At 61.1% G+C, this 55193-nt stretch carries 59 protein-coding genes and 1 pseudogene (2 of these 60 only partly in view); 23 read left to right on the forward strand and 37 right to left on the reverse strand.

Going from position 1 to position 55193, the window contains the following annotated elements:
• The 7 genes in view from HS961_RS15345 to HS961_RS15375 are tightly spaced (at most 45 nt apart) and all read left to right on the forward strand, a layout consistent with a single transcriptional unit that may run on beyond the window.
• Nucleotides 1-957 carry the 3' portion of a tetratricopeptide repeat protein gene (locus tag HS961_RS15345; protein WP_182323428.1) on the forward strand. 60 nt of this gene lie to the left of the window's left edge, so 957 of the gene's 1017 nt are visible here — the last part of the coding sequence; its start codon lies beyond the left edge, outside the window; the stop codon is at nt 955-957.
• Between the two features lie 18 nt (nt 958-975).
• Entirely contained in the window at nt 976-1419 is a 444-nt protein-coding gene (locus HS961_RS15350; protein ID WP_182323429.1) for a DUF3613 domain-containing protein, read from the forward strand.
• A 22-nt stretch (nt 1420-1441) separates the two neighbouring features.
• Complete coding sequence (locus tag HS961_RS15355) at nt 1442-1993, forward strand: TadE/TadG family type IV pilus assembly protein (protein ID WP_182323430.1); 552 nt, start codon at nt 1442-1444, stop codon at nt 1991-1993.
• Nucleotides 1990-2496 carry a TadE/TadG family type IV pilus assembly protein gene (locus HS961_RS15360; RefSeq protein ID WP_182323431.1) on the forward strand — a complete coding sequence of 169 codons (507 nt, stop codon included), beginning with the start codon at nt 1990-1992 and terminating at the stop codon, nt 2494-2496. The genes HS961_RS15355 and HS961_RS15360 overlap by 4 nt, the downstream gene beginning before the upstream one ends.
• A gap of 14 nt (nt 2497-2510) precedes the next feature.
• The gene (locus HS961_RS15365; RefSeq protein ID WP_182323432.1) at nt 2511-4355 is read left to right on the forward strand and encodes a TadE/TadG family type IV pilus assembly protein; all 1845 of its coding nucleotides are present in this window, start codon (nt 2511-2513) and stop codon (nt 4353-4355) included.
• 45 nt (nt 4356-4400) lie between these two features.
• Nucleotides 4401-5831, forward strand: coding sequence for a sigma 54-interacting transcriptional regulator (locus HS961_RS15370; RefSeq protein WP_182323433.1), 1431 nt, complete (start codon nt 4401-4403; stop codon nt 5829-5831).
• Between the two features lie 26 nt (nt 5832-5857).
• Nucleotides 5858-7135, forward strand: a complete 1278-nt coding sequence (locus HS961_RS15375; RefSeq protein ID WP_182323434.1) for a glycosyltransferase — start codon at nt 5858-5860, stop codon at nt 7133-7135.
• A gap of 15 nt (nt 7136-7150) precedes the next feature.
• On the opposite strand, the gene queC is transcribed toward HS961_RS15375, so the two are convergent.
• Complete coding sequence (gene queC / locus HS961_RS15380; RefSeq protein ID WP_182323436.1) at nt 7151-7852, reverse strand: 7-cyano-7-deazaguanine synthase QueC; 702 nt, start codon at nt 7850-7852, stop codon at nt 7151-7153.
• Nucleotides 7853-7903: 51 nt separating this feature from the next.
• The gene (locus tag HS961_RS15385) at nt 7904-8248 is read right to left on the reverse strand and encodes an ArsR/SmtB family transcription factor (protein ID WP_182323438.1); all 345 of its coding nucleotides are present in this window, start codon (nt 8246-8248) and stop codon (nt 7904-7906) included.
• A gap of 284 nt (nt 8249-8532) precedes the next feature.
• Here HS961_RS15385 and fusA point away from each other — a divergent pair, with 284 nt between their 5' ends.
• Nucleotides 8533-10644 (forward strand): elongation factor G, encoded by a 2112-nt coding sequence (gene fusA, locus HS961_RS15390; protein WP_182323440.1) that lies wholly within the window; start codon nt 8533-8535, stop codon nt 10642-10644.
• Nucleotides 10645-10735: 91 nt separating this feature from the next.
• Here fusA and HS961_RS15395 read toward each other — a convergent pair whose 3' ends face one another.
• The 3 genes from HS961_RS15395 to HS961_RS15405 form a co-directional block, all read right to left on the reverse strand.
• Nucleotides 10736-11554, reverse strand: a complete 819-nt coding sequence (locus HS961_RS15395; RefSeq protein WP_202883118.1) for a hypothetical protein — start codon at nt 11552-11554, stop codon at nt 10736-10738.
• Nucleotides 11551-14799, reverse strand: coding sequence for a DUF11 domain-containing protein (locus HS961_RS15400; protein WP_182323443.1), 3249 nt, complete (start codon nt 14797-14799; stop codon nt 11551-11553). Before HS961_RS15400 ends, HS961_RS15395 begins: the two co-directional genes overlap by 4 nt.
• 968 nt (nt 14800-15767) lie before the next feature.
• On the reverse strand, nt 15768-16658 hold the full coding sequence (locus tag HS961_RS15405) for a LysR family transcriptional regulator (RefSeq protein ID WP_182323445.1): 891 nt from the start codon (nt 16656-16658) through the stop codon (nt 15768-15770).
• Between the two features lie 131 nt (nt 16659-16789).
• On the opposite strand from HS961_RS15405, the gene HS961_RS15410 reads away from it, so the two are divergent.
• Nucleotides 16790-17527, forward strand: coding sequence for an SDR family oxidoreductase (locus tag HS961_RS15410; protein ID WP_182323447.1), 738 nt, complete (start codon nt 16790-16792; stop codon nt 17525-17527).
• Between the two features lie 64 nt (nt 17528-17591).
• Here the strand turns inward: HS961_RS15410 and dgoD are convergent, their stop codons facing one another.
• From dgoD to HS961_RS15480, 14 genes are all read right to left on the reverse strand, one after another.
• Nucleotides 17592-18740 (reverse strand): galactonate dehydratase, encoded by a 1149-nt coding sequence (gene dgoD, locus HS961_RS15415; protein WP_182323448.1) that lies wholly within the window; start codon nt 18738-18740, stop codon nt 17592-17594.
• Nucleotides 18741-18791: 51 nt separating this feature from the next.
• Nucleotides 18792-19829, reverse strand: coding sequence for an L-idonate 5-dehydrogenase (locus HS961_RS15420; RefSeq protein ID WP_182323450.1), 1038 nt, complete (start codon nt 19827-19829; stop codon nt 18792-18794).
• Nucleotides 19830-19866: 37 nt separating this feature from the next.
• Nucleotides 19867-20892 carry a DctP family TRAP transporter solute-binding subunit gene (locus HS961_RS15425; RefSeq protein WP_182323452.1) on the reverse strand — a complete coding sequence of 342 codons (1026 nt, stop codon included), beginning with the start codon at nt 20890-20892 and terminating at the stop codon, nt 19867-19869.
• A gap of 114 nt (nt 20893-21006) precedes the next feature.
• Nucleotides 21007-22287, reverse strand: a complete 1281-nt coding sequence (locus HS961_RS15430; RefSeq protein ID WP_182323454.1) for a TRAP transporter large permease — start codon at nt 22285-22287, stop codon at nt 21007-21009.
• Nucleotides 22284-22874: a TRAP transporter small permease gene (locus HS961_RS15435; RefSeq protein WP_182323456.1), complete on the reverse strand. Its 591-nt coding sequence runs from the start codon at nt 22872-22874 to the stop codon at nt 22284-22286. Before HS961_RS15435 ends, HS961_RS15430 begins: the two co-directional genes overlap by 4 nt.
• A gap of 153 nt (nt 22875-23027) precedes the next feature.
• Nucleotides 23028-24041 carry a TRAP transporter substrate-binding protein gene (locus HS961_RS15440; RefSeq protein ID WP_182323458.1) on the reverse strand — a complete coding sequence of 338 codons (1014 nt, stop codon included), beginning with the start codon at nt 24039-24041 and terminating at the stop codon, nt 23028-23030.
• A 65-nt stretch (nt 24042-24106) separates the two neighbouring features.
• Complete coding sequence (locus tag HS961_RS15445) at nt 24107-25354, reverse strand: enolase C-terminal domain-like protein (protein WP_182323460.1); 1248 nt, start codon at nt 25352-25354, stop codon at nt 24107-24109.
• Between the two features lie 14 nt (nt 25355-25368).
• Nucleotides 25369-26139 (reverse strand): SDR family oxidoreductase, encoded by a 771-nt coding sequence (locus HS961_RS15450; RefSeq protein ID WP_182323462.1) that lies wholly within the window; start codon nt 26137-26139, stop codon nt 25369-25371.
• Nucleotides 26140-26275: 136 nt separating this feature from the next.
• Nucleotides 26276-26977 (reverse strand): FadR/GntR family transcriptional regulator, encoded by a 702-nt coding sequence (locus tag HS961_RS15455; RefSeq protein WP_182323464.1) that lies wholly within the window; start codon nt 26975-26977, stop codon nt 26276-26278.
• A gap of 311 nt (nt 26978-27288) precedes the next feature.
• A complete protein-coding gene (locus HS961_RS15460; protein ID WP_182323466.1) occupies nt 27289-27876 on the reverse strand; it encodes an IPTL-CTERM sorting domain-containing protein in 588 nt (195 codons plus the stop codon).
• 115 nt (nt 27877-27991) lie between these two features.
• On the reverse strand, nt 27992-29017 hold the full coding sequence (locus HS961_RS15465; RefSeq protein ID WP_182323468.1) for an IPTL-CTERM sorting domain-containing protein: 1026 nt from the start codon (nt 29015-29017) through the stop codon (nt 27992-27994).
• Between the two features lie 142 nt (nt 29018-29159).
• Nucleotides 29160-29975 carry a YggS family pyridoxal phosphate-dependent enzyme gene (locus HS961_RS15470; protein WP_182323470.1) on the reverse strand — a complete coding sequence of 272 codons (816 nt, stop codon included), beginning with the start codon at nt 29973-29975 and terminating at the stop codon, nt 29160-29162.
• A gap of 38 nt (nt 29976-30013) precedes the next feature.
• Nucleotides 30014-30283 carry a DUF2024 family protein gene (locus tag HS961_RS15475; RefSeq protein WP_182323472.1) on the reverse strand — a complete coding sequence of 90 codons (270 nt, stop codon included), beginning with the start codon at nt 30281-30283 and terminating at the stop codon, nt 30014-30016.
• Between the two features lie 49 nt (nt 30284-30332).
• The gene (locus HS961_RS15480) at nt 30333-30860 is read right to left on the reverse strand and encodes a carboxymuconolactone decarboxylase family protein (RefSeq protein WP_182323474.1); all 528 of its coding nucleotides are present in this window, start codon (nt 30858-30860) and stop codon (nt 30333-30335) included.
• A gap of 97 nt (nt 30861-30957) precedes the next feature.
• On the opposite strand from HS961_RS15480, the gene HS961_RS15485 reads away from it, so the two are divergent.
• Nucleotides 30958-31842 carry an AraC family transcriptional regulator gene (locus HS961_RS15485; RefSeq protein WP_182323476.1) on the forward strand — a complete coding sequence of 295 codons (885 nt, stop codon included), beginning with the start codon at nt 30958-30960 and terminating at the stop codon, nt 31840-31842.
• A gap of 47 nt (nt 31843-31889) precedes the next feature.
• Here the strand turns inward: HS961_RS15485 and HS961_RS15490 are convergent, their stop codons facing one another.
• From HS961_RS15490 to HS961_RS15500, 3 genes are all read right to left on the reverse strand, one after another.
• The gene (locus tag HS961_RS15490) at nt 31890-32324 is read right to left on the reverse strand and encodes a hypothetical protein (protein ID WP_182323478.1); all 435 of its coding nucleotides are present in this window, start codon (nt 32322-32324) and stop codon (nt 31890-31892) included.
• Nucleotides 32325-32881: 557 nt separating this feature from the next.
• Nucleotides 32882-33181 (reverse strand): hypothetical protein, encoded by a 300-nt coding sequence (locus HS961_RS15495; RefSeq protein WP_182323480.1) that lies wholly within the window; start codon nt 33179-33181, stop codon nt 32882-32884.
• Nucleotides 33182-33244: 63 nt separating this feature from the next.
• Nucleotides 33245-33622, reverse strand: a complete 378-nt coding sequence (locus HS961_RS15500; RefSeq protein WP_182323482.1) for a Rap1a/Tai family immunity protein — start codon at nt 33620-33622, stop codon at nt 33245-33247.
• A gap of 179 nt (nt 33623-33801) precedes the next feature.
• On the opposite strand from HS961_RS15500, the gene HS961_RS15505 reads away from it, so the two are divergent.
• The gene (locus tag HS961_RS15505) at nt 33802-34056 is read left to right on the forward strand and encodes a hypothetical protein (RefSeq protein WP_182323484.1); all 255 of its coding nucleotides are present in this window, start codon (nt 33802-33804) and stop codon (nt 34054-34056) included.
• On the opposite strand, the gene HS961_RS15510 is transcribed toward HS961_RS15505, so the two are convergent.
• Nucleotides 34053-35036 (reverse strand): PLxRFG domain-containing protein, encoded by a 984-nt coding sequence (locus tag HS961_RS15510; RefSeq protein ID WP_182323486.1) that lies wholly within the window; start codon nt 35034-35036, stop codon nt 34053-34055. The genes HS961_RS15505 and HS961_RS15510 overlap by 4 nt on opposite strands.
• Nucleotides 35037-35168: 132 nt before the next feature.
• Between HS961_RS15510 and HS961_RS15515 the strand changes: the two are divergent.
• A pseudogene (locus HS961_RS15515) lies at nt 35169-35597 on the forward strand (IS21 family transposase); the annotation flags it as partial.
• A gap of 272 nt (nt 35598-35869) precedes the next feature.
• On the opposite strand, the gene HS961_RS15520 reads toward HS961_RS15515, so the two are convergent.
• The 3 genes from HS961_RS15520 to HS961_RS15530 are packed head-to-tail and all read right to left on the reverse strand — an operon-like array spanning nt 35870 to nt 37549.
• The gene (locus HS961_RS15520; protein WP_182323488.1) at nt 35870-36268 is read right to left on the reverse strand and encodes a hypothetical protein; all 399 of its coding nucleotides are present in this window, start codon (nt 36266-36268) and stop codon (nt 35870-35872) included.
• A 4-nt stretch (nt 36269-36272) separates the two neighbouring features.
• A complete protein-coding gene (locus HS961_RS15525; RefSeq protein WP_182323490.1) occupies nt 36273-36971 on the reverse strand; it encodes a hypothetical protein in 699 nt (232 codons plus the stop codon).
• Entirely contained in the window at nt 36968-37549 is a 582-nt protein-coding gene (locus tag HS961_RS15530) for a DUF4043 family protein (RefSeq protein WP_182323492.1), read from the reverse strand. The genes HS961_RS15525 and HS961_RS15530 overlap by 4 nt, the downstream gene beginning before the upstream one ends.
• A 461-nt stretch (nt 37550-38010) precedes the next feature.
• Between HS961_RS15530 and HS961_RS15535 the strand changes: the two genes are divergently transcribed.
• The 6 genes from HS961_RS15535 to HS961_RS15560 all read left to right on the forward strand — a co-directional run bounded on the left by HS961_RS15535 (nt 38011) and on the right by HS961_RS15560 (nt 40424).
• On the forward strand, nt 38011-38613 hold the full coding sequence (locus HS961_RS15535) for a helix-turn-helix domain-containing protein (RefSeq protein WP_182323494.1): 603 nt from the start codon (nt 38011-38013) through the stop codon (nt 38611-38613).
• 198 nt (nt 38614-38811) lie between these two features.
• Entirely contained in the window at nt 38812-39156 is a 345-nt protein-coding gene (locus HS961_RS15540; RefSeq protein WP_182323496.1) for a hypothetical protein, read from the forward strand.
• Nucleotides 39156-39422 carry a hypothetical protein gene (locus HS961_RS15545; protein ID WP_182323498.1) on the forward strand — a complete coding sequence of 89 codons (267 nt, stop codon included), beginning with the start codon at nt 39156-39158 and terminating at the stop codon, nt 39420-39422. Before HS961_RS15540 ends, HS961_RS15545 begins: the two co-directional genes overlap by 1 nt.
• Nucleotides 39380-40003, forward strand: a complete 624-nt coding sequence (locus tag HS961_RS15550; RefSeq protein WP_182323500.1) for a hypothetical protein — start codon at nt 39380-39382, stop codon at nt 40001-40003. Before HS961_RS15545 ends, HS961_RS15550 begins: the two co-directional genes overlap by 43 nt.
• Nucleotides 40004-40011: 8 nt before the next feature.
• A complete protein-coding gene (locus HS961_RS15555; protein ID WP_182323502.1) occupies nt 40012-40233 on the forward strand; it encodes a hypothetical protein in 222 nt (73 codons plus the stop codon).
• An 8-nt stretch (nt 40234-40241) separates the two neighbouring features.
• Entirely contained in the window at nt 40242-40424 is a 183-nt protein-coding gene (locus HS961_RS15560) for a helix-turn-helix transcriptional regulator (RefSeq protein WP_182323504.1), read from the forward strand.
• A 31-nt stretch (nt 40425-40455) separates the two neighbouring features.
• Here HS961_RS15560 and HS961_RS15565 read toward each other — a convergent pair whose 3' ends face one another.
• Nucleotides 40456-42171 carry a hypothetical protein gene (locus HS961_RS15565; RefSeq protein ID WP_182323506.1) on the reverse strand — a complete coding sequence of 572 codons (1716 nt, stop codon included), beginning with the start codon at nt 42169-42171 and terminating at the stop codon, nt 40456-40458.
• A 280-nt stretch (nt 42172-42451) separates the two neighbouring features.
• Entirely contained in the window at nt 42452-43633 is a 1182-nt protein-coding gene (locus HS961_RS15570; protein WP_182323508.1) for a tyrosine-type recombinase/integrase, read from the reverse strand.
• A gap of 9 nt (nt 43634-43642) precedes the next feature.
• Between HS961_RS15570 and HS961_RS15575 the strand changes: the two genes are divergently transcribed.
• Entirely contained in the window at nt 43643-43942 is a 300-nt protein-coding gene (locus tag HS961_RS15575) for a hypothetical protein (protein WP_182323509.1), read from the forward strand.
• A 50-nt stretch (nt 43943-43992) separates the two neighbouring features.
• On the opposite strand, the gene guaA is transcribed toward HS961_RS15575, so the two are convergent.
• The 5 genes from guaA to guaB all read right to left on the reverse strand — a co-directional run bounded on the left by guaA (nt 43993) and on the right by guaB (nt 48735).
• Nucleotides 43993-45609: a glutamine-hydrolyzing GMP synthase gene (gene guaA / locus HS961_RS15580; protein ID WP_182323511.1), complete on the reverse strand. Its 1617-nt coding sequence runs from the start codon at nt 45607-45609 to the stop codon at nt 43993-43995.
• Between the two features lie 43 nt (nt 45610-45652).
• Entirely contained in the window at nt 45653-46099 is a 447-nt protein-coding gene (locus HS961_RS15585; protein ID WP_182323513.1) for a type II toxin-antitoxin system VapC family toxin, read from the reverse strand.
• Nucleotides 46096-46356 carry a type II toxin-antitoxin system Phd/YefM family antitoxin gene (locus HS961_RS15590; RefSeq protein ID WP_182323515.1) on the reverse strand — a complete coding sequence of 87 codons (261 nt, stop codon included), beginning with the start codon at nt 46354-46356 and terminating at the stop codon, nt 46096-46098. The genes HS961_RS15585 and HS961_RS15590 overlap by 4 nt, the downstream gene beginning before the upstream one ends.
• 382 nt (nt 46357-46738) lie before the next feature.
• Nucleotides 46739-47197 carry a DIP1984 family protein gene (locus tag HS961_RS15595; protein ID WP_182323517.1) on the reverse strand — a complete coding sequence of 153 codons (459 nt, stop codon included), beginning with the start codon at nt 47195-47197 and terminating at the stop codon, nt 46739-46741.
• A 62-nt stretch (nt 47198-47259) separates the two neighbouring features.
• Nucleotides 47260-48735: an IMP dehydrogenase gene (gene guaB / locus HS961_RS15600; RefSeq protein WP_182323519.1), complete on the reverse strand. Its 1476-nt coding sequence runs from the start codon at nt 48733-48735 to the stop codon at nt 47260-47262.
• Nucleotides 48736-48878: 143 nt separating this feature from the next.
• Between guaB and HS961_RS15605 the strand changes: the two genes are divergently transcribed.
• Nucleotides 48879-49457 (forward strand): DUF4124 domain-containing protein, encoded by a 579-nt coding sequence (locus HS961_RS15605; protein WP_182323521.1) that lies wholly within the window; start codon nt 48879-48881, stop codon nt 49455-49457.
• Nucleotides 49458-49523: 66 nt separating this feature from the next.
• Here HS961_RS15605 and HS961_RS15610 read toward each other — a convergent pair whose 3' ends face one another.
• Together HS961_RS15610 and HS961_RS15615 are read right to left on the reverse strand one after the other, a co-directional pair.
• Nucleotides 49524-49892: an RnfH family protein gene (locus HS961_RS15610; RefSeq protein WP_182323523.1), complete on the reverse strand. Its 369-nt coding sequence runs from the start codon at nt 49890-49892 to the stop codon at nt 49524-49526.
• Nucleotides 49885-50325 carry a type II toxin-antitoxin system RatA family toxin gene (locus tag HS961_RS15615; protein ID WP_182323525.1) on the reverse strand — a complete coding sequence of 147 codons (441 nt, stop codon included), beginning with the start codon at nt 50323-50325 and terminating at the stop codon, nt 49885-49887. The genes HS961_RS15610 and HS961_RS15615 overlap by 8 nt, the downstream gene beginning before the upstream one ends.
• A 142-nt stretch (nt 50326-50467) precedes the next feature.
• Between HS961_RS15615 and smpB the strand changes: the two genes are divergently transcribed.
• The 3 genes from smpB (at nt 50468) to HS961_RS15630 (ending at nt 52159) form a co-directional block, all read left to right on the forward strand.
• Complete coding sequence (gene smpB / locus HS961_RS15620; RefSeq protein WP_182323527.1) at nt 50468-50941, forward strand: SsrA-binding protein SmpB; 474 nt, start codon at nt 50468-50470, stop codon at nt 50939-50941.
• A gap of 85 nt (nt 50942-51026) precedes the next feature.
• Nucleotides 51027-51638: a Pr6Pr family membrane protein gene (locus HS961_RS15625; RefSeq protein WP_182323529.1), complete on the forward strand. Its 612-nt coding sequence runs from the start codon at nt 51027-51029 to the stop codon at nt 51636-51638.
• Nucleotides 51639-51748: 110 nt separating this feature from the next.
• Nucleotides 51749-52159 carry an ATP-binding protein gene (locus tag HS961_RS15630; protein ID WP_182323531.1) on the forward strand — a complete coding sequence of 137 codons (411 nt, stop codon included), beginning with the start codon at nt 51749-51751 and terminating at the stop codon, nt 52157-52159.
• 90 nt (nt 52160-52249) lie between these two features.
• On the opposite strand, the gene HS961_RS15635 is transcribed toward HS961_RS15630, so the two are convergent.
• Together HS961_RS15635 and HS961_RS15640 are read right to left on the reverse strand one after the other, a co-directional pair.
• Nucleotides 52250-54214, reverse strand: coding sequence for an oleate hydratase (locus HS961_RS15635; protein WP_182323533.1), 1965 nt, complete (start codon nt 54212-54214; stop codon nt 52250-52252).
• A 124-nt stretch (nt 54215-54338) separates the two neighbouring features.
• Nucleotides 54339-55193: the 3' portion of an enoyl-CoA hydratase/isomerase family protein gene (locus HS961_RS15640; protein ID WP_182323536.1), read on the reverse strand. It continues 240 nt past the right edge of the window; 855 of the gene's 1095 nt are visible here — the last part of the coding sequence; its start codon lies off the right edge, out of view; its stop codon occupies nt 54339-54341.

Genomic DNA, 55193 nt, shown 5'->3' on the forward strand with positions numbered 1-55193 from the left:
GCGCTGATGACCGGCTGCGCATCCAAACGCCCACAAGGCTATGGCGCGGCGGAGCAAAGCACGGCAGCCCAGGCCCAGCAGCAAATGGAAAAAGCCGCGCAGCTGACCCAGATCGACCCACAGCAAACCTACCTGAACCTGATCCGCCAGATGCAGCAGGCCAACCAGTGGTATGCCTCGCTGGCCCACACCCAGGCCTTTGAGCGCCAATATGGCAGCCAGCCGCAGATAAGGCTGATGCGCGCCGATGCACTGCGCAACACGGGCCAAGGACCACTGGCTGAGCAGGGTTACCAGGCCTTGTTGGCGGATCCCGACAGCAGCACGGTGGCGCGTGCCCGGCGCGGCTTGGGTCTGTTGTATGCCAGCCAGGGCCAGTACCCCAACGCCATTGCGCAGCTGGAGATGGCACGCCAGATCAACCCGATCGATGCCGATGTGCTGAGCGACCTGGCCTACGCCCATATGCTGGATGGCCAGACGGAGGCCGCCCACCTGCCGGTACTGCAAGCAGCGCAGCTCGCCCCGGCCAACCCACGCGTGCAGCTCAACCTGGCGCTGTATCTGATGGCCAGCGACCAGAAGGCGCAGGCCTCACAGCTGCTGCAAAAGCTCAGCCAGCCACCTGCCAAGAATGTGCCTGCACTGATCGACGCGAATTCGATGCAGACCTTGCAGGCCCAGTTGCAGACCGTGCAGACCGCCATGCGCCGGCGTAATGGTGCTGAGTTGCCAGCGCCTGCACCAGCTGCTGCGCCCTTGGTGGGCAGTGCGGCGCTTGCGGCCAGCCCGCTTACCGTTCCGGCTACAGCCCCCGCTGCAGCCCCCTTTTCAGCGCCATCCGACCTGCCTGCTGCGGGCCATGGCACTGCCCTGCCCACTGCCTTGCGCAGCACAGCCGCTGGCGACGACAGCCCGCACATCGCCGCGCCTCCGGCACGCCCCATCGCGCCTTAGCACCACCAGGAGTTTTCCATGTCACCTTCACTTTCTTTCCCCACCTGGCGTGCCGTTCTGCTGGGTCTTGCTGCTTGCGCGGGCTTCACAGCCCACACCGCCCATGCCGAATCCAGCCGCGCTGTGGCATCGGTCGAAGCCGAGGTTCCCAGCCTGGATCTGAGCCGGCAAGCGCCGGTGGTGGAGGTCCCCGAGCGCGCTTCGCCCGCCACGCAGCCCTACATCCCACTGGCTACGGAGAACAGCAACCTTTCGCTGGAAAACCCGGTCATCTGGCGCAGCCGCCCGATCATCATCGGCAACGCCACCGAGCGCCTGCTGGCCATGCAGACGGCCTCGCGTGGCGCACACCCCCGCCCCATCGATGGCGAGCAAGCCAGCCGCAGCTACCAGCGCTATCTCAAGAGCTTTGAGACCAAGATCCCCGAGCGCTTTGAGACTGGCCTGGATGTGAAGCAATAAGCCCAGGCCCCAGGAGCCCGCCATGCGCCTGCACCCACCTCCGTCCATGCACCGCTGCAGGCGCTCGCGCCAGCAGCGCGGGGTGTATGCGCTGGAGTGGGCGATCATTTTCCCGGTGTTCTTTGCGCTGCTCTACGGCATCGTCTGCTATGGGCTGACTTTTCTGGTGCGCCAGTCGATGCAGTACGCGGTCGAGGAAGGGGCCCGGGCAGCGCTGCGCTACCCGAGCTCCACCATCATCGGCAGCAATCCGCCCACCTGGGCCTTCCGCAGCTTGCAGGCGCGCCGCACCACGGCCAATGCGCTCAGCTGGCTGCCGCCCGAGCTGCGGCCGGCTGAGGGGGATATCGGCTTCACCCTCTGCCACCTGGCAGACACCGCCTGCAACCAGGACACGGCGCTGAACCCGGCGCTGGACTGCAATATCGAAACCCCCTGCCTGGTGCTGGTCAGCTACCGCATCGCCAACTACCGCCAAAGTGCCATTGCCCCTGCCATCCCCGGTTTGGGCCTGGTACTGCCCGCCAGCCTGCAGGCCCAGGCCAGCATGTTGGTAGATCGGAGGATGCTATGAAGCAGCCCTGCCTGAGACTCCCCACACGGCGCTCGCTGCAACAACAACGTGGCGTCGCGGCCATCGAGTTCGCGTTGATTGCGGTGTTCATGGTCGTCATGCTGCTGGGGGTGACGGTGTACTGGCGGGCCTTCCAGGCGCAGCAGTCGCTCACGCGAGCGGCCGGTGATGGGGCGCGTGCCATTCTGGGCGTGCTGGCGGCGGGCGTCAGCGACCCCTGCCACCCTAGCAAGGGGACGGCCAACCGCGCCACCATCCAGCTGCGGGTGACGCAATCGGTGCGCTCCAGCCTGGAGCGCAGTGACATCCCCGGCACAGTGGCCGACCAGCTGACCGTGGGCGCCATCCAATGGCAAGCGGCCTGCCCCAGCACGGGCACGGGCAGCGCCAGTTTTGAACTGCGCTACCAACTCGCCCCGCTGTTTGGCACGCAGGGGGAGTGGGTGACCGAGCCCCGGCAGCTCTACGAAAAAAGCGTGGTGCACTTTGCATCGCTGCTGTGAGGAGGATCAACACCATGTCCGCCTATGGCCCCCCGCTCCCCCAACGCCGCATGCCCTTGGCACAGCGCGGCGCCGTGCTGGTGCAGTTTGCGCTGCTCGCTGCTGTGCTGGTCACCCTGCTGGGCACCGTGCAGATTGGCTATATGTACTACGCCAAGCGGGATCTGCAACGCATCGCCGATGTGGCCGCGCTGGAAGCCGTCAACGCCATCACCTATGGCAACTCCGCCACCTGCGGGCTCGGCCAGACCGCCGCCAACCAAAGCGTGACCACCCAGCTGCGCCTGTCGCTGGACCAGGAACAGCGCCGCATCGACTGCGGCCACTGGGACAGCAGCAAGGCCGATGCGCTGCGCTTTGGCCTGAACAGCAGCCCAATGAATGCCGTGCGCGTGCAGCTGCAGGGCGAGGTGCTGCAGTTGGTGCCCTTTATCGGCTCCAGAGTGGTAGCAGCGGCCGCCACTGCCGCCAAGGACAGTGAGCCGGTGGCCGCCTTCTCGATCGGCTCACAGCTGCTGCGCTTCAACAACAACGGGCTGCTCGGGCGCATCACTGCGGCGGTGGGGCTGGACATCCAGCGGCTGACCGTGCTCGACAAGGACGGCATCGCCAATGCCAAGATTACGCCCTCGGGCTTGCTAAAAGTGCTGGGCCTGCCCATTGGCGTCAATGACCTGGCCCTGCTCACCCCGAATGACCTGGCCAATGTGAACGCCTCGGTGATCGACCTGATCGATGCGGCGATCAATGCCGGCAGCGACAGCCTGCTCAATGCCGGTGTCAGCATTGCCGCGCTGGTCGATCTGCGCGCTTACCTGGCGGCCTTCCAGCTTGCCAACGTCAAGCTGCCGCTGGGGGGCGACAAGGGCCTGCTGGCCGTCATCTCCGCCGGCGGTGCCGCATCGCCGATTGGTGCGGGCCTGGATGCCGCTATCGGCCTGGGCGACCTGGTGCGCACCCACCTGGTGGCCGCCAATGGCACCAACAGTGTGGCGCTGGGCTTGGGGCTGCCCGGCATTCTGGATGCCAACCTGACCGTGGTGGAGCCGCCGCGCAACGCTATCGGCCCGGCCAATGGCCAGACCAAGGCCCGCAGCGCGCAGGTGCGCCTGACTGTCAATATCGGCGAGCAGAAGAATGTGGCCACGCCCGGTCTGCTGACGGCGCTGCTGGGCAATCTGCTGGGCATCCGGGTGCACATTCCCATTCAGGTCGATCTGGTGCGCAGCACCGGCACTCTGGAGGCCATCCAGTGCAGCCCAGCCCGCAATGACCGCCGGGCCAATATCTCCGTGCGCTCCGCCATTGGCGATGTCTGCATTGGCCAGCTGAACGCGAATGGCGTCTGCCAGAAAACCGAACTGGTGGACCTGAACCTGCTGAACCTGTTGGGCGGCCTGCGCGTGCAAAGCAAGCTGTCCACCTCGCTGCTGCAAGGCGCCTCATATACATCGCCGCCCAACGCCCAAGCCTGCCCTTACAACAGCAGCAATGTGGACGAATGCCTGGTTGGCATGCAGGTGGATGTGGAGCGCTCCAGCGGCCCCAACGGACTGCGGCTGGGCACGACCGTCAGCAACCTGTTGAAGCAGGTACCCGCCCTGGTAGGCGATGTGCAGAACGCCGAGTACTACGGCGTGTTGGGCGGCTTGCTTGGCGGGCTGTTGGGTGGCTTGCTCGGCGGCCTCAATGCGCTGCTCAATGTGGTGGTCACGGTGGTCACCGCCCTGCTCGCCCCCCTGCTCAACACCATTGGCGGCGCGCTGGACTTGCTGCTGCAGGGCCTGGGCATTGAGCTGGGCCGCGCCAGCGTGGATCTGCTGGGCATCCAATGCGATACCGCTCAGATCGTGCAATAAAGACAGGAGTGAGCGCAGCGATATGAAATACCGAGGGAATAGAACGTGAATCAGAACGATTTGGTCATCTACGTCTGGGAAGGCCAAGCAGATATTGCAGAGCGGGTGGAACGCTGCATGGTCAACTTGGATGTGGATGTGGTGCGCGCCGATGGCCTGACCCTGTCGCCCGTAGTGGCACAGGGGGGCAATGCCATTGCGGTGGTGAGTGTGTCGGTGCTGGAAGGTGCGCGCTTTACGCGCCAGGGGATGGAGGGCAATTTTGGCGGCATGCCGGTGCTGTGGGTCAGCGCCAAGCCGCGCGGCGAAGGGCCGGGCAGCTATGCGACCGAGTACTCGCATGTGCTGCCGTTTGACTTTACCGGCGCAGAGCTGCGGGCCATGCTGGTGCGCATTGTGCGGCGCCTGCAAAGCACCAAGCACAAGCAGCCACGGGGCGACGACATCATCGCCGAGGCCGAGGTCATGCTCGCCCTGCTGCGCGATGTGGACACTTTTGCCGACTGCGAGCACAGCGTGCTGATCTTTGGCGAGACGGGCACCGGGAAGGAGCGCATTGCCGAGCGCCTGCATGAGCGGAACACGCACTATGGCCAGGGGCCCTTTGTGGTGGTCAACTGCGGGGCGATTCCCGATGGCCTGTTTGAATCCCTGTTCTTTGGCCATGCCAAAGGCTCGTTCACCGGCGCGGTGACGGCGCACAAAGGATTTTTTGAGCAGGCCAATGGCGGAACCTTGTTTTTGGATGAAATCGCCGACCTGCCGCTGTACCAGCAGGTCAAGCTGCTGCGGGTGCTGGAAGAGCGAACGGTCACCCGGCTGGGTGCCACTTCGCCGGTGGCGCTGGATTTCCGCCTGGTAGCGGCCACCAACAAATCGCTGCGCGAGCTGGTGCATGCGGCCAAGTTCCGGGCCGATCTGTTCTTCCGGCTGGCGGTGATCGAGCTGCAGATGCCCAGCCTGGAAGAGCGCGGCGAGGTCGACAAGCTGGCCATCTTCAACAGCATTTTGCGCAAGGTGGTGGGCGAGGAGATGATGGAGCGCCTGGGCGGGCCGCCGATGTTCATCCTGGATGCCATTGCGCAGATGTACTTTCCCGGCAATGTGCGCGAGCTGCGCAACCTGGCCGAGCGCATTGGTGTGGCCGCGCGCCAAACCCAGGACTGGCACGCCGGCGGCGCCACCGAGCGCCTGCTGCAGCAGGCCCAGAGCCTGTCTGCCACTACCTTTCCGCTGGAGCCCCATGCGGCAGAGCCCTTGCTGGCCGACCGCAGCAACTGGGATCAGGAGGAGCGCAACCGCATCATCGAAGCGTTGCATGCCAATGCCTGGAAGCGCCAGAACACCGCGCAGCAGCTGGGCATCAGCCGCAAGGTGCTGTGGGAGAAGATGCGCAAGTACCAGATCTCGGACGGCGAACCGCTGGTGCCGATGGCACCGGCCGCCGCGCAAGCCAACGACCACCTGCCCCTGTGACCTTTGACGCTGAACCTGTGCCGACCATGACAGACAAACCCCTGATCGTTTTTGTAGGCGCGGTATACCCGAGCCAGTACAGCCTCCTGTGCAGCCACCTGCGTGCCCAGGGCCTGGCAGATGCCTGGTTCATGACCACGCCCGGCCACAAGGCCAACCATGAGAAGCACTGCGACCACCTGCTGTCCTTCCAGCCCGATGGCCTGATCGTCGGCCCCCAGAGCTACTACTACTCGGACAAGGTCGAGCGCTCGGCGCGCATCTGCCGGGGCGTGCTCAAGGCGCTGGAAGACTTTGAGGCCGCGCAAGGCCGCAAGATCGATGTGGTGGTGGCCCATTCGCTCTGGGGCGCCCCCAACTGGCTGTTTGGCGAGCTGGATGCTGCCATCATCAGCTATATCGAGTTCCCCAGTTACCTGGCGCATGGCTGGGATGCCGCCTACCCGCCCGACCAGGCCCAGCGCCTGGGCGACCGCAATACTGAGATGCTGAGCTTTCACCAGGTACTGTGCAGCGACCTCACCATTGTGCCCAGCGCCTATGCACGTTCGATGTTCCCGCCGCTGCTGCAGGACCGGATCGCAGTGCAGTTCGAGGGCTTTGATATCCAGCCGCCATTGCGCAATTTTGGCGCGGGCGGCGATGCGACGGCCCAGGCGGCAGATGCCAGCAAGCCCTTCACCATCGCCTTCTCGGCGCGCGATCTGTCCAGCGCCAAAGGCTTTGAGACCTATATCCGGCTCGTAGACCGCATGGTGCGCGAAGGTGATGACCAGAACACCCGCTTTATCGCCATTGGCGATGCCAAGGCCTCCACCTATGGCTATGAGCAGCAGTGGGTGGAGCGGCGCTACGGCGGCAAGGTGGAGAGTTTTCGCGACCATCTGCTCAAGGTCTACCCGGCGGCTGATGTGATCGAGTTCCCCGGCCACCTGCCTTATGACCAGTTCTCGGCGCTGCTGGCCGAGGTTGATCTGTTTCTCTACCCGCTGCGCTATGGCGTGGCCAACTGGGGCCTGATGGAGATCCTGGCGCGCGGCGGCTGCGTGATCGGCTCCAACTGGGGCTTTGCGCCCGAGCTGATTGCCCACAATGTCAACGGCCTCTTGCTGCCCGACAACGACGACGACTGGATCCACGCCATACGGCAATTGCGCAATGATCCGGCCCGGCGCCAGCGCTATGCCCAGGCCGCGCTAGAGACCGGCAAGGCCTACCATATCGCCAAGGTGGCACCCCGCTTTATGGCGCTGTTTGAGCGGGCGATGACCAACCGCAAGGCGCCGCTGGTGGCGCCGCGCTGATACCGGATCTGTTGTTTAGACCGCTTGCTTCCAGCGGGCAAAGCCCTGTGCGCGCAACGCACAGGCGGGGCATTCGCCGCAGCCATAGCCCCAGTCATGACGCTCACTGCGGTCGCCCTTGTAGCAGGTGTGGGTGTCCTCCTGCACCAGGGCCGTCAAGGCGTCTCCGCCCAAGTCCTGCGCCAGCTGCCAGGTCGCGGCCTTGTCGATCCACATCAACGGCGTCTCCACCACCAGCTGCCGGCCCAAGCCCAGGCTGAGCGCCACCTGCATGGCCTTCATGGTGTTGTCGCGGCAGTCGGGGTAACCGGAGAAGTCGGTCTCGCACATGCCGCCCACCAGCACCGTGCATTGGCGGCGGTAGGCTACCGCCGATGCCAAGGTCAAAAACACCAGATTGCGTGCCGGCACAAAGGTATTGGGCAGGCCATCGGCCTGGTAGGCCAGTGCGGCATCGCTGGTCAGCGCTGTATCACTGATCTGGCCGAGTACATCGATGTTCAGCAGGTGGTCATCCCCCAGCTTTGCTGCCCACTGCGGGAACTGCGTGCGCAAATTAGCCAGCACGGTGCCACGGCATTCCAGCTCCACCCGGTGGTTCTGGCCGTAGTCAAAGCCAATCGTTTCGACATGGGCATAGCGGCTCAAAGCCCAAGCCAGGCAGACGGTGGAATCCTGTCCACCCGAAAAAAGTACCAGCGCCTTGGCGTCTTGCATGCTGCGCTTCTCCATCCATCAAAAATCAAAAACCAAGTTTGTATCGGCAATCTAGCTGCGCTCGCCCCAGGCCGTACTGGCGTCCGTCATCGCATCGCTGCGCGTGGCCGAAAGAATCGCGTCGAGCAGACCGGGAAAGCGGGCATCGAGGTCCTCTCGCCGCAGCGACAGCAGGTTCTCGCGCCCCACCGGGCGCTGCCAGATCACGCCGCTGCTGCGCAGTACGCGCCAGTGGTGCGTCATCGTGGACTTGGTCTGGTCGCGCAGCAGCGCCGTGCAGCTGCGCTCCTGGCCATCGGCCAGCACGCGCACGACCGCCAGCCGGGTGGGGTTGCCCAGGGCGGTGAGCACATTTTCCAAATGGATCTGCGCAGCTTCAGGGTGGTGAGGAATCATCGGGGTCCATGCGCCACGGGGGCGCGCATCGGCTGATATAGCCGGGTCATTCAAAGGGCGCCATTCTGCCTGCGTCGGCAGGGCGGACAGCCCGAATGGCACTATTGTCCCCAAACCGCCAATACCCATGACGACAGTACGATTGTCTTCGTACTATTAATATCGCTCTTTTCTGGCCCTGTGCCGGTGCTTCCTTAAAGGCATCGGATGTCGCAAAATGGGAGCGCACAGGGCTGTAACACGCAGCTGAATCCAGCTGAAAAACCCGACCCAAGGAGGTCAACATGGCCCGCCATACCCCCATAGAACGCTATCGCAACATCGGCATCTCTGCGCACATCGATGCCGGAAAAACCACGACGACTGAGCGCATCCTGTTCTATACCGGGGTGAGCCACAAGCTGGGCGAGGTGCATGATGGCGCCGCCACGATGGACTGGATGGCCCAGGAGCAAGAGCGCGGCATCACGATCACCTCGGCAGCGACAACCGCCTTCTGGTCGGGCATGGAACGCAACTTCCCGGCCCACCGCATCAACATCATCGACACCCCCGGTCACGTGGACTTCACGATCGAGGTCGAGCGCTCCATGCGCGTGCTCGACGGCGCCGTCATGGTCTATGACTCGGTCGGCGGCGTGCAGCCGCAGTCGGAAACCGTCTGGCGCCAGGCCAACAAGTACAAGGTGCCACGCCTGGCCTTCGTCAACAAGATGGACCGCATTGGTGCGGACTTCTTCCGCGTGCGCCAGATGATGGTGGACCGCCTGAAGGCCAACCCCGTGCCCATCGTGATCCCGATTGGCGCCGAGGCCGAGTTCTCTGGCGTGATTGACCTGATCAAGATGAAGGCCATCATCTGGGACGAGGCCTCGCAGGGCATGCAGTTCGAGTACCGGGAGATTCCCGCCGAGCTGCTGGCATCGGCGCAAGAGTGGCGCACCAAGATGGTGGAAGCCGCTGCCGAAGCCAGCGAAGCGCTGACCGACAAGTACCTGAGCGAGGGTGATCTGCCCGAGGCCGACATCATTGCGGGCTTGCGCCTGCGCACCATTGCGACGGAGATCCAGCCCATGCTCTGTGGCTCGGCCTTCAAGAACAAGGGTGTGCAGCGTTTGCTGGATGCCGTAGTCGAGCTGATGCCGTCGCCGCTGGATGTGCCTGCGGTGACTGGCCACAGCGAGGACGACGAAGATGGCGAATTGCTGACCCGCCGCGCGGACGATGGCGAGAAGTTCTCTGCCCTCGCCTTCAAGCTGATGACCGACCCGTTTGTGGGCCAGCTGACCTTTGTGCGCGTCTACTCTGGCGTGCTCAGCAAGGGCGATCTGGTCTACAACCCGATCCGTGGCCGCAAGGAGCGCATTGGCCGCATCGTGCAGATGCATGCCAATGAGCGCCAGGAAATCGACGAGATCCGCGCCGGCGACATTGCAGCCTGTGTGGGCCTCAAAGAGGTGACGACCGGAGAGACCTTGAGCGACCCGAGCGCGCCGATCATTTTGGAGCGCATGTCCTTCCCTGAGCCCGTCATTGCGCAAGCGATCGAGCCCAAGACCAAGGCCGACCAGGAAAAGATGGGCATCGCCCTGTCGCGCCTGGCTGCCGAGGACCCCTCGTTCCGCGTGCGCACCGATGAGGAATCGGGCCAGACCATCATCGCCGGCATGGGCGAGCTGCATCTGGAGATCATCGTGGACCGCATGAAGCGGGAGTTCAACGTAGAGGCCAATGTGGGCAAGCCCCAGGTGGCCTACCGCGAGACCATCCGCAACACGGTCAAGGATGTGGACGGCAAGTTTGTGCGCCAGTCGGGCGGCAAGGGCCAGTACGGCCATGTGGTGTTCACCCTGGAGCCGATGGAGTCCGGCGGAGGCTTTGCCTTTGTCGACGAGATCAAGGGCGGCGTGGTGCCACGTGAGTACATCCCCGCCGTGGAGAAGGGGGTGCGCGAAGCACTGACGACTGGCGTGCTGGCCGGCTACCCGGTGGTGGATGTGCGCGTGCGGCTGACCTTTGGTTCGTACCACGATGTGGACTCGTCCGAGCAGGCCTTCAAGATGGCGGCCATCTTCGGCTTCAAGGAAGGCATGAAGAAGGCCAACCCGGTCATCCTGGAGCCGATGATGGCGGTCGAGGTGGAAACGCCGGAGGACTATGCCGGTACCGTCATGGGCGACCTGTCATCGCGCCGGGGCATGGTGCAGGGCATGGACGATATCGCCGGTGGCGGCAAGAGCATCAAGGCCGAGGTTCCCCTGTCCGAGATGTTTGGCTATGCGACGCAGCTGCGCTCGATGACGCAAGGCCGTGCCACCTACACGATGGAGTTCAAGCGCTACACCGAAGCGCCAGCCCATGTGGTGGCTGGCATTGCGACCCGGTCGAACCGCTAAGGCCCTGGCCTGCTTCGGCAGGCCACATCACCGCCAAACCAAACAGGCACACCGCTCCTAAGGCTGTGTGCCTGTTTTTTATGCGCAGTCGTTAAAAGCGCCAGGTGGCGCCCAACAGCGGCCCGGCCATCGTCACATCGATGCGCGTGCCGCCCCGGCGGTAGTCCAGGGTCAGCACCCGGTAGCCCAGCGAGACAAAGGCCTGCTCGCTCCACTGGTAGTTGACGGTGGCAGCGACCTGGTGCGTGGCGCGCGAGCCCAGGCCAAAGCCGCCCACATCGCCATAGGCAATAGCCGACCAGCGCGGCGCTAGGGGGATATGGGCGCGGAGCCCAATGACGGGGTCGACAAAGCGCTTTTCTGGCGAGGTTTGCACCAGACCGCCCGCCACATCGACCGAGGCCTTGACGCTCCAGGCGCGCAGGCCCGCCAGCAGATCCAGGTTGATATCGGCATTGGAGACCGCGCGGTAGCCCGCTGCCAAGGTGGCGGAGGCCTGGCGGAAACTGCCTGATGCTGGCAGGCCCAGCGGCAATTTTCCCGAGCGCGAGCTGGACGAATAGCTGATATCGCCCAGCAGCACCAGGCGGTCCTTGCGGGCATAGCCGGTCAAAAAGAAGGCGGCATCCAGGTCCTTCATCACCTCGGAAAAGGACTTGTCCATGGACACCACACCGGCGCCGCTGAAGGCCCGCAGATCACCGCCGATACCACTGGCCCAGACATAGGGCGTCAGCTGAACAGCCCAGGCGCCGGTGGCGCCCTCCTCAGCTGGCGGTGGCAGCTGCTGGGCCGCAGCGGCCAAGGGCAGGCCTGCGATGGCGACCAGCGTTGCAAGCCAGCAGCGGCCCGGAATGGCTCCGCGCCGTGCATCTGAAGAGCACCCGAAGCTGCAAGCTGTAATCTTCATCGCTGAGCCCTTCTTCGGTTTCGCCAGGCCCAGGCCAGCAGCATCAGGCTCAGTGCCACGATGGACACTCCGTTCAGGCTAGCCACGGGCGTTACCGCTGAGCCCGGAGGCACGCTCCCATCGTCCTCGACAGTCAGTATGTCCTTGGCGGGCGAGGTATCGAGATACGCCGATCCGCTGAGATCGTCTGCATCATTCACATACGTGCCCGCTCTGGCGCTGACCTGCACGCTGATCGCGCAGCTCGCGTTGGCCTCTACATCCGCACCCCTAATGGACAGCGCGTTGCCGCCCGGCACCGCTGTGACGGCGCCGTTGCCACAGCTGGTAGATGCACTGGGCGTGGGCGCGATCGCCAGCCCTGCAGGCAATGTATTGGTCAGCTCAAAGCCTGTTCTCGCACCGGTCCCCACATTGATTACGCTCAGGGTCAGCGTGCTGGTTTCACGGGCCTTGATCGACTTGGGCGCGAAAGCGATCTGCACGGCGGTGTTGACCAAGGCAGACAGCGAGGCTTCCGTGGCCGATGCATTCGTGGTTCCGGCATCCGTGGTGATCGCTCCGGCAGGAATGCTGTTCACCTTGTTGCCGGTCGATGACAGAAACACATCGATGGTGAGGTCACAGCTGTCTTGGCCATCCCCATAGGCACTGAAGTAAAAGCCAGAGAACGTAAATGCGTCCTGGCCCGGAGGCATGGTCAGGTTGGTGGCCGCAGACCCGTCTTCGTTTTTGCAGGTCGTGGCCAGGTTGGGTTCGGGGGCAATCAGCATGCCGGCGGGTAGATGGTCGGTGATCGAGATGTTGCCTTGCGGCAGGCTGCTGCTGCTTGTAGCGGCGAAATGCAAGGTCAACGGCACCGACTGCCCACCAAAGGCACTACTCACCGGGAAGCTCTTGACGACGGAGATGCCCATGTTCGCCTGGGACAACTCTGCCGTCAGCTCCAGCGGATTGGTTTGGTTCTGGTCGTTGGTGATGGCATTGGCGGGGATGCGGTTGGTCAGCTTGCCAAAGTTCAAGGGGTTGCCGCCGTTGTGCGTCAGCTCCACCTCGATCTGGCAGGCGCCACCCGCCGCTACGGTGCCCCCGGTGACGTCAATCCTGTCCGAGCTATTGGCAGCGCCCGGTGTGATGCTCACGGTCGCCGCGCAGGTGTTGGCCATCACTTGGCTGTTTTGCAGGTAGCCAAAGGCAGCACTGCCGGGCAGCGCGTCCATCACGGCCAGATTCGTGATGGGCGTTTGCGCGGTGCTGTTGTCAAAGCTCAGGATCAGCCGCGTCTTGGCGCCGCCATTGGCGCCAATCTGGTTGGGGCTGAAGCGCTTGCTCGCGTTGAAATCACCGGTCACGGCTACCCGGGCGTTGACGGCGCTGGGGTTCGACACCCCTTGCGCGCTCGTCACCGTGTTCGCACCAATCGTGTTCTGGTAACCGCCAGACTGGTTGCTGACGAGCTTGATCCAGAAAAAGCAACCCTGGTTCAGGCTGGCATTGGTGGCCGCTGCGCCTACCGCGCCAGGTACGCTGGCGCCACTGAAGCTGACCCGGTCCCGGCCCGCTTCGTCAGCGACAGAGACGCTGCCATTGACCGCGCAACTGGCGGCTGCTGTGTCTCCATCGGGGGTGGTCTGGACCAAGGCCTGCAAGGGCTGCACGGCCCTGACGCCGTTGGGCAGCAGATCCGACACCACCACCTGGCTGTAGGTCGTGTCGTAGAGACGGTTGAACACATTCACCCGCATCCAGAAGGCCTCACCCTTGGCCACTTGCAAGCCTCCGGTGGTGCCGGTATGGCTCCGGGTGCGCGCATCGTTGTAGAAGGTCTTGCTCAAGCTCAGGGCGCCGCCGCTGCCCGATGCGGTGACGGACAGGTCGGCCGAGGTGGCCGCATCGATATCTGCTCCCGAGATGCCGTCAAAGCCCACATCGCTGGTGTTCAGCGCGTTCGTGGTGTTGCCCAGGGCCGAGGTGGCCTTGACCCAAAACTCCACATAACAACTCCCCAGCGAGCCCCGAATGAGGTTGGCGGCCGGCACCGTAAAGCCGGCAAGCGCCACGGTGGTCGCATTGGCAGCCAGGCTGGGTTTGGGTGTAGACCATACGCAGGTTCCACCCACCTCACTGGCCACCGCCACCAAACCGGCCGGCAGCGTGTCGGTTAGGGTGCCACCCGTCAACGGGAGCGGCAAGGGGTTGCTGAAATACACCCGCACCGGCACCGCCTGGCCCACCACGGCTGATGCCGCTCCCGTCGTGAACGAGCGGCCATGCAGGTTGCCGGGCTGGGGCAACAGGTTGGTTTTGGCGCTGGAGCCGCTCATGAACGCCTTCGTCATCTTGATCTGGCTGCGCACATAGAGCGTGCTCTGGGCGGGGACCACGTTGGAGCTGCTGCCATCACTGACGGCACCCGCAGGGATGGTGTTGACCAAGGCGCCGCTGGCTGCCGCGCTGGCCTCGACCAAAGCCGTCACCGTGCAAATGCCCCCTGGCGCTACTGTCGCCCCCACCACGCTGACTGACGAGGAACCCATGGCGCTGGGGGTGCTGGCAGGACCGCAGCTGCCACTGAACTCAGGCGTCTCCAGCAGCGTCAGCCCGGCTGGAAGTGCATCGCTAAAGCCGACATTGCTCTTGGCCTCAGGCTCATTGTTTTTGACCGTGATGGTCAGGGTGCTCCGCCCGCCTGCGGGGATCGTGGCTGGCGCAAAGCTTTTGCCCACGGCAAAGGGACTGGTCGGCGCACGCACCCGCAAGGTGGCAGAGAACGGATCGGACTCCAAGCGATTGGAGCCGGCCATGGCATAGGCGCCGCCTTGGGGGACGCTGTTGATGAGGTTGCTGTCTTCGCTCAGATCGCCCGATTGCACGGGGATGGACAGCTGACAGGCCGGGTCCGTGCTGCCGGGCACGTATGGAAGATTCAGTCCTGACACGGACAGTGTCTGAGCTTTGGTGCCAGCAGGGGCATCCAAAAAATCGGACAACGCCAGCGCGCCACCCGTGCAGCCAGGGCCAGAGAGCGTGGCGAGCGCCAAGTCGGCTGGCGAGAACCACAGCTGACCAGGGGGCATCGTCTCTGGCAGCGTGTCCGTGACCGCGGCATCCAGCGCGCCACCGCTGGTGTTGAAAAAATCAAAAGTGAGGATGGACTGGCTGTTGGCAGAGATATCGGTGGGTGCGAATTTTTTATTCGCTAAAAAATCCTGCGCCTGTGCCCCGCCAATGGCCGAGACTAGCAAAGCTGCCGTGACTAGATGCCTGGCCCACAGGGCTTCTCTGCTGGGTAAACGGTTTGTCGCTTTCATAATCCCCCATCAAAAGTACTGTGTCCGCGCCTGTATCGGATGGAGCATTTGGTACTTTTGACTACACTCCTTTCTCATTGAAATTCGATTTTTGCAACGCAAAATACCTGGAAATCAATCTCTAGAACGGCGTGGCAGTGGGCTGCCTCGGCTGCATTGCAAAACGACGAACAACACCACAGCTTGTGGTTTTTCGAGCCGCTAGAACCCGAATTTCCCTGATCCCCTGAGCTAAGCGAGCACCCCGGAGCCCGTCAAGATGGGAGAATGTTTGCCTTGCTTTTTATCAGCCTTTCAGCCCGAAGCAGTAAAAGGCAGCACGTCAGCAATGAACTTAAGGACCCTCTGCAAAACTCCCTGCCGTGGTCTGAACGCGGTCTCGGGCGATCCGCTGCGCTGTCTTCCTTGTCAATAGCTACGGCTATTGACTGCAAAAGACGCCTTGCGTCTCATCCCGATCCGCGTCTTTCCCGCTTGGCGAGGGTTTTGCAGAGCATCCTTAACTGTGTCTCCCTGGCCATTGAACGGGAAGCATCAGGGGGGTGGGCAATGGCAAATCATGGCTGTATAGTTTTGGACTTGCGACCGCTTAATACCATTGAATAAAAATGGGCTTGGTGTGGCTTTGGATATATCAATGCAGTATCAATTTCGATTATGACCCTGCGCTTAAATCAGCAGCTCGCAAACAAAATAGCTCCAGCAATCTGGCCTTTAAAAAACAAATTGCATTAAGATTCAAATCAGTTTTACTGTCAACGAATAAAAGCACTTGGTTGTAATTACTTACATATAAAATGCAATCGACTGGGTTATACCGATCATTGTTTTCTCGGCCGATGGCTGGGTGCACGCTTTGCCGCCAGCTTGACGCCACTACCAGCCGTATATTCAAATGGCTTTTAACCCACATGCGCAAAGCGCTCTGCCAACCAGTCGATAAACACCCGCAGCCGCGCCGAAGGCTGGTGGCTATAGGGATGCAGCACCGATACCGGCATAGAAGGCGGCGGTAAATCAGGCAGCACCTCCAGCAACTCGCCCTCTTCCATCGCCTGCGCAATGCGGTAGCGCGGCACCTGCACCATTCCCAAACCCGCCAAGGCCGCACCGGTGTACAGATCGGCCCCGTTGACGGTGATGCTGGGTTTGAGCCGCCGCTCCACCACCTGCTTGCCCACGCAAAACTCCAGCGCCACCGGCCGGCCCGTGGCGCTGGAGACATAGGCAACGGCGGCATGCTGCGCCAGCTCCTCCAGCGACTGCGGCAGGCCATGGCGCTCGGCATAGCCACGGCTGACCACAGTGACCTGGCGCAACGATGCGACCTGGCGCCCGATCAGCGTCGAGTTTTGCAGGCTGCCGGCCCGCAGCACGCAGTCCACCCCTTCGCGCACCAGATCCACCAGCCGGTCGTCTTCGGCCATATGCAGTTGCACGCCAGGGTACTGGTCAGCAAAGGCACCCAGATGGGGCATCACAAAATAGCGCGCCAAGGTGCCTTGCAGGTTGACCCGCAGCAGACCCTGCGGCGGTGCGTGGCGAAAGGCCGTCTCCGCCTCCTGCAGGTCGGCCAGCAGCCGGGTGCAACGGCGGTAGTAGTCCTCGCCCTCGGGCGTCAAGCGCACCTGGCGTGTGGTGCGGTCCAGCAGACGCGCGCCTACCCGGGCCTCCAAGCGCTGGACCAGGTTGGTCACCGTGGCGCGCGGGATCTGCAAATCGTCCGACGCCTGCGCAAAGCTGCTGCGGTCGGCCACCCGCACAAATACCTGCATCTCTTGAAAACGGTCCATCGCGACGAGGCCGATCAACGGCGGCGCAGATTATTAAAGTAAACCGAATTATAAAATTCAAACTAGCTCAATGATCTTTTGAATGGAATAGTGAAAAATCCAACTATCCCATCAACGACGTGAAAGCAGACATGAACAAGCCCACCTCCATCGCCCTCATCACCGGCGCATCGCGCGGCATTGGCGCCAGCATGGCCCGGCGTCTGGCCCAAGACGGTTATGCCATCGCCATCAACTACGCCAGCCAGGCGCAAGAGGCCGAAGCGCTGGCCCAGGCGCTGGTGCAAGAAGGGGGCCAGGCCATAGCGGTCCGCGCCGATATCTCGCAAGCCGACCAGGTCGCCGCCCTGTTCAGTGCTGTCGAGCAGCAGCTGGGCAAGATCGATGTGCTCGTCAACAATGCCGGCGTGCTGACCACCAGCCCCCTGGCTGAGACCAGCGACGCGCTGTTTGCCAAGACCTTTGCGATCAACACACAAGGCGTCTTCAACACCCTGCGCGAGGCTGCTACTCGCATGAACGCAGGCGGCCGCATCATCAATGTCTCCACCACCGCGCTGGCCCTGAACCTGCCGGGCTACGCCATCTACAACGGCAGCAAGGCCGCCGTCGAGGCCTTTACCCGCGTGTTTGCCAAAGAGCTGCGCGGCCGCCAGATCACCGTCAACGCGGTGGCCCCCGGCCCGGTGGCGACCGAGCTGTTCTTTGCCGGCAAGACCGAGGCCCAGATCGAACACTTTGCCAAGATGCCCCCGCTGGAGCGCCTGGGCGAGCCCGAAGACATCGCCGCCGTGGTCGCCTTTCTGGCCAGCAAGGAGTCTGGCTGGATCAACGGCCAGGTGCTGCGCGCCAATGGAGGGATTGCTTAAGAATCAACCCGCGCCCTGCTGGCAGCCTGCCAGCACGCCGGCGACGGAGGCAGCTCAGCTCAGATCACCACTCCGCCACACTCCCATCCGCATGGCGCCAGATCGGGTTGCGCCAGCGGTGGCCCTCTTTCGCCCGCTCCACCACATAGGCTTCGTTCACCTCGATGCCCAGGCCCGGGCCGCCGGGGATGGCGACGTAGCCGTCCTGGTAGTGGAAGGCATCGCGGTTGTGCACGTAGTCGAGCAGGTCGTTGCCCTGGTTGTAGTGGATGCCCAGGCTTTGCTCCTGGATAAAGGCGTTGTAGCAAACCGCATCGATCTGCAGATTGGCGGCCAGCGCGATGGGGCCCAGCGGGCAGTGCAGCGCCACTGCGACGTCGTAGGCCTCGGCCATCGCGGCAATCTTGCAGGTCTCGGTGATGCCGCCAGCGTGCGAAGGGTCGGGCTGGATGATGTCCACTCCGCCCAGCGCAAACACGCGCTTGAAATCCCAGCGCGAGTAGAGCCGCTCACCCAGCGCGATCGGGGCGGCGCCAATGGCTGCCAGCTCGGGGATCACTTCCAAGTGCTCGCTGAGCACCGGCTCCTCGATGAACATCAGGTTGAAATCGCGCAGCTCGCGCATCAGCACCTTGGCCATGGGTTTGTGTACCCGGCCGTGGAAATCGACACCAATGCCGATGTCCTTGCCCACCGCCTCGCGGATCATCGCCACATTGGCGACGGCCTGCTCCACCTTGGCATGGCTGTCGATGTACTGCATCTCCTCGGTGCCGTTCATCTTGACGGCGGTAAAGCCCCGCGCCACAGCCGCTTGCGCCTGGGCCGCCGTATCCGCCGGCCGGTCGCCGCCGATCCAGGAATAGACACGGATGCGGTCGCGCACCTTGCCGCCCAGCAATTCATGCACCGGCAGGCCCAGCGCCTTGCCCTTGATATCCCACAGCGCCTGGTCCACTCCGGCTATGGCGCTCATCATCACCGGGCCACCTCGGTAGAACCCGCCGCGGTACATCACATTCCACAGGTCCTGCACATTGCGTGGGTCGCGGCCCACCAGGTAGTCAGACAGCTCATCGACCGCTGCGGCTACCGTGTGGGCCCGGCCTTCGACCACCGGCTCGCCCCAGCCGACAATGCCCTCGTCGGTTTCGATCTTGAGAAAGCACCAGCGCGGTGGCACGATAAAGGTGGTGAGCTTGACGATTTTCATGGGAAGGGCAATGGAAAAAAGAGGTGGAAGATCAGCGGTTGTGGTGGGCGGTCACTCAAAGTCCAGCAACACCTTCATGGCCTGCGAGCGGTCGGCCGCCAGCGCAAAGGCGCGGGCCGAATCGCGGTAGGACAAGGTGGCCGATATCAGCGGCTTCACATCGACCAAGCCCTTGTTGAGCAGGGCCACAGCGGTCGCAAACTCTTCATGGAAGCGGAAGGAGCCGCGCCAGTCAAACTCCTTGGCCACCAAGGTGTTGATCGGCAAGGTCATCTCGGCACCGGCCAGGCCCAGCTGCACGATGGTGGCGCGCGGTCGCAGCACCTCAAAGGCTCCGCGCAAGGCATGCGGGTTGCCGCTGGCCTCGAACAGCACATCGAACTGGCCCTTGTCGGCCGCATAACGGGCCAGGCCATCGGGCGACTCGCCCACATGTACCACCTCATCAGCGCCGACCTGCAAGGCCTTGGCCAGCGGGTGCGCGCTCATGTCGGTGGCCACAATGTGCTCGGCGCCTGCGCGGCGCGCTGCGATGATGGCCAAGGCCCCAATCGGTCCGCATCCTGTCACCAGCACCTTGCGGCCCAGCAGCGGGCCCGCCCGCTGCACACCATGCAGGGCCACGGCCAGCGGCTCGGCCATGGCGCCTTCGGCATCGCTCACCTGGGGGGCCAGCAGATGGGCCTGGTGCGACTCGATGACGATCTGCTGGCGAAACGCGCCTTGCACATGGGGTGTGCGCATGGCGCTGCCGTAGTAGCGCATGTCCAGGCAGTGGTTCTGCAGGCCCATCTGGCAAAAGCGGCACTGGCCGCAGGGCCAGCTGGGGCTGACTGCAATGCGCTGACCGGCAGCAAACCCGGTCACATCGGCGCCCAGCGACTCGATAACGCCCGAGACCTCATGGCCCAGCACCATCGGCTCCTTGATGCGCACCGTGCCAAAGCCGCCATGCTGGTAGTAGTGCAGGTCAGAGCCGCAGATGCCGCCGCAGCGCACCCTTACCAACATCTGGCCAGGCCCGGGCGCAGGCGCGGGGACGGATTGCACGCGCAGATCGCCGGGTGCGTGAATAACAAGCGCTTCCATGTCAGAAGTTCCTAGTTGGCTTGAATGAGAGAAGGTCTTAGCGTTTGGTATTGCGGTAACTGGCCAGCGCCGCATAAAACGACTGGGCAAACTCCGTACCTACCGTCGCCTGGTTTTTGTCGATCACCGGCTGCACTGCCGCACGGATTTTTTCCAGCTCGGCGGCGGGCATCTCGCCCACCTGCATGCCATGGGACTTGAGCTCGGCGACGACCTCGCCGGCCTGGCGCAGCTCTTCGCTGCGCTGCACTGTGCGCGCCTTTTCAGCAGCCTGCTGCACGGCCTGCTGCTGGGCAGCGCTCAGGCTGGCCCACCATTTGTCCGAGGCGATCAGCGCCACGGGCGTGTAGACATGGTTGGTAATGGTCAGGTACTTCTGCACCTCGTACATCTTGTTGGCATACATGTCGACCACCGGGTGTTCATAGCCGTCCAGCGCCTTGATCTCCAGCGCAGGATAGACCTCGGAGAAGGCCATCGGCACGGCGTTCATGCCCATGGCATTGAAGCTGGCCAGCGCCATCGGGCTTTGCATCACGCGCACGCGCAGGCCCTTCATGTCGGCCATCGTCGCCAGCGGGCGCTTGCTGTTGGACATATTGCGGAAGGCACCGCCCGCCCAGACGAGGCCGCGCATCTTCATGTCGGCAATGCCGTCCAGCATCTGGCGGCCGATGGGGCCGTCGAGCACATGGGCGGCTTCGGCATCGCTGGCAAACAGAAACGGAAAATCAAAAATCTGCAGCGCCTTCTTGCGCGCAGCGATGGGCGACAGCGCGCCCATGTACAAGTCTTGCGTGCCGCTCTGCACCGCAATCAGCATCTTGTCTTCGCTGCCCAGGGTGGCACTGCTGTAGACGTCAACGACGACCTTGCCGTCCGTCGCCTTGCCCACATCGGCGGCGAACTGCTTCATCGCGATGGCACGCGGGTGCGAATCGGCAAAGGAATGGCCCAGGCGTGCGCGCTTGGCGTCTTGTGCCTGCGCGGGTGCGAGGCCCAGCACGGCCAAGGTGGCGAAGGCAAGGCCTGCAATGAGGCTTCGGCGTTGGATCAGTTTCATGGTCGTCTCCTGGAATTTTGGGCAAAGCCCGCCCCGGCACTTTCGTTCGCGTCTGCGTTGACAAGCGCCTGGGGGCTCTTCAATAGATAGGCTTGGGTGTAGCGGGTTGGGGGTTTAGCGGCTCATCATCTCTAGCGGCCACATGACGATCTGCGGAAACACCACCAGCAGGAACATCACAATCGTCTGGGCGACCATGAAAGGGATGACCCCCTTGATGGCGCCACTCATCGGTATCTTGGCCACCCCGCAGACAACATTGAGCACAGTGCCCACCGGAGGAGTGACCAGGCCGATGGCATTGTTCATGATGAAGAGCACGCCGAAGTAGACCGGGTCGATGCCCGCTTGCTTGAGCACCGGCATCAGCACGGGCGTCATGATCAGTACCGTCGGTGTGAAATCCAACGCCGTACCCACCAGCAGCACCAGCACCATCAGCGCAAAGGTCAGCAGCATCTTGTTGTCCATCAACGGCTCGACCAGGGTCGCCAGCTGCTGTGGGATATTGGCGGTGGTGATCAGCCAAGCGGACACACCGGCGGCCGACACCAGGAACATGATGATGGCGGTGGTCTCGGCTGCGCGGTAGATCAGTGCGAACAGCTGGTTCAGCTTGATCTCGCGGTAGATGAACATGCCCACGACCAGCGAGTACATGGCGGCAATCACGGCGGCTTCGGTGGGGGTGAACCAGCCAGCCTTCAAGCCGCCGATGATGACCACCGGCAGCACCAGCGCCCACAGCGATTGGCGCGTGGCAGCCAGGCGCTCGGCGGTGCTGCGCTTGGGTTCGGTCACGATCGGGTCGCGGCCAATGCACCAGCGCCAGGCCAGCAAAATCGCCACGCCCATCAGCAGGCCCGGCACAATGCCAGCCATGAACAGCTTGGTGATGGACACGCCACCGGTCACGCCATACAGAATCATTGCGATCGATGGCGGAATCACCGGCGCAATGATGCCGCCGCTGGCGATCAGGCCGCAAGAGCGGTTCACGTCATAGCCGGCCTTGCGCATCATCGGCACCAGCACGGCGGCCAGCGCAGCGGTATCGGCCACGGCCGAGCCCGACAGCGAAGCCATGATCACCGCAGCGCCGACTGCCACATAGCCCAGGCCGCCACGGATATGGCCAATCCAGGCCATGGCCATCTGGATGATGCGCCGCGTCATGCCGCCGGCGTTCATGAACTCGCCCGCCAGCATAAAGAACGGCACCGCCAGCAAGGGGAAGCTATTGGCGCCATCCCACATGTTCTGCACGACGATCTGCGGATCGGTAAAGCCCATGTAGTACATCAGCGCCAGGCCGCAGCCAATCAACGCGAAAGCCACGGGCATGCCCAGCGCCATCAGGCCCAGGAGCGACGAGATAAAAATGAAGATGGTCATGCGCGACCTCCCTGTGTACCCTGCGAACCCGTTTGCGCCTGCATCGCGTGCTCGGCCTCGCGGGCCTCTTCCATGCCCTCTTCCTGCACATCGATCAGCTCATGGTCCGGCACCCGCCCCATCAACAGCCGCACCAGGTTGGACAGGCAGATCAGCCCAATGGCTGCGCCGGTGAAATAGCTCACGCCGTAGACCCAGAGCATGCTCAGCTGCGCCACCGGCGAGGCATTGCCCGCGATGATGTCGTGCTGCAGCCAGGTGCCGTAGACGATGTAGATGCAGCAGACCAGCATCACCGCCTGGCTCAGGCCCCAGCAGACGCGGCGGCCTGCCACGGGCAGCAGCTGCACCATCAAATCCACCCCCAGGTGGGCGCGCTTGCGCATGCCTACGATGGCGCCCAGAAAGGTCATCCACACAAAGGCAAAGCGCGGAACCTCTTCGGACAGATCAATGCCGGTGTTGAAGAACAGCCGCAGCATCACATTGCCGAACACCATCACCAGCATGACGAGCATGCACAGCACCATCATGATTTCCAGCGCGCGGATCAGCCCGTCCGCGAGCCTTTTAAGTACATTGCCCATGGCAACACCTTTCCCGGCAGCAGGGCTTATGCCCTGCCACCACCTGAAGCTTGTAGGTCTTGGTCGGCAGCGCCGCGCCATGGGGCGCTGCCAGAACGTTGAAGTAAGACGAAAGGCTTGGGCCCCGCCTACGCAGGCAGGGGCCCCAGGCCCTTACTTGGCCTTGCGGGCCTGGTCGATCTCGGCAAAGAAGCCCTTGACGAATTCATCACCGATTTGCGGCGAGAACTTGGCCAGCACCGGGTTGACCTTGTCTTGCATGCGCGCCAGCTCAGCGGCGGGCATGCTGTCCACCGTCACGCCCGCCTTTTTGAAGTTCTCGATGGCTTCGCTGTCGCCTTCGTCAAGCAGCTTGCGCTGCAGCAGGCCGGCTTCGGTCGCGGCCTTTTGCACACCGGCCTTGTCAGCGGGCGACAGGGCATCCCAGAACTTCTTGGATGCCACCAGCGCGGACGGCGTGTAGACATGGTTGGTGATGGTGATGAACTTCTGCACTTCCTGCATCTTGTTCGCCCACATGTGCTGCAGGGGGTTCTCCTGGCCGTCCAGCGCCTTGATCTCCAGCGCCGGGAAGACCTCGGCAAAGGCCATCGGCGTCGCATTGGCGCCCAGGGTCTTCCAGGTGTCCAGCGCGACCGGGTTGGTCATCACGCGGATCTTCAGGCCGCTCACATCCTCGGGCTTGGCCACGCGGTGCTTGCTGTTGGACAGGTTGCGAAAGCCCATGCCGGTCCAGGTCAGGCCCACCAAGTTGGCCGGTGCGATCTTTTCAAAGATCTTTTTGGACGAGGCGCCATCGAGCACCGCATAGACTTCGGCCGAGTTGCGGAACATAAAGGGCAGATCCCAGACCTGCACCTCCTTGACCCGCGAGGACAGCGGCGCCAGGGTTCCGATATACAGATCTTGCGTGCCCGATTGCACGGCTTGCAGCTGCTTCTCATCGCTGCCCAGCACGGCGCTGTGGTAGGCCTGCACCTTCACATTGCCATTGGTGTAGGTGGATGCGAGCTCGGCGAACTTGTTCATCGCAATGGCTTGCGGATGGCTCTCGGGCATGGCGTGGCCGACGCGGGCCTTGACCTCGGCATAGGCCGCGCCAATGCCCATGGCCGATACCGCCAGGGTCGCCATCAGGGTGCGGCGCAGTGGGAAGTGGATGCTCATCTGTCTGTCTCCGTCTTTGTTGTGAGTCGAAAAAAGCCGGCGCTGCTGGCCCGGCATGCTGGGAATCAAGGGGTCTGCAGGCTCCCGTCGGCCAAGCGCGTCTGCGTCCAGGTGGTTACCGCGCTGCTGCAGGGGTACTTGGCGGCCTCGCGCTCGTCGATGTCCACGCCCAGGCCGGGGAGGTCATTGGCATACACATGGCCATTGCTGAACGTGGGCAACCCAGGGAACACGGCCAGCAGCGCATCGCGCGGGCCTTTCAGTTCCTGGATCACAAAATTGGGTGGCTCGGTGCCCGACCATTCCTGCACGCCAAAATTGCGCGAGGCCAGGTCGATATGGATATTGGCCGCATGGGCCAGCGGCGACATATCGCCCGGGCCATGCCAGGCCGTGCGCACGCCGTACTGCTCGGCAAATATCTGCAGCTTGCGCGCGGGGGTGATGCCGCCCACTTGGCTCAGGTGTACGCGGATAAAGTCAATCAGCCGCTCGGCGATGATGCCGCGCCACTCAAACGGGTGGTTAAACAGCTCGCCCTGGGCCAACGGCACATTGGTCTTGTCGCGCAGCTGGCGCAGCCAGTCGCCCTCTTCCAGCGCAATCGCGTCTTCCAGAAAGAACAGTTCATAGGGCTCCAGCGCCTGCGCAAAGCGGATCGCATCGGCCGGTTTGAGGCGCTCGTGTACGTCATGGCACAGCTCCACCTCAAAGCCAATGCGGCTGCGGATGGCATCAAACATCTTCAGCGTCTCGCGCATGTACTTGCGCGCATCCAGGTAGATACCATCGGCCGCGCCTTGGGGTGCGGTAGCAGGCGCCGCGCCAAAGCCGCCACCGCCATAGCCACCGCTTTGGCAGCGGATGTGGCTGATGCCCTGCTCGCGGTACTTCTGGATGTTGTCGCAAAGCTCTTCCAGATCGCGCCCATCGGCATGGCGGTAAATAGGCACGCCCTCGCGCAGCTTGCCGCCCAGCAACTGGTACAGCGGCATGCCAGCCTGCTTGCCCTTCAGGTCCCACAGCGCCATGTCGACGCCCGAGATCGCATTGTTCTCGATGGGACCGTTGCGCCAGTAGGCGTTCTGGTGCATCAGCTGCCACAGCTCTTCAATCTGGCTGGCATCGCGGCCGATCAGCAACGGGCGCAGATACTGCTCGACCAGGCACTGCACCGCCAAATGGCGGTAGGCAAAGGTGGCGCAGCCCAGGCCGTAAAGGCCGGGCTGGTTGGTCTCGATCTTGACGACCAGGAGGTTGATGCCCTCCGGTGCTGTCGCGATGACTTTGACGTCGGTAATCAAGGTGGCCATGGTGATGCGCCCGCTTACAGCACCGCCAACCAGCCACCATCCACATAGATGATCTGGCCGTTGACATAGTTGGATGCGCCCGAGGCCAGGTAAATGGCAGTGCCCACCAGCTCATCGGGCCGGCCCCAGCGCTGCGTGGGGTTGCTGGCCTTGACCCAGGCATCAAACGCCACGTTGTTGACCAGGGCCTCGTTCATGTCGGTCAAGATGTAGCCCGGGCCGATGGAGTTGGCCTGGATGCCATGCATGGCCCACTCGGCCGCCATGGCCTTGGAGAGCATCTTGATGCCGCCCTTGGCCACCGTGTAGGGCGCTACCGTGGCGCGTGCTGCCTCGCTGGTGAGCGAGCCGATATTGATGATCTTGCCCCCGGTACCGCGCGCAATCATGCGGCGCGCTGCCGTGCGGCCCACGACAAAGGCCGCCGTCAGGTTGGTGTTGATGACCCGGCTCCAGTCCTCCAGGGACACATCCAGCAAGGGCTCGCGGTGCTGGATGCCGGCGTTGTTGACGACGATGTCGATCGCCAGGCCCTGGGCATCAAATGCAGCAAAAGCTGCCTCGACCGCCGCCTGGTCTGCCACATCAAAGGCGGCCCCCTGCACCTTCAGGCCCAGGCCCTGCAGCTGCGCGACCGCCGCATCCACCGCTGCCTGCTGGCGGCTGTTGATCACCACCGTGCCCCCGGATTCCGCCAAGCCTTGGGCCAGCGCCAGCCCAATGCCGCGCGAGGAACCGGTAATCAGCGCCGTACGGCCGGACAGATCAAACAGCGAACGAGACATGGAATGGCGACCTTGAGAATTTCAGAAGTCGCCATCATCGTTTTATTTGTATGATGATTGAATCAGAGCAAACCCTAGGATTTTTACTGCGCATGTGCTTTGGGCGACAGCCGCGCAAAGCCTGGATTTGCGGCCCTTAAGCGGGTGCGCCCCAGCGGGCAATGGTGTCGGCCAGCAGCGCCCGCATCCACAGTTGCGCATCCTCTGCGCTGCGCCGCTCAATGGCGGCCAGCACCTTGCCATGCATCACCAGGCCATCGTTGAACTGCCCCGCCTGCTGCGCGTTGACGGTGAGCAAAGACTCCAGCGCAGAGGCCACAATGCCGCCCAGCGAGATCAGCAAGGGGTTGCCCGTAGCCTGCAAAATACTCTGGTGGTAGGCCAGATCGGCGACCACCCATTCGTCAATGGAGGTGGCCGCTTCCATCGCGGAAAAGGCCTGCTGCAGCGTGAGCAGCTGCGCATCCGTGTGCATGCGCGCGGCCAAGGATGCGGCGGCCGGTTCCAGAATGCCGCGCATGACCATCAGGTGCCGGCCCAACTCCTTGTCCACGCCCTGGCTGCACAACCAACCCAGCACATCGGCATCAAACAGACTCCACTGCTCTTGCGGCCGCACGCGGGTGCCGGTGCGGGGCCGCGCCTCCAGCATGCCCTTGGCACTGATGGCTTTGATGGCTTCGCGGACGGCGGTGCGACTAACGCCCAACCGCTCGCACAGCACCTCTTCATTGGGCAAGGTGGCCCCAGGCCCGTACTCGGGGCTGGCAATCAGCCGGCCCAGGCTGTCCATGACCTGGTGATGCAGACTGCTGCCGGGCTGTGACGATAAAGACATGGCAATCGGTGGTGGTGCAGAATCATTCATCATACAAAACAAAAGGACTTGGGGCCAGCAATGGCGTGCTGACGCCGCTCGTTGCCTTGGCCCCGATCATGCCCGCCTTCCGTGCTTGAGTGCGGGGCTCGCCTTTGTTGGTACTCGCCTCCACCTTCTTGCGCTGCCACCACCAGCCACACTGCGCAGCAAAATGCCGCCCGAGGGCGGCATTACGATTTGATCGCACTGCGCTGCCAGGCTGGGTCGCCTGACAGCACCACACATGGGAGATCACACTGCCATAACAGGTGCAAGCCTCCCCGGACCCCTCAGGCCTTGTACTTGCGCCCGCGCGCCAAGCCCAGCATCGCCAGCAAGGCCGACAATGCCACCACCGCCCAGGTACCCAAGCCCGGAACAGGGGTGGGCGCAGCAACCGCGCCTACCTGCAGCACCAGCTTGTCACCGGAGCTCAGGTTGTAGGTGTAGGTTCCTGCGGTCAAGCCCATCGCCGCGAGCGTTGTGCCGGCATAGGTGTTGGAGCTGGTCAATGGCGCGCCCGACACGTAGTTGGCGGGCAGATACAGCAGAGGCCCGGACATGAATACAGGATCTCCTGATGCGCTGCTAGCCAGTGTGACAAGCCCCGTACCGAACGGCGTTGTATTAGAGACCGCGTCCACAGAAACCCCGCCAGCAGCCCCTACACCCATACAAATGGTGATGTTGGCGTCTGTGCCGCCCTTCCCGCCGCCACAAGAACTCTCAATGGTTTGAATGGTCATGCCTGTTGTATTGATCGTGCCGCGACCCGTCGCCACCACATCCGCGCCAACGGCGGAAATGGAGATGGTGTACGTCGCAGACGCATGCGCAGCAATCACGGCCAAACCCAGGCCAGCCAATATTTTTTTCATTCGATACCTAGAATCAAAGGTGAGATTAAGAAATTCGATAGGCGCAGCATTGATTTGCTGGGCAGTCCTCGTCCCAACGCACTCTGCAGCGAAGCAGGGGCAAGCGCCTGCGACCTTAACGGTGACGACGACTGGCGCGAGACATACCCAGAATGCCCAAGCCAGCAACAAGAGCGGACAGCAGCATGGTTCCCCACTCGCTAAGCGTTGGAACTGGTGTTGGCGCCGCCGGAGCAGCACGCGGGGTGACAGCGACGATGTTCGACGCGGGGCCGGTCAATCCATCGCCATTGGTGGCCGTCGCAGTGCAATCGTAGGTGGTACCGTTCACCAAGCCGATCAGGGTGAGCGTGCTGGTGGAGCCACTGCCCGTTACCACCGCTCCATCGCCTTGCGGCGAGCAACTCAGGTTGTACTGTTGCAGGGGAGCAGCACCGGAGTCCGACAGGCTGAGTCCGAAACTGGCACGACTGTCACCTGTAGAATCAAGGGATAGCATAGGAGCAACAGGCGCACCAACATAAAAAATCCCCGCTTTGAAAGCCAGATCTATGCCACCGTTCCAGTTAGTCGTCCACTGCTGGCTGGTCCAGGCCGAAGGATTCCCGGAGTTGTTCACGAATACAAATTGACCATCCGCATAGCTGCCGCCGTCAACGCTTCCCCAACGGGAGGAGGCAACAGGTCCTGGCGTCTCAGACACACTGGCAAACAATACGTACGACTTGCCGGGCACCAGCGTGACATTCAAGTCAGAAACGGCATAGGTCTGAAAGACCGACACAGCTTCAGTCGTCTGCACTGCGCTGGCGTACATTTGTGGTCCCGTTGCCTGCTGAGCGACTGGGTCCCATTCATAAACATAAAATTTAAAGGGAAAGGCCATTCCCTGTGGATTTATACGTATCTCGAAGGCCTGCAACTTCGCGGGCAGAGTAGGCGCCATGATGGTTTGACCGTAGGTGGCCGTATTGGGCAAACCAAAGGACGACACGGAAGAACTCCCGTCCCAAGTCGTCGTTGTATCGATACTCTGAGCATTGACCGCCGATGTAGCCAGTGCCATAGACAAGGCTAATGGCACAAAAAAAGCCCCCATCGGCTTGGTACGAGACGGCAGCGCAGAAGGCAAGGACAGCATGACAAGCAATCAAAAGGTGAACAATCGTTCATTTTGTTACCTCATGTATGAAACTGTCTATCCCTGAAACTAGGTAATTCAACATTTACTACTAGTTTTCTCCCACCCCCTCCGAAATGCGGCTGGCCAGACCGACACCACATCATCCGGCCGCCCTGTCACCAGCCACCGGCCAGTAATGGCTGTCCGGCATCGCCCGCGCCCCAAAGATCGCCTGCCCCACCCGCACCACGGTGGCGCCCTCTTCGATCGCAATCTCGTAGTCGCCCGACATGCCCATCGAGAGTTCATCCAGACTGACCCCGGACGGCGCCTGCTGCCGAAGCTGGTCACGCAAGCCACGCAGGCGCACAAAGCACTGGCGCACCTGCTCGGCCTCGGCAGAAAACAGCGCCAAGGTCATCAGCCCGCGCACACGCAGTGCAGAGAACGCAGGCAGCGTACGCACAAAGGCGGCGACCTCATTCGGCGCCAGGCCGTATTTGCTGGCCTCGCCCGAGGTATTGACCTGAACAAACACATCCAGGCCACGCCCCTCCGCCTGCAACCGCCTCTCCAAGGCCTCGGCCACGCGCAGGCTGTCCAGCGCCTGGAACTCGGTCGCAAAGCGCGCCACCAGCTTGGCCTTGTTGGTTTGCAGATGGCCGATCACAGACCACTGCAGATCAGGCAGATCCTGCATCGCCTCCCACTTGCCATAGGCCTCTTGGGACTTGTTCTCGCCCAGGATGCGGCAGCCCGCGGCATAGGCCAGGCGCAGGCTCGCCTCCGGCTTGGTCTTGCTGACGGGCAGCAGGCGCACGGAGGCGGGGTCTCGGCCCACACGCTGGCAGGCCGCCGCGATGCGTGCCTGGACGGCAGCCAGGTTGTGGCGAAAGTCTTCCACCGATTCAGCCTGCGGCCAACGGCCATGCTGGTCGTGCAGGGTATCGGTGGCAGGCTGGTTATCGGTTGTCATCTGGGCCCTTTCTAGAATGCTCGTGAGCTTACAGGCGCTCAATCGCAGTTCTGCAATTCAATGATCGCAAAGCCGGTACGCCTGATCTCCTGCTCCACCGCTGGCGGGGCAGATTCCACATGGCAGAAGCAGCATTTCTGCGCCACCAATGCCTCTGCTGGCACCCGTTTGGCAGCCAGGTAACGACGGCCATGCGCCAGCACGGTATCAACATCCTTATCGGGCGATTCGTCCCGCACAAGGATGTCGAAATGCATCCTGCGCCCGTCCGGCCGCCGTACATAGGTGCCAAACACAGCGATTTTCATCTGGGAACTCCTAACATCCATAACGGCGAACGACCGGGCAAGCAGTCCATCACTTCAGCGCAACCTTGGGGAAGTCCACCGGCACATCGAGCGCCACATTGATGTAGTTGGTAAACAGGTTCAAGGCCACATGCGCCATGATCTCGACGACTTCCTCATCGCCAAAACCGGCAGCACGCAAGGCAGCCACGTCGGCATCGATGATCTGCGCGCGCTGCGCGACGACCTTCAGCGCAAAGTCCAGGGCAGCAGCGGTCTTGGGATCGCCCGATTGGCCGATCTGGGCGGCCGACATATCGGCCAGGCTGGCACCGGCCTTTTGACCCAGCACCGTGTGCGCCGCCAGGCAGTATTCGCAGCGGTTGTAGTTGGCAATGGCCACGGCCAGTTGCTCGCCCAGCTTGGCGCCAATGCTGCCCTTGCCCAGCGCGCCAAAGGCGGCCCACATGCTTTGCAGCGCGGCGGGGGAATTGGCAACGGCCTTGAACATATTGGGCGTGGCGCCAAAGGCGCTCTGGATCTGGGCCATCACGGCTTGGCTGGCGGCGGGGGTGTTGTTGGTAGATACGCGGGACATCAAAGGCTCCTAAGTGGTTAAAACGCAGAGTCAGTATGCATGCTCCAAATGTATAATTTGGACTAATTAATTCACAAAAAACACCAATTCGTACACCATGCAGACGCCAGCGCCTATCGACCGCCTCTCCGGCATCCTGGAACGCTTTCGCATCAAGGCGCAACTGCACCACTCCGGCGCGCTCTGCGGCCTGACCCACTTTGATGCCGGCGAGGGCTTTGGCTACCTGCATGTGCTGCGCCGTGGCGAGCTGGAGGTGAGCCACCCCAGCGCCCGCGATGTGCCGCCATCTCTGCGCTTTAAAGAGCCCACCGTCCTGCTCTACCCGGCCCCGTTCACGCACCGCTTCCACAACCCACCAGAGGAAGGTGCCGACTTCAGCTGCGCGCGCTTGGTGTTTGAGGGCGGCGCGATCAACCCGCTTGCCCGCTCACTGCCGCCCCTGGTGGCCTTGCCCCTGGCCCAGGTGCCCGGCATGGACATGGCCTTGCAACTGCTGCTGTCCGAAACCGACCAGGTGCGCTGCGGCCAGCGCCTGCTGGTCGATCGCTTGTTTGAAGTTGTCGTCATCCAGCTGCTGCGCTGGCTGCTGGACCACCCCCAGCACGCCGGCATCCGCCCCGGCCTGGTCAATGGCATGTCCGACGCAAGACTGGCCCGCGCCCTGATCGCCATGCACGACGCCCCAGGCAGCGCCTGGACCCTGGAGCGCATGGCCGAGCAAGCGGGGATGTCGCGCACCGCCTTTGCGAATACCTTTCGCGATTTGGTGGGGAAAACGCCTGCCGATTATTTGACGGGCTGGAGGGTGGCGCTGGCCCAGAACGGGCTGCGCGACGGGCGTTCGATCAAGGTGCTGGCGGAGGAGCTGGGGTATGCGAATCCGTCGGCCTTGTCGCGGGCGTTTGTGGGGAAGGTGGGGGTGTCGCCGAGAGAGTGGTTGAAGGTAGCTGTCGATCCAAGCGAAAAGCTACTTGTGTAAAAGCAGTACAACAATTGAATATTTTCCCCAATCAAATCCCCGTTATATTATTTTTGTGCTGCCACCACGCCTTCCTTTATTCCAGCATTAGTTTCCGATTTATTAGTGCATCTACTAGGCATAACGAAATTCCAGTCTTTATTTGGCGTCCTTCCTTGGGCCGAGCGTGTAGCAGTGTGCCCGAATCTATAGCCAAGAGTTTTACAGCTAAGGCTCTTAGTCCTGGCGGTATCTTGGACTAAGGAAGTATCTTTTTGCCCGCGAGGCTCATCTTTCCAACGAAGCAAACACCTAAAATATAAGTCTTTCAATGCAGCTGGGCTAATACCAATTTTCGCAGCGACTCTATTTCTAATTTCCGACTCTGCAATTGTCGGATATTTATCTAGCAATTTATCATACTCAATAAATACACCATACTCTTGATTTGAACAATCTTGAGCCCAAACGTTAATATGACATACACTGAAGAATAAAAACACACAAATTCTAATCATTCTGCACTCCTAAAACCCAACAATACAACATCTATGATAAATTGTAAAGAAGTGTTTTTCATCAAAGCAGTCACTGCCTTCATGAGATCACATTCCGGACTTGTCATTGCGTGAACGGGATAGCCTTCACATGGACGAAATCTCAATACAAGCCACTTCAAGAACTACTTCATACCAATAAAAATTCTCGATTCGTGTAAGATGAAAGCCAAAAATTGCCCTTTCAACACACGACTTATTTGACAATACTCATCAAATCAATCGATCGCTCTTACTCCAAAGTAAAATTTTTCATAAATATTATTATGTTGGCAGCCATGAAAAAATCCCGTCAGACAGCAGGCTTGGAATAAAATGCTTTCTGTGATTAGAGCCGTTCTTTACAGCCAGCTAATTCCCACCCAAATATAAACAAGGTTAGCAAGTTATTGATTAACAAGGATTTTTATAGACTCCATTATGCTATAACCATCCCGCTAACCATCGCCTATTAGTGCTCTAACTTGCTCGACTTTGCCATTTACAAGCGGGTCGGATGATGGTTAGGCCGCGATCCTCACATCAAAGCGAGTTTCTTCATTCATCTTGCGAGCTCCGAGGGCCAGCTGCGCAGCCTTGACGTAGGCCTTGTGGAAGGACTCTGCCTTGCTCTGCATGTCCTTTGACAGGGTGATCCCGTCGTCGCCCAAGGCGGTCATGTAGGCCTTGTAGCTTGAGCTCATGGCTTCGGTATTGCGGAACTCGCCCTGCAAGACTTTGGAGAATTTTTGGACCACCTCTCGGATGGCCTGGTCGGTCATCTTGCTGGGTGCGTCGTGAAGCGTGACGATGATGTTGGACATTTGGACTCCTTGTTGATGGAGCCCGAAGTTTAGCCAAACACTGTATGCATGTACAGTGCTTTTTTACTTCTTTAGCTTCGAGTCCTTGCACGGGAACGTCACACTAAGTACCGCCCCCGTGATGATCGCGGCTGAGTCGTGCCGCGAGCGAGGATTGTCTTTTAGGTAGTTATGCACTACATCAATAACTTGACCCATTACCCATCTCTCCGGAAGACAAAAATAGCCTTCGTTTCCTACGCTGTCTATCACGCCCCTCAAATAGCCTTCGGCGCTAAAGGCGCGTACAGCACTTTCAGTACTTGCTTTTGAGGCACCACCCGGCTCTGTCAATGCTTTGAAATCTCTTAAGCCCAAATACAAATCGTTCCCCGTGTAGGAGACGGCGGAAGCTGAACTTGAGATAAAAATAGCCGCGAGCGTGGCAACGATAGCTTTCATGAGATCCTGATTCCAAGTGGGTGGACAATTCTGTAACTTCAATTAACAATACCACAATGAAAGCTGCACTTTTCGTCCTCTCGTCGACCCTTGCTCTTACTGCTTGCGGGTCCTGGACCCATCCCCAGTACGCCGGAGACGCCGGCCGCGCTCAGTTCGAGCGCGATAAGGCTGAGTGCTTGCAGTCCGCGCAAAGCAACGCGAAGGCGCAACCCGCTGCAGCTGTGCCTGCCAGCAACCGCCCCACCACGTACTCTGTACACACCCAGGACATGGGCGGCGGCTACACCTCGGCCACAGTTACGCCCACATCTCCGCCTGGGGGTGGTGCCGTAGTGAACAAGTACGATAGCGGTGCCAAGAACGTGGCGCAGGTCGCTTCTCGTGATGCGTGCCTGCGCGCCAAGGGGTGGAGTTTCTCCACCAGCAATTAAGGCTCATCCGCCCCCGCCATCGAGTTAACGGCCTGCGCCCGCATCGTCTTGGGCACCGACTTGAGCACGCGCAGATCCTTATCGGTTTGCGCTTGCTTTGCCCGGCTCTTAACGGCCGATGGCCTAATCACGATGGGGGTGTCGGGATAACGCTCGTTCCACTTGTCGCGCTCCGCCAGCGCCGCATCAAGTGCCTTCTGGTCGTTGTCGACCACCGCCTGCGTTAGCTTCCCAGTAATCTGCCCTTGGCGCTTGCGCAGCAGTGCCGCGTCTTGCATGAGCGGACCGGTGGCGCGTGACTTCTCGGCATTGCCCGTGGGGTTGAAGCCCAGCATCTTGGTCACGCCGGCTGACTTAGGCAGGTCCATAACCTTGCGGCCACGTGTGTCGGTGTTGTGACCCTTGGTCATGATCTCAATGCCGGCCGCCGCGTTGCGCACCGCCGTTGGTGCCAGGTTCAGCGCTGCCTTGCCGGCGTTGCCTTCGTCCATGGCGCCCACAGCGTCGGATGCCTGGCCCACCAGGGAGAAGATCGGGCCCAGCACCTCGGTAGACTCCCTACTCTTCATCGAGTCGGAGTTTGAAGGGCGCAGCGCACCCGTGCCGGGGATGAGGTTGCCCAGCCCCAGGCGGCCAGAGAAGTCCAGCGGGAGCTGGGCAGATACGCCGTACAGAGCCAAATCACCGAAGGTCTTGCCCAGCATGGAATAGGCCCAATCACGCTTGTTGCGCTTCATGTTGGTGTTAAACCCCATCATCTGGCCAGCTGTATCGATCAGGTCATCGAGGTCCTGAGCGAAAGGCAAGCCCTCCTCACCCGAAGCCAGGATCAAGACCGCCAGCATAGTGAGTGCAGCACGCTTGCCGCCGGGGCCTGCCCGGAACATGCGGTTCAGCAGCTCCAAGTAAGTGAGGCTGTACTGCTTGAAGGTGAACAGCAGGCGCCCCACGGTGGAGCGCGCCAGGTTGGGGCGGCTCACCTTGTTGTAGATGCCCTGTTGTTAGCGCCAATGCAAATCTGATCAGCTAAACCACAAAGTGCCGATGGAAAATTGACCAGGGTGTTCCACTGACCTGCTGAAACTTTCAGCAGGGGATTCAAGGTGATCACCATGGACATGATTGGCAAGGTCAGGCGCATGAAGCTGCGTGACCAACTCTCCCTCAGCGAGATCGCGAGACGCACTGGCCTTGCTCGCAATACGGTCAAGAAGTGGCTCAAGGCTCCTGGCGACGTCGTGCCTAAGTACGAGCGGATCAAGCAGGCTGGAAAGCTCACTGCTTTCGAGCCCCTCTTGCAGCAAGCCCTCTCAGCCGACAGTCACCGCCCTAAGCAAAGCAGGCGCAGCGGCCGTGCCCTGTTTGCCCAGATCCAGGCTCAAGGTTACCGAGGTGGATACAGCGCCGTCACGGACTACATCCGCCGCTGGCGAGTCGAATCAGCATCAAGCCCCACTAAGGCCTTCGTACCCCTTAGTTTCGAGCTGGGTGAAGCCTTCCAGTTCGACTGGAGCGATGAGGCCATGGTCATTGGTGGGGTGTAGTACAGGCGCCGGTGTTGATCGTTGGCGATGGGGGAGCGAACCGCGTCGACGTCCCCGGGCCATGAATAGAACGTAAGCCCGTCCTCAGTCCAAAGGCTTGATGGCTGGTTGCTCATCGAGTTGATGAGGAAGCCCGCCTTCATATTGCGCAGCTCGCCATAGGCGAAGTCGCAATTCTCCGCAAAGGTCGCAGCCGTCTCTGGAAGTAGTGACTCTTGGACCCTGGGGTAGATGCCGGTGAACTTGTTCAGGATGAACCCGGCCATGGCTTACTCCAGCGGCGCCAAGCCGGTGGTGGTGGCTTCCCAGGCCACCTTGCGCCAGTTTTTGCCCCACTCCTTGGTCATGGCCTCGTCGCCGTTGTCGCGTAGCTGCTGCATCACCCATGCCGCATGACGGCGTTTTTCCTCGCGCTCTTTAAAACCCACGTCCTTGCGTTTCGCCCACACCGAAACAAGGCCGGTGAGGATCGTAAAAATTGCGCCAATGATGATGCCCATGGTATCCACCGAAAGACTCGAAAACCAGGTCGGCGCGACCCCGGCATCCGTTGCAGCCTTGGCTATGCCGCCGGTGAAGGTGAACCCTCCGATGGCATAGTTGGCTCCAGCAGAAATACGGCCGATTACAAAAGCGCGGCTCTCATTGAGAAGGGACTTGAACGACATTGATCTACCCTCTCCCAGGCAGCACGGAATAAGTTAAAGGGGCGCGCAAGTCATACCCGGGGATCGGATACCACTGCTGCACACCATCCCGAAACACATTGTCTATTTCGTAGCCAACTCGTACATTCAGCCCGAAGCGGCCGAGCAGCGGACGGAAGGCGGTAAGCTGCCAGGCATCACCGCAGCGGCGCAACTGAATGGTGTCATCGCCGTTGCGCCAGACCTGCACTGCATCGGGCCCGGCCGACACATCGACCGGCATCCCAAGGCGATAGGCGCGGCCCTCGCCTGCGTTGCGGCGATATTGCGCCTTGTGCGACTTGTCACTGCGCGCGTGCTCTCCTGGGCACCAGTAGTTCGCGGCGACCGCCTGCTTGTACTCTTCGGAATTCGGGTCCTTGTTCAGCCATTGGCCGGGCTCTGGCTTGCCGGTCGCGGGATCCCATGGCACGTTGTCGCCGTGGGCGGTGATGTTGATCATTGGCGCTACATCCCAGTCGAGCAGATCGGGCCGCACGTCAATCAGCCGCTCGCTCTCCCAGGTCAGCATCTTGGAAATTTTTCCGGCCTTAAATAGGCGCACCTTACATTTGGCCCACAACAGTCCACGGGCTCGCTTTTCAGCGTCTTGCAGGGCGGCCACAGCGTCCGCCTGAAGCGATGCGGGGAGAGTCGTCTTGGCGATCAGCTTGGCGATATTCATGACGCCTCCGGAGCGATGGGCGGACGATCTGCGGAGGCGCCGAGAACTTGCTGCGACTGCTGGAAGTCTTCTCGGATGAACAGGGACCCCAGCCCGGCAACCAGGATCACGGCGGGCAACTGCTGGCCGATGGGTTCACCCGTGTCGAGGTCAATCAAGTCGATTGTCGAAGCGAGCATCTCCGGGGTCACCGCTGTGTAAAGCGGCGGCATGGCGTAGCGCTTGAGGGTGGCAATCAGCATGCCGCCCCACATGATGGTTTCCATGTTGTCGAACAGCGGGTGCTTGGCACCTGGCACCTTGCGGGCCACTGCGTCTGCCACAGCCTTGGCCCACTGCGAGGTGGTGCCGCGCTGCTTGAGGTACAGGAACTGGCGCTCTGAAACGAACCACACGTACAGAGGCGAGTTCCAGTACTTGTCGTCGTTCTCGTACTTGATGCCCTGCAGGGGAACAGTGGACTCGCGGATCTGCGACCCAACGCCAAGAAGTGCTCCCAAATCTGGATCTTGAACCCAGCAAAACTTGTGTCGGGCGTACTTTCCAGCTTGCGATTGCGCTGATTCACGATGTCCCATGTCATCACCCCCGGGGCGAGCTTTTTGCGTGCAGTGCCTTTACGCATCGGCGCCCCCTTGCACCTGGTCGGGGCGAACAATCGCCAGGGGCAACCCCGCGGCGATGGCTACTGTACGGGCATGCTCCTCTGGTATCGAGTGGCTCCACTTATGCACCGCTTGAGGGGTGATGCCGCACTTCTCAGCAACAGCCCCAGTCCCTCCGGCCATCACCACCACTCCGCGCACTGAAAAGCCTACTGGAGGCGACTCATTCCTGGTTTTGATTGAGTTTTGCAAAACTACATTCCCCGAATAATTGAACTTTAATCAATTTTAGGGGTGCTTAGACGTGCATGCAAGGCTTTAACCGAGTTGATTAAAGTTTATTTTTTACTTAAGCTATGCCTATGTCGGACGGTTGTGCAGCGATCTGCGCACGTCCTCAGACCATTCATAGTTGCGTACGGAGTCGGAACCCCATGAAATCTATACTTGCACAGCGCATACAAGCCGCGCGTGAAGCCATGTTCCCGCCAGTCAATCAAAAAGACATCGCCGCTAAGTTGGGCAGATCGCCCTCTGCAGTGTCCCTGTGGGAATCGGGTAAGAACGAACCTAGACCCGCTGAAATCGTCGCCCTAGCCAAGACCTTTGGTGTTTCTGTCGGTTGGCTCCTGGGAGCTGATGAGACGAATAGTACTGTACAGGCATCCAGTAGTCAAGGGACCCCAGTGGTATCCCTTGACGCCCTCAAGACATGGGACTTGCAGGCCCCTGATGAGTACGTAAACACTGCTGGAGACTATCCACCGGGCACGGCATTGGGATTCAGAAACAATAGCAGTGCATTGCCGTCTGTTGTGCCTATGGACGCAATTTGCATCGTGTCCCGGGCGCATCCACCGACGAACGGCTCCCCCGTTGTCGCCACAGTCGATGGGGATCTTTTGCTGCGCCGCATAGTACAAGACGGCGGTCAAACGTTGCTGCTTTCCGACGATCCCAGGTTTGCATCCATACCACTGGATAAAGCGACAGTGATTGGTCGCATCGTCGAAGTCATACAGCGCACAAGGCTCTGAGCAAACGGCCCGACCTTACGGGCCGTTACTTTTTTCAGAATACGTATTTCTACTTACGCGAAGGTTCTTGAACATTAATCAACTTCGATCTATGATTTCACCATCGAATGAGTTTTAGTTAACTTGATCGATGGCAATTCAACAAGCAGATCGGAGAACAAATTGAACAAGGAAAAAATTTCATCATTGGCGGAGCGATTGCTCCAAGCTAAGGCCGCAGAAGACGCGGCCACCAAGGACCGTAAGGCCGTCGAGGCTGAGCTGGTCCAAGAGGTCGGAGTCGAGAAGGCCAACGGCTCCAAGACCACTGCGTTCGACGCCTTCAAGGTGACCATCACGACTGCGCAGAACGTGAAGTTGGACTGGGATAAGTACGATGAGATGGTCGCCGACATCCCCGCCGAGTGTCGCCCTGTGAGAAGCAAGCGCGAGGTGGATGAAAAGGGCATCAGCTGGCTGCGGGAGAACCAGCCCGAGGTCTACGCCAAGCTGCCGCTGACGATCACCGACCGCACGCCCACAGCCAAAGTGGAGCGCGTGTAATGCAGAAAGTCATCATCACCATCGAGAGAGCACCCAATGGCCAAGATGTGGTGAAGATCTCTGCAGACTACCAGGGCGTCGCCGCCCTTGACGAGGGCAATCCTGCCCACCAGATCGCTGCGCTGCTCATGCAGACCGCTGCGAGCCTCACTGGCCTTGAAACCGCTGTCATCAACAGCGATGCACCGGGCTCCGCAAGCACCCCAACAAGGCAGATACCCTGGTGCTGGACTTCGCGGGCAACATTGAGCGCCATGGGCCCATAGACCAGATCCAGGTCAAGTCGAAGCGCAAGAGCGGCGAGAAGGCGGTGAGCGTCGCGCCGGTCAAAGAGTGCCCCCAGTGTCACGAGCTGGTGCACACCTCTGTGCGCATCTGCCCGGGGTGTGAGCACGAGTTTCCGGAGAGCACCATGCCGGCGCACGGCACGGAGGCGGCAGATATGGATCCGGTGGCGGTGCTGGCCAAGCCGCGCACCGTGGAAGTCGAAGCCATCCGATATAGCCCGCACACGAAACAGGAGCGTACTTCTCTCAGGGTGGAGTACCTGTCCAAAGGCCAGACCTACACGCAGTGGGTGCCTATCGAAGACCCACGGAGCTATGTGCGCAAGCATGCCGTGCAGTGGTTTTGGGACCATGGTCGTCACCAATGCCCCGACACCGTCGCTGATGCTTTGAACTTTCTGGAGCGCGAAGGCAATGTGCCCGTGCCCCATTCCATTCAGGTAGTTCGCGATGGTGCCTATTGGAAGGTCGACAAGTATTTCGGCCTCTCGCATCGCAAGGGGGTGGCCACCGTCGAGCGGGAAGCCAGTCTGAGCAATTTATTGAGGGCATGGGGATGACAACAAACATGGACGACAACGCGAGCATGTCGCTCGCTGAGGTGCAAGTCCGGCGTGATGCCGCAAAGAAAGACCTGGAGCGCTGGCAATGGGTGCTGGACAAAAAGGCTTGCAACAGCTGCATCCACTGGACCGGGAGCGGCTGCAAGGCCTCCAACGGCGCCGTGCCGCCGTCTGAGATCCAGCAGGCCGGCTGCCAGGCATGGCGCTACGACTTAATTCCCTTCTGAGGTGCAATATGGAACAACCAACGATTCGAGAAATGCTCTCTCCCAAGGAGATGATGCAGCGCTTCAAGGTGTGCCGTCGCACCTTGGACAACATGGAAAAGACCGGAAAGATCCCTAAGCGCGTGCACCTTTCACAGCGCACTGTACGGTGGTGGCGCGACGAGGTGGAAACCCATGCTGCAGTTGCTTAGCCGCCTCCACGAACAACCAACCGGTTGACCGTCAGTCAGCCAGAGAATCTCGCGTTTGGACTGAATCTGGCGAGCGCTGAGGCCTTGCAGCTGCACGGTCTTGGGTCTCTCTAGCAATTTCGAGCAGATTCTGGGCTACTTTCTCCAATAGGGCTGCTTGGTTCGCCTCAATGTCACAACGAATGGTGCGCACGACGGCGATGGACAGCATCGCGGCGATGCGTTCTACATCACCCGCGAGCACACATGCAGCAATGTCTCGGTCATCGCCCTCAGGTTCAAACGAGAACTCTGGAAAGTCGAAAGTGTAGTTCCCTGCTGCTATTACGTCCTTGTGCTCACTGTACTCGTCGTAGACGCTAGCGTACTTGACGCGCATCGCAGTTAAACCTGAAGGGATAGGCACACCTTGAAGTATCGCGACCAGTTCGTTGGGCGCCATTGAGAACTGGCTTGCCCAGCTCAATTTCTTCGCAGCGGCTGACGTGACGCCAACGGCCGTGAGCACTTCGGACTGCAACGCCCTGTAGGCCGTATCGCGAGCCCATTCGTCGTCCGGCATGGAAAGCGCTGCTTGCGCGACTTCATCATCGCTCAGCGGATCGATATTCAGCAGCCCAAATAGTGCCTGGATGAAAATCTGGCCGTTGAATGCATACGAACCAGATGCTGTGAAGTCAATGCGGCCTATCTCGCCTGTATCGTTCCAATCCGGAGACTTCGAATCTAGCTGAATACCTTCTATGCAAGAGAGTGCTATGCGGTCAAGTTCCGTATATTGTCTGGAGAAATACGCAGTACCTTGCAGGAGAACTCTCTCCGAAACATTGTCACCGTGCGTGTCGCCCTCGTCTCCGGTCTCCTCTTGCGCCGGAGCTCGTGCGGCCTCCGCAACAAGAATCTCACGGACCTGCATTCCCGGCGTTGTATCGTCAATTCCGAATCTCTGCCTGAACAGCATGAGCACGGCGCCGACAGGAGTCGCGACTATCCGGTCGTACGCCTGGAATGACGCGTCTCCCATCGCTTCCGTCAATACCTTGTCAATCTGCTTCGGGATAGTTTTGGCTGCTTTGGCGTTGTTGAAATACTGCCGTTTTGACAGTGCTGCAGCGTGTTTCACTGAGCGCCAAATGGCGTTCCAGACTTGGCCTGGTGCGAACTGATCTTGAAGAAAGCCTGAAATGAGTCTGCGGACTGCGGTAGTCTCCTCCTCTTCGAGCTGAAGCCCATATGTCTCCATTTGATGCTCCAGGTATGCCACGGAATCTTCAGTGGCACAGAAGAGCCACAGTTGATGGCATGCTTCGGTATCCGAGACGTGCTTGGCCTCGGCCACATTGACAGCGCTCGCGCGGGAGCCGTCACTGTGAGCCGTAAGTCGATAGCTCGCCTCCAGCGACCGATATCGCAACTCTTCTGTATCGGTCGAAAGAAGAAACCCAGTCACAGGGTACAGCAGTACGGGACTTAGATGAAGTCGACCGATGAGCTCCTGCAGTTCGCCTGCAGTCGCGCAGGTCGGATCAGCCCCGCTGTAGGTAAAGTGCACACTTCCACCCTCTCCAAGGAAGCCGGCCGACCAGTTGTTGAACGCCTCAACGATAAGGAGGCGATCTGTTGGCAGACGGCTGAAATTGATGCCTTTCCCCTCACCCTCCATTCGGGCCACGTAGGCGTCGGTCTTCTGCTTGAGAACGGCAGCCTGCCGAGCTTCCTCTTTCGCGTCTACTTTGGCGTTCTTCATCTGGTGTGCGTGTCCCTTGATTGGCGATCCTATGGCAATCTCGCCGAAGGCTCGAGTGAAAGTTTAAATCACTCGGCCCTTCGACCATGCGCAAACGCCAAACCAGTTGCTATCGTTGACCAATCAAATTTAAGCAGCAGCAACTAGCCTGAAGCGGTCACATACGCTTCCGCCGCAACAGGCTGCTCCTGACCGATTGCAGTCATCCGAATGAAGTGGCCGCCACCGTAGGTGGGTTGACCAATCCATTCGGCTCCTGAACGCATTTCTACTCTAGGCGTCATTTCGTCCACCCGTCGATCATATCGGCCCAGTCCTGCATCATGGCGGTGCGCTGCTCACGGTATTCGGCCTTGTTGTAGACCGCACGCACCCCCTTCTGCTCGTGCGCCAAACACTTCTCGATCCAATCGGTGGCGTACCCTGCCTCGTTCAACAAGGTGGACGCGGTGCGCCGCATGTCGTGCGGGCCGCAGTCTGGCATCTCAACTCCATCTGCCCGAGCCTTTTCCACTGCGCCCGAGATGACGCGGTTCAGCGTAGCAGCGCTCATGGGCTTGTCAGACTCGTACCGGTTGGGGAGGACATAGGAAGAGCTGCCCCCGAAGGTCTTCAGCGCGATCATGAGGTCAAGAGACTGGCGCGACAGATAGACCACATGCGGACGGTTCATCTTCATGCGCTCTTTGGGGATGGTCCATGTCCGGGCATCAAAATCAACCTCATCCCAGGTTGCAAGGGCCAGCTCGCTCTTGCGCACCATTGTCAGCAGCAGCAGCTTGACCGCCACACGGAATTGCATGCCTGTCCCAACCCGCTCCATGTAGGTGTAAAGAGTCTTGATGTCGGGGGGCTGAAGCATGCGGTCGCGTGGTACGAACGTGGCAATGCTGCTCGGCTTCACTCGGTCCGCTGGGTTGGCCTCAACGTCAAGCCCTCGCTCAACCGCGTGACGAAAGACCATCATCACGATGTCTCGGGCCTGGATGGCCACGGCCGGCGCGCCGCGCGCAACGATCTCGTCTGTTCTTCTGCGCAGCGCGTGGTGGTCAATCTCGCGCATCAACTTATTGTGGAAGTGAGGCTTGAGGTCGCGCTCGTAGACTGATCGCTTCATCGCTCTGGTGGAATCGGCCATCCGATGCTTATCCATCCATTCCTCCGCCCAGCTGGCGAATGTGCGCTCGCCTTCGACGGCCGCAATTGCCGCCCGCGCCGGCGATACCCCGGCGTTGCGCAAGCGCTTGGCCTCATCCAACTTCTGCCGCGCCTCGGCGAGGGTGAGCCCGCCAAGGCCGTACTGGCCGAAATTTATTGTTTCCTGCCGGCCGTTCACCCGGTAGTTGTACGCGAACGTGCGAGCACCCTTTGGCGACACCCGGACATACAGCCCGTCACGGTCCGCCATTTTGAACACCTTGCCTGTGGGCTTGATGTTTTTGAGTATGGTATCTGTGAGCATTGCAACCTGTTGAAGTTGAAGAAGTTTTTATATCTTCTGCAGGTGCTTGATGGTAGGTTTCAGCAAGTTCAAGAAAAATTGACCATCTTTGCGCAGCACCATCAAACACCCCTGCAGGCCTCACCAGCTCTTGCTTTGCCACTTTGTGGAGCGCACCAGGCGCGACATAAACGGCATTGCAAACCACCAATTTGGCAGGTCGATTCTAGCAACACCATCAGATTTGCCAATAATCATCTTTGCTTCAACTGTCTGCAACTTATCGATTTATTCCGAATTTTTCCCATGAAAAAAGCGGTAAATCAATGACTTACCGCTTAAAATTTTCTTTAACTTAACTCAATATTCTTTTTCAGAATTTATTCCCACTCAATCGTCGCAGGCGGCTTGCTTGACACATCATAAGTAACGCGATTAATACCGCGCACTTCATTGATGATCCGGTTCGACACGCGCTTGAGCAAGCCATAAGGCAGCTCCGCCCAGTCAGCCGTCATGAAGTCGCTGGTCTGCACCGCACGCAGCGCAACAACGTAGTCGTAGGTGCGGCCGTCGCCCATGACGCCCACGCTCTTGACGGGCAGGAAGACGGTGAAGGCCTGGCTGGTCAGGTCGTACCAGGTCTTGCCGGTGGCGTCGTCCACCCAGTTGTTCAGCTCTTCGATGAAGATCGCGTCGGCGCGGCGCAGCAGGTCGGCGTATTCCTTTTTCACTTCACCCAAGATGCGCACACCCAGGCCTGGGCCGGGGAAGGGGTGGCGGTAGACCATGCCACGGGGGAGGCCCAGGGCGACGCCCAGCTCGCGCACTTCGTCCTTGAACAGGTCACGCAGCGGTTCGAGCAGCTTGAGGCCCAGCTGCTCTGGCAGGCCGCCGACGTTGTGGTGGCTCTTGATGACCACGGCCTTCTTCGACTTCGCACCGCCGGACTCGATCACGTCGGGATAAATCGTGCCTTGGGCGAGGAAGGTGGCACCCTTGGAGCCAGCGTTTGCTGCCTTGAGCTTGGACGCTTCCGCCTTAAAGACGTCGACAAACAAGCCGCCGATGATCTTGCGCTTAGCTTCTGGCTCGTTCACGCCAGCGAGTTTGCCCAGGAACAGGTCGGCAGCATCCACGCGGATGACCTTGGCGTGGAGCTTGCCTTCAAACATCTCCATGACCATGTCGCCTTCGTTGAGGCGCAGCAGACCATGATCCACAAACACGCAGGTCAGCTGGTCGCCAATGGCGCGGTGGATCAGCGCGGCAGCAACGGACGAATCCACGCCGCCGGACAGGCCCAGAATCACCTCTTCGTCACCGACTTGCTCGCGGATCTTGGCAACGGCTTCTTCGATGTAGTCGCCCATGATCCAGTCGGCCTGGGTGGCGCAGATATCGAGCACAAAGCGGTTGAGCAAGGCCTGGCCTTGCACGGTGTGCGTCACCTCGGGGTGGAACTGCACAGCATAGTAGCGGCGGGCTTCATCAGCCATGCCGGCGATGGGGCAGGATGGCGTCGATGCCATGACCTTGAAGCCCGGTGGCAGCTCGGTGACCTTGTCGCCGTGGCTCATCCAGACCTTGAGCATGCCGTGGCCTTCGGGGGTGACGAAGTCTTCGATGCCCTTGAGCAGTTCGGTGTGGCCATGGGCGCGCACTTCGGCATAGCCAAACTCGCGGCTGTTGGAGCCTTCGACCTTGCCGCCCAGCTGGGTGGCCATGGTCTGCATGCCGTAGCAGATGCCCAGCACGGGAATGCCCAGCTCAAACACGGCATCCGGTGCGCGGTCATCCACTTCGTAGACGCTGGCATGGCTGCCGGACAGGATCACGCCCTTGAGCTTGCCGTCAGCGGCAAACTCGCGCACCCAGTCGCTGCTCACATCGCAGGGATGCACTTCGCAGTAGACATGGGCTTCGCGCACGCGGCGGGCGATCAGTTGGGTGACTTGGGAGCCAAAGTCAAGGATGAGGATCTTGTCGTGTTGCATAGCAGGATCGTTGGGTTTGGATGGAAAAACGAGGATGAATAGGTCAAAAATCTTCGGCCGCCAGCACGGCGATTCCGCATTGGCGGGCCGCTGCCACTTGCGCAGCATCAAAACTGGCCAGGGGCAAGCGCAGTGACTGCGCCAGCCACAGATAGGCGGCATCGTACACAGGCAGGCCGGTGGTCAGCGCCACGTCCAGCACGGCTTTGTGCTGGGCGGGCGCCAAGTCATGCAGCTCCACCCGGTGGCGGATGGCATCCAGCACACCCCAGAGGCCTTCGACACTGCCCAGCGGGATACGGCCGCTGTTGGCACCGGTGGCGACCAGGTTGCTGCATTCCCAAAACCACAGGTTGGGCGCTTGTGGATCGACCTCATGGCGGCGAATGCGGGCATAGAGGCGCTGGGTATGGCTGCTCGCCGCTTCCGGCAGCAACCAGGCAGCGGTGACCGAGGCATCGAGCACAAAGGCGCTGAAGGCGGCAGTCATGCGGCGCTCCTGCCGCTGCGGCGCAGGGTTGCGACCGAATCTGTTAGCGGCGCAGGAGCAATGCTGGCCTGCAAGGCCGCCATTTGCGCCAGCTCGCGGGCGATCTGTTCGTCGGTGATCACCGGTTTACGCCGCATCGGCAGCATGCGCACCACCTCTTTGCCGTGGCGCGTGATGCGCACTTCCTCGCCCTGCTCGACCAGCTCGACCAGGGCAGAAAAACGGGTTTTGGCTTCGTAGATACCGACGCTGTGCATGGTGGTGGGTGACAAAAAATCTGACCTGAACATCAATTCAGACCAGATTCTATCATTCTGACTAGTTTCTTGCCAACAGACCAGAATTGAAGGGGTTTGGCTGTGGCCTCTTGGGGGTGCAACCACGTATCAAGGGCTGTCACGCAAGAGAGGAGGAGCGCCGCGTCAGTGCAAGGTAGTGAGGTATACGCTGTCAAAGGTGCAGGGTGCGTGGTTCCGGGCTGATGGGTAAGCCGTGGGTAAGCACGTTTTGCGCTGCCCTCTGCGCATGCGGGTGGGACCCAGAATATTTTCAACCCCCTGGCTCCCGGCCGGGGTCTTTGCACTCGCCCGTGGCGCTCCAAAAAAACTAGATGGTGATCCTTGATTGGGTCCGTGACGGCTATGCCGCCACATCGATCTGCCAGTTGGCCGATTGCAGCACCACATTGGTCTCGCGGATACGGCGCGACAGGTCATCGGCCTGCTTTTGCAGGCTGGCCACGTTGATCTGCGGCAGCCATTTGATCTCGCGCTGGCTGTAGCGGTCAACATCCTTGTCGGTGGCGGCGATGGTGGCGACCAGCAGCGAATGCTGGGCGACCAGGGTATCGCGCTGGGCGAGGATATCGGCCAGCAAACGGCCATCGGCAATCCGGGCCGTCTCATTGGCGGTGTTGATGGCGCGCACCAATTGCTGCTGCGCTAGCAAGGTCGAGTTGGCCTCGGCCAGCAGGTCGTCGACCCGCTCCTTGGGCTGCTCGCCCTCTTGCACCATGGCATTGCGGGCAATGCGCTCGCGCAGCGAAAGCAGCTTTTTCTTGTGGTCGGCGCGGAGCAATAAGGCTTCGGCAAGCTTCATCGGCAATCCTTGTGTTCAGGCATCAAAAAAATGGCTGCCAGCGGCAGCCATTTTCCGAGATCTTACTCAGCGCGGTAGTTCGGCGCTTCCTTGGTGATCTGCACATCATGCACGTGCGATTCACGGATACCGGCTGCGGTGATTTCCACAAACTCGGCCTTCTCGTTCATCTCGGCAATCGATGCGCAACCGCAGTAGCCCATCGATGCACGCACGCCGCCTGCCATTTGGTAGACGATGGCAACCATCGAGCCCTTGTAAGGCACGCGGCCTTCAATGCCTTCAGGCACCAGCTTGTCAGCATTCGGGTTACCGGTGCTCGATTCCTGGAAGTAGCGGTCGGCCGAGCCTTGCTGCATCGCGCCGATCGAACCCATGCCACGGTAGCTCTTGTACGAGCGGCCTTGGTAGAGGATCACTTCGCCAGGGGCTTCTTCGGTACCCGCAAACATGCCGCCCATCATGATGGTGGATGCGCCAGCGGCCAGTGCCTTGGAGATATCGCCGGAGAAGCGGATACCGCCATCGGCAATCAGCGGCACGCCCGTGCCTTGCAGGGCCTGGGCGACGCTGTCCACAGCCATGATCTGGGGCACGCCCACACCAGCCACGATACGCGTGGTGCAGATGGAGCCAGGGCCGATACCGACCTTGACTGCATCAGCGCCTGCCTCAACCAGCGCCAGTGCGGCTGCGCCGGTGGCAATATTGCCGCCGATCACATCGACTTGCGGGTAGTTTTGCTTGACCCAGCGCACGCGCTCGATCACGCCCCGGCTGTGGCCGTGGGCAGTGTCCACCACGAGGGCATCGACACCGGCCTTAACCAGCAGCTCAACCCGCTCTTCCGTCCCAGCGCCTACACCCACGGCCGCAGCCACGCGCAGACGGCCAGCGCGGTCGCGTGCGGCATTGGGGAAGGTGGTTTGCTTGGTGATGTCCTTGACGGTGATCAGGCCCTTGAGTTCAAAGGCATCGTTCACCACCAAAATACGTTCGAGCTTGTGCTTGTTGAGCAAAGCCTTGGCAGCGGCGGGCGTGGTGTCGTCTTTTTCGTTGACGGTCACCAGCTTGTCGCGCGGCGTCATGATGTCGCGCGCCTTGACGTCGTAGCGGGTCTCGAAGCGCAGATCGCGGCTGGTCACGATACCGACCACCTTGCCGCCGTCGCAGACGGGGAAGCCGGAGATGCCCCGCTCGTCGGACAGCTGCATGATCTGCAGCACGGTGTGCTCAGGCGTGATGACCACCGGGTCATGCACGACGCCCGATTCATGGCGCTTGACCTTGGAGACCTCGGCAGCTTGCTGCTCGGCGGACATGTTCTTGTGGATCACACCAATACCGCCCTCTTGGGCGATGGCAATGGCCAGTCTGGCTTCCGTCACCGTGTCCATGGCGGCAGACACCAGGGGCAGGTTCAGGCGGATATTGCGAGAGAATTGGGTGGCGAGAGAGACGTCCTTGGGCAGGACTTGGGAGTATGCGGGTACCAACAACACATCGTCGAAGGTGAGCGCTTTTCCGATCAGGCGCATTGTGAAAGCTCCAAAAAAAGGATTCTACCGTCTTTTGTAAACAGCTTGCAGGGCAGCTGTATTACATCCCACTGACGCAGCCTGTTATCTCTAACCAACAACTTCAGCCGAGGCGGACACGCGGCAGGCTACACTCGCTTTCTATGAAACTCATCAAGCTGCTCCTCCTCTCGGTGGCCCTTGGCATCGGCGCGCCCGCGATGGCCCAATGGCAGTGGATCGACAAAGATGGCCGCAAGGTCTTCAGCGATCGCCCACCGGGGCTGGACGTGCCAGAGAAGAACATCGTCAAGCGGCCCAAGGGCTATGGCTCGCTCAAAGGCGTCCAGTCCTCCGGCACCGGCCCAGCGCTGCGCGACGCAGCGCCTGCCCCGCAGGATGGCGATGTCGGCGACGGCGCAACGCCACCTGGCCAAGCTGCTGCGGCAGCCCCTGCCAGCGGTGCACCCGCTGCCAAGGCCCCCACCGGCAAGGACAAAGAGCTGGAAGCCAAGAAGGCGGCAGACGCCAAAGCCAAGGCCGATGCGGAAGCCGCTGAAAAATCCAAGCAGGCAGCAGCCAAGGCCGACAACTGCAAACGCGCCCAGCAAGCCAAATCGATGTACGACACCGGCAAGGCCGTGCGTGCACCGAATGAAAAGGGGGAGATGGTGTTCCAGAATGCCGAGCAGCGCGCTGCTGAGATCAAGCGCACCGATGAGCTCATCTTCAACAACTGCTGAGCGCCTGCCGCAGTCACCAAAAAGCCAAGCATCTGCTTGGCTTTTTTCTTGCTGGCGGCGCTGCGATCAGGCGCCGTAACCGGCTTTGGACTGCGGCCTGCGCTGAGCAAACAGCCCGGTGCCGCGCGCGCCCTGCTTGGCAAAGCGCTCACGCCGCGCTTTCTTGGGGTCTACCTTGAGGGCTTCGTACAGCTCAACCCGGTCGCCATCGGCCAGCAGCTGGCTGCGCGCTTGCAGCCGGCCCCAAACGCCAGCATCCTGCGCCTCGTCGAACACCTGGCCGGTTTGCGCACTGGCAGCGGCCAGGGCCTGCGTCAGGCTGGCGCCAGTGGGCAGTTGCAACTGCACCGTCTGCGGCTGGCCATTCTGGGCCCAGACCACCTCGATCTGCATCAGCGCTGCATTCAGCACGGTGTCAGGCGCGGCATCAGCCATAGATTTTCTCGGCCCGCTGGATAAAGGCATCCATCATCGTGGCGGCGATCTTGTCAAAAATGGGGCCGACCACCGCTGCCAGCGCCATGCTGTCAAAGCCATAGCTCAGGCTCAACGACACCTTGCAGGCGCGCTGGCTGCCATCGCCCACGGGCTCAAAGCGCCAATCGCCCTGCAGTTGCGAGAACGGCCCTTTCACCAGCTGCATCTGCAGCCGCTTGCCGGGGTCATAGGTGTTGCGGGTCACGAAGGACTTTTTGATACCCGCCAGCGCAATGCCGACCTCGGCAGTCACGCCATCGGCATGCTGCTCCAGCACCAGCGCATGGTCGCACCAGGGCAAAAAATCGGAGTAGCGCGGCACATCGGCCACGAGATCAAACATCTCCTGGGGGCTGTACCAGATCAGAACGGACTTGTTGACAGTTTTCATGCAGACAGGGAGATGGGCCGCCAAGGGCAGGAGCGCTGGAAGCGGCCCGAAACATTCATAAAATCATAGACCAGAACAAAAAGCGCTGCATCTAGCAGCCCTACGGGCTTGGGAAAGCCGTTTTGCCCCTAATATTGCAATTATGTCGAAGACCAACAACACCAACAGCCGCATTGCCGATAACAAGAAGGCCGCATTCAACTATTTCTTTGAAGAACGCTTTGAGGCCGGCATGGTGCTGCACGGCTGGGAAGTCAAAGCGCTGCGCGAAGGCAAGGTTCAACTGACCGACGGCTATGTGCTGGTCAAGAATGGCGAGCTCTACCTGATGGGCTGCCAGATCAACCCGCTCAAGACCGCCTCTACCCATGTCAGCCCCGATGCCGCCCGCATCAAAAAGCTCTTGATGAAGAAGGACGAGATCAAGCGCCTGATCGGCAAAGTCGAGCAAAAGGGCTACACCCTGGTCCCCATCAACCTGCATTGGAAAAATGGCCTGGCCAAATGCGATATTGCGCTGGCCAAGGGCAAGGCAGAGCATGACAAGCGCGACGTGATCAAGGACCGCGAAGGCAAGCGCGAAGTAGAGCGCGCGATGAAGGTACACAGCCGCTGATCGCCTTGGCAACCAAAGGCCAGCGCTGGGCAAAGCGCTGCGCTGGCTCTAATATGGCGGCTCATCCCTGACTGGACACCCTGCCATGCACAAACTGCTGCGGCTCGCACGCCTCTGCCTGGCCCTCCTCGTGCTGGCAGCCATCGGCCAACAGCTGGCTCTGCATGCGGCTAACAACTTCAGTTTTGCCAATTTCTTCAGCTACTTCACGGTGCTGTCCAATCTGTTTGCATCGCTGGTGCTGCTGCTCAGCGCCTGCACCCCTGCCCAGCAAGAGCGCCCCTGGCTAAGCCTGCTGCGCTACCTGTCTGCCGTGCAGATGGCCATTGTCGGCCTGGTGTTTGCCTTGCTGCTGCGCCACCTGGATGTAGGCCTCATGCAGGCCTGGATCAACACGGTGCTGCACTACCTGATGCCCATCGCCGTGGTGCTCGATTGGCTGCTGGCGCCAGCGCCTGCACCACTGGCACGCAAGGCCCTGGGCAAGGCGCTGGTGCTACCGGCGCTGTACCTGGCCTATAGCCTGCTGCGCGGCCAGCAAACCGGCTGGTACCCCTACCCTTTCTTGAACCCCGCCAACGTCGGCGGTGCGGCCGGCGTCGCCCTGTACGCCGCAGGGATCGCTCTGGGCTTTGTGCTGGTGGGCGGTCTGCTGCTGTGGGCGGCCAAAGGGCGCAGACCGGCAGCTCCGGCTTAGGCTGGCCATTGGCGCTGGGCTTCGCCACCCAGGATGGGTATCTGTCCGACATGGCGGCTGTGGGCTGCCACCTATATTGATGACACCTACAACCAACCCGGGTGCCGCCTATGTTCTCCAAGCTCGCTGTACTGGCCATTCCACTGTCTGCCGTTCTTTTGACCGCCTGTGGCTCCATGCACCACAAGGACCAGAAGAACGCCGACACCAGCACACCGGTACGATCCGCCGATGGCGTGCTGGTCGGCCCCGATGGCCGCACGCTCTATACCTTCACCAAGGACAGCGCCGGCAGCGGTGCCTCCACCTGCTACCAGCAATGCGCCACCAACTGGCCGCCGCTGCCGGTGGCATCCGGCGCCAAGCCGATTGGTGATTTCAGCATCATCCAGCGCACGGACAACACCCAGCAATGGGCCTACAAAGGCTGGCCGCTGTACTACTTTGCCAAAGACAGCCAAGCCGGCGAAAAGCGCGGCGACGGCATGGGCGGCGGTGTGTGGAAGCTGGCAACACCTTGATCGGACACGGCTGCTAAGCTGTTCCCTCCAACAACAAGAGGTGGCCAAACGGCCACCTCTTTGCGTTTCAGCCTGCGATCAGCGCCGCGCTTATTTGGACTTGTCGCGCATGCCGCTGCTGTAGCGCTCCAACCAGGCAGACACCTTGCCCAGCGCCTGGCCGCCCTTGCCCAGCAGTTGCGCCAGCTCCGATTCCGCGCGTTCGCGCAAGGTCTCCTCGTTCTCGGGCAGTGGCGGCAGGATGTGCGCGAAATAGGTTTTGCCCAGCACGCGGTGCAGCAAACGCTCTCCCACAAAAGGCTGGTTGCCGTTCAGCGCCCGCGCGCCCTTGATGATGTTGCGGATGTCGTACTGCGTGGGGCTTATGTCGGGCACCTGCTTTGCCAATCCTAGCAATGTGTAGACGCCAATGCGTGCGGTGCGCACCGAGCTTTCCATCGTGAACACAATATCGTTGCTGGTCTCGACAAACTGGCCCACCAAGGCCAGGTTGGTGCAGCCCTCGGGCACCACATGGGGCCGGTCGCCAGCGGCGCGCGGCATGAATTGGGCCGTGATATAGGGCATCAGCGCCAAGCGCACCTTGGTATTGGCCGCCACCGCATCGATCTGGTCGGCGATGCCCAGGTGGTAGCACAGCTCGGCCAGAATCTCGCGCCCCGTGCATTCGGGCATGGTCTTGGCCACATGGTTGCCCTTTTTGTCCATCAACAGCGCATACACCCAGAGCACCAGCACGTCGCCCGGTTGATCGGGGAAATGCGGCTGGCGGTTGCAGGTAAAGCTCATCACCCAGTTAGAATCGGTGAAGGTGATGATGCCGCCCGTCACCGTCTTGCCCGAGTAGGGATCGTTGACCGACAGTTCCTTGAGTTTGTCGATCAGCGGCGAGGCTTTGCAGGTCAACGTGGCGGACTCCCACATGGACCCCTTCACATCGCCATAGAACTTCTCCGGCCGGCCAAACACCGGCGACTTGGCCGCCAGGCGCTTCCACAAGGCCCAGTCGCTGTCATCGCCCGGCTCCTCATTGCTGCGCGCCAGCACCGGCGCAGTATCCAGATCGCCATAAGCGGTGCCCTCGGTCATCGATCCCGTCAGCGCAAACACCACGTCGTCCGGGCCCAGCGCAATCTGCACATCCTGGCCGGCCGATTTGCAGCGGATGGCAGTCACCGTGCGGGCGCCTGCCTCCTCCCGCATGTCCAGGTCATAGGCGCGGGTGTTGAACTGCACCTTTACGCCCTTGTCCTTGAGCATGCGCGTCAACGGCACGACAAAGCTGTCGTACTGGTTGTACTTGGGAAACACCAGCGCCGACATGTCCGTGAGGCCATCGATGGCGTCCAGGAAGCGGTGCATGTAGAGCTTCATCTCCAGCAGGCTTTGCCAGTTCTCGAACGCGAACATCGAGCGCCACAGGTACCAGAAATTAGTCTCTAGAAAGCTCTTGCTGAAATAGGACTCGATGCTGAGGTCGTCCAGCTCCTCCTTGCGCTTGAGCAGCAGCTTGACGATCTCCCACTGGTGCGCCTTGGTCAGGCCCAGGCTGGAGAAATCGCGGATCTTGCCTTGCTGGTGCATCAGCCGGGCCTTGGACCAGTTGGGGTCGTTGTCGTTGACGTGGCGGTACTCGTCCAGCACGCTGTAGCCCTCGGGCAGCTCCAGCGCCGGTACGTCCTGGAACAGGTCCCAGAAGTTGTCGTAGTTCCAGTTCATCTCGCGGCCGCCGCGCACGATATAGCCCTGCTCGGCATTACCCGCGCCATCGAGCGAGCCACCGGTCACATCCAGGGCATCCAGAATGGTGATGTCTTCGCCGGCCATGCCGCCGTCGCGGATCAGGTAGAAGGCCGCTGCAAGGCCTGCAATGCCGCTGCCGATAATCCAGGCCTTTCGCCCCGCTACCGGCGCGCCCAGCACCGGCCGGTTGCGCATATAGGCGCCCACCATGTCGGGTGGTGGCAGGCTGTCTTGCGGGCCCTTGCGCCAAAAGCCTTCGCCGATGTTTGCCTCAACGCGCAGCGAGGAGGTGCGGGAGTCTGCATGCTTCATGGTGGTGCCTTTCATGGATAGCTTGACGATCAGACGCCAAGGTATAGCACACCGACTCCCAGCCACTATTGATGGGCGGCAAGCGCCTACGCATCCACGTAGCTGCTTGGCTCTCCCCTTGCGCTCAGTCCAGCGCCAGCAGCGGATGGGCCTGTGCAGGCCAGGGGCTGGCAAACATCTGCGCCACTTCCTGCAGGTCCACGTCTTCGATGCGCGCGGGGTTCCACTGCGGGTGGTGGTCCTTGTCCACCGCCAACGCACGGATGCCTTCCAAGGTTTCGCTCTTGCGATGAGGGCGCAGGTAAAAGCAGTGGCGCACCAGGTCGCGCTCCATGCGCAGGTCGTCGGCCAGGCTCAGGCTGCGTGCGCGGCGGATCTGCTCCAGCACCACGAACAGCATCAACGGCGAGCGCTTGCGCAGGGTCTCGGCGGTGGCACGGGCAAAGTCGCTGTCGCCCGCTTCCAGCGCGCTGATGATGGCCGGCACATCGGCCAGGCCAAAGTACTGGGCGATGTCGGCATCGGGGTTGGCAGCGCGCTCTGGTGCGGTGGCCAGGCCGGCCCGCACAAAGGCTTCCACCGCCTGGCCATTGGCAAAACTGCCAGCGGCCAGTCCATCCCACAGCGCCTGCTGCTGCGCACTCTCCAGGTAGCCATCGGCCAGCTGGTAGGCCAACGCATCGGCTGCGCCAATCATCTGGCCGGTGAGGCCCAGGTACTCGCCCACACGGCCGGGGCAGCGCGACAGAAAGTAGCCGCCGCCCACATCGGGGAACAAACCAATGGCCGTCTCGGGCATCGCCATCTTGGTGCGCTCGGTGACGATGCGCAGGCTGGCGCCCTGGCTGATGCCCATGCCGCCGCCCATCACAATGCCATCCATAAAGGCGATATAGGGTTTGCCAAGGTGGTGGATCAGGTGGTTGAGCGCGTATTCCTCGGTGAAGAAATCCTCCAGCTCGGGGTTGCCTGCCATGCC

It is taken from the genome of Comamonas piscis (assembly GCF_014109725.1).
GTDB lineage: Bacteria > Pseudomonadota > Gammaproteobacteria > Burkholderiales > Burkholderiaceae_C > Comamonas > Comamonas piscis.

What these genes read in the sequence shown, in the direction of transcription:
- HS961_RS15350 (WP_182323429.1), top strand. Translation starts at nt 976, where the DNA reads ATGTCACCTTCACTTTCTTTCCCCACCTGGCGTGCCGTTCTGCTGGGT.
- HS961_RS15355 (WP_182323430.1), top strand. Translation starts at nt 1,442, where the DNA reads ATGCGCCTGCACCCACCTCCGTCCATGCACCGCTGCAGGCGCTCGCGC.
- HS961_RS15360 (WP_182323431.1), top strand. Translation starts at nt 1,990, where the DNA reads ATGAAGCAGCCCTGCCTGAGACTCCCCACACGGCGCTCGCTGCAACAA.
- HS961_RS15365 (WP_182323432.1), top strand. Translation starts at nt 2,511, where the DNA reads ATGTCCGCCTATGGCCCCCCGCTCCCCCAACGCCGCATGCCCTTGGCA.
- HS961_RS15375 (WP_182323434.1), top strand. Translation starts at nt 5,858, where the DNA reads ATGACAGACAAACCCCTGATCGTTTTTGTAGGCGCGGTATACCCGAGC.
- queC (WP_182323436.1), bottom strand. Translation starts at nt 7,852, where the DNA reads ATGCAAGACGCCAAGGCGCTGGTACTTTTTTCGGGTGGACAGGATTCC.
- HS961_RS15385 (WP_182323438.1), bottom strand. Translation starts at nt 8,248, where the DNA reads ATGATTCCTCACCACCCTGAAGCTGCGCAGATCCATTTGGAAAATGTG.
- fusA (WP_182323440.1), top strand. Translation starts at nt 8,533, where the DNA reads ATGGCCCGCCATACCCCCATAGAACGCTATCGCAACATCGGCATCTCT.
- HS961_RS15395 (WP_202883118.1), bottom strand. Translation starts at nt 11,554, where the DNA reads ATGAAGATTACAGCTTGCAGCTTCGGGTGCTCTTCAGATGCACGGCGC.
- HS961_RS15405 (WP_182323445.1), bottom strand. Translation starts at nt 16,658, where the DNA reads ATGGACCGTTTTCAAGAGATGCAGGTATTTGTGCGGGTGGCCGACCGC.
- HS961_RS15410 (WP_182323447.1), top strand. Translation starts at nt 16,790, where the DNA reads ATGAACAAGCCCACCTCCATCGCCCTCATCACCGGCGCATCGCGCGGC.
- dgoD (WP_182323448.1), bottom strand. Translation starts at nt 18,740, where the DNA reads ATGAAAATCGTCAAGCTCACCACCTTTATCGTGCCACCGCGCTGGTGC.
- HS961_RS15420 (WP_182323450.1), bottom strand. Translation starts at nt 19,829, where the DNA reads ATGGAAGCGCTTGTTATTCACGCACCCGGCGATCTGCGCGTGCAATCC.
- HS961_RS15425 (WP_182323452.1), bottom strand. Translation starts at nt 20,892, where the DNA reads ATGAAACTGATCCAACGCCGAAGCCTCATTGCAGGCCTTGCCTTCGCC.
- HS961_RS15430 (WP_182323454.1), bottom strand. Translation starts at nt 22,287, where the DNA reads ATGACCATCTTCATTTTTATCTCGTCGCTCCTGGGCCTGATGGCGCTG.
- HS961_RS15435 (WP_182323456.1), bottom strand. Translation starts at nt 22,874, where the DNA reads ATGGGCAATGTACTTAAAAGGCTCGCGGACGGGCTGATCCGCGCGCTG.
- HS961_RS15440 (WP_182323458.1), bottom strand. Translation starts at nt 24,041, where the DNA reads ATGAGCATCCACTTCCCACTGCGCCGCACCCTGATGGCGACCCTGGCG.
- HS961_RS15445 (WP_182323460.1), bottom strand. Translation starts at nt 25,354, where the DNA reads ATGGCCACCTTGATTACCGACGTCAAAGTCATCGCGACAGCACCGGAG.
- HS961_RS15450 (WP_182323462.1), bottom strand. Translation starts at nt 26,139, where the DNA reads ATGTCTCGTTCGCTGTTTGATCTGTCCGGCCGTACGGCGCTGATTACC.
- HS961_RS15455 (WP_182323464.1), bottom strand. Translation starts at nt 26,977, where the DNA reads ATGTCTTTATCGTCACAGCCCGGCAGCAGTCTGCATCACCAGGTCATG.
- HS961_RS15460 (WP_182323466.1), bottom strand. Translation starts at nt 27,876, where the DNA reads ATGAAAAAAATATTGGCTGGCCTGGGTTTGGCCGTGATTGCTGCGCAT.
- HS961_RS15465 (WP_182323468.1), bottom strand. Translation starts at nt 29,017, where the DNA reads ATGCTGTCCTTGCCTTCTGCGCTGCCGTCTCGTACCAAGCCGATGGGG.
- HS961_RS15470 (WP_182323470.1), bottom strand. Translation starts at nt 29,975, where the DNA reads ATGACAACCGATAACCAGCCTGCCACCGATACCCTGCACGACCAGCAT.
- HS961_RS15475 (WP_182323472.1), bottom strand. Translation starts at nt 30,283, where the DNA reads ATGAAAATCGCTGTGTTTGGCACCTATGTACGGCGGCCGGACGGGCGC.
- HS961_RS15480 (WP_182323474.1), bottom strand. Translation starts at nt 30,860, where the DNA reads ATGTCCCGCGTATCTACCAACAACACCCCCGCCGCCAGCCAAGCCGTG.
- HS961_RS15485 (WP_182323476.1), top strand. Translation starts at nt 30,958, where the DNA reads ATGCAGACGCCAGCGCCTATCGACCGCCTCTCCGGCATCCTGGAACGC.
- HS961_RS15495 (WP_182323480.1), bottom strand. Translation starts at nt 33,181, where the DNA reads ATGTCCAACATCATCGTCACGCTTCACGACGCACCCAGCAAGATGACC.
- HS961_RS15500 (WP_182323482.1), bottom strand. Translation starts at nt 33,622, where the DNA reads ATGAAAGCTATCGTTGCCACGCTCGCGGCTATTTTTATCTCAAGTTCA.
- HS961_RS15520 (WP_182323488.1), bottom strand. Translation starts at nt 36,268, where the DNA reads ATGTCGTTCAAGTCCCTTCTCAATGAGAGCCGCGCTTTTGTAATCGGC.
- HS961_RS15525 (WP_182323490.1), bottom strand. Translation starts at nt 36,971, where the DNA reads ATGAATATCGCCAAGCTGATCGCCAAGACGACTCTCCCCGCATCGCTT.
- HS961_RS15530 (WP_182323492.1), bottom strand. Translation starts at nt 37,549, where the DNA reads ATGGGACATCGTGAATCAGCGCAATCGCAAGCTGGAAAGTACGCCCGA.
- HS961_RS15535 (WP_182323494.1), top strand. Translation starts at nt 38,011, where the DNA reads ATGAAATCTATACTTGCACAGCGCATACAAGCCGCGCGTGAAGCCATG.
- HS961_RS15545 (WP_182323498.1), top strand. Translation starts at nt 39,156, where the DNA reads ATGCAGAAAGTCATCATCACCATCGAGAGAGCACCCAATGGCCAAGAT.
- HS961_RS15555 (WP_182323502.1), top strand. Translation starts at nt 40,012, where the DNA reads ATGGACGACAACGCGAGCATGTCGCTCGCTGAGGTGCAAGTCCGGCGT.
- HS961_RS15560 (WP_182323504.1), top strand. Translation starts at nt 40,242, where the DNA reads ATGGAACAACCAACGATTCGAGAAATGCTCTCTCCCAAGGAGATGATG.
- HS961_RS15565 (WP_182323506.1), bottom strand. Translation starts at nt 42,171, where the DNA reads ATGAAGAACGCCAAAGTAGACGCGAAAGAGGAAGCTCGGCAGGCTGCC.
- HS961_RS15570 (WP_182323508.1), bottom strand. Translation starts at nt 43,633, where the DNA reads ATGCTCACAGATACCATACTCAAAAACATCAAGCCCACAGGCAAGGTG.
- guaA (WP_182323511.1), bottom strand. Translation starts at nt 45,609, where the DNA reads ATGCAACACGACAAGATCCTCATCCTTGACTTTGGCTCCCAAGTCACC.
- HS961_RS15585 (WP_182323513.1), bottom strand. Translation starts at nt 46,099, where the DNA reads ATGACTGCCGCCTTCAGCGCCTTTGTGCTCGATGCCTCGGTCACCGCT.
- HS961_RS15590 (WP_182323515.1), bottom strand. Translation starts at nt 46,356, where the DNA reads ATGCACAGCGTCGGTATCTACGAAGCCAAAACCCGTTTTTCTGCCCTG.
- HS961_RS15595 (WP_182323517.1), bottom strand. Translation starts at nt 47,197, where the DNA reads ATGAAGCTTGCCGAAGCCTTATTGCTCCGCGCCGACCACAAGAAAAAG.
- guaB (WP_182323519.1), bottom strand. Translation starts at nt 48,735, where the DNA reads ATGCGCCTGATCGGAAAAGCGCTCACCTTCGACGATGTGTTGTTGGTA.
- HS961_RS15605 (WP_182323521.1), top strand. Translation starts at nt 48,879, where the DNA reads ATGAAACTCATCAAGCTGCTCCTCCTCTCGGTGGCCCTTGGCATCGGC.
- HS961_RS15610 (WP_182323523.1), bottom strand. Translation starts at nt 49,892, where the DNA reads ATGGCTGATGCCGCGCCTGACACCGTGCTGAATGCAGCGCTGATGCAG.
- HS961_RS15615 (WP_182323525.1), bottom strand. Translation starts at nt 50,325, where the DNA reads ATGAAAACTGTCAACAAGTCCGTTCTGATCTGGTACAGCCCCCAGGAG.
- smpB (WP_182323527.1), top strand. Translation starts at nt 50,468, where the DNA reads ATGTCGAAGACCAACAACACCAACAGCCGCATTGCCGATAACAAGAAG.
- HS961_RS15625 (WP_182323529.1), top strand. Translation starts at nt 51,027, where the DNA reads ATGCACAAACTGCTGCGGCTCGCACGCCTCTGCCTGGCCCTCCTCGTG.
- HS961_RS15630 (WP_182323531.1), top strand. Translation starts at nt 51,749, where the DNA reads ATGTTCTCCAAGCTCGCTGTACTGGCCATTCCACTGTCTGCCGTTCTT.
- HS961_RS15635 (WP_182323533.1), bottom strand. Translation starts at nt 54,214, where the DNA reads ATGAAGCATGCAGACTCCCGCACCTCCTCGCTGCGCGTTGAGGCAAAC.